This is a genomic window from Blautia sp. AM47-4 (assembly GCF_003479865.1).
GTDB classification, from domain to species: Bacteria; Bacillota; Clostridia; order Lachnospirales; family Lachnospiraceae; genus Fusicatenibacter; species Fusicatenibacter saccharivorans.
Genome location: NZ_QUHY01000023.1, coordinates 1 through 49,574, shown reverse-complemented (window position 1 = coordinate 49,574; position 49,574 = coordinate 1). Strand labels below are relative to the sequence as shown.

Genomic DNA, 49,574 nt, shown 5'->3' with positions numbered 1-49,574 from the left:
ACGAGTACAAAGAGAAGGGGATAAGTATGCCCATATACAAACAAAAAGCAGGAATCATAGTTTTATAAATGCTTACGATTTCTGCTCTTTGCTAAAGTTAATGACATTGCTTAAATACTGGGTTTTTGGGATGTGCAATTTTGAGATTTTCCGATAAAATTCGAGTTTCATCTGCTTTCGTTTGTTCCTAATCATTTTCATTCGCCCTCTTCAAATATAGAGTCAATCTTTAAGTCGAAAAAGTCTGCACGAAAGTGCCGTATTCCAGAATTAAAATCGACTTCGATGTGACCTGCCTTATGGTAACCGCATTGCTCACCTTCTTCGGACTTGGAAGAATCGAAGGTCTTGGAATCGGAACGGTAGCAGCTGCTTTTACGATGGGAAAAGGTATTGTGCTGATGGGAAAACTGCTGGATAAAAAGTTTGCGTTTGTCTCCGTTTTATCACCGGAAAGACCGTAAAATGCAGGGCTGATATTTGATCGTAAAAAATTAGAAAAAAATGTAAAATCCTCTTGAAATCAAGGGGATTTTACTATATAATGAGCAGGACAAAAACAACTGCAGAGTAAGTTCATATGCGTAAAGTGCTCCCGGGATAGAGAGTAGCCAGGGAGACGAAAAGAGAAAATCTTGCGGTATATGAATTGCATCTCGCTGCAACAGAAGATAGAGACAAGAGATTATCTCCTATTGTAGTCAGATATCTGTAAAGGAGGTAATTTTTTATGCAGAAAAATGCAAATGAAACAGCAAAAGAAACAAAAAACATGTTTCTGCAGTCAGCAAAAGAGCTGAAAGCAGTCACAACCCTCGCAGCCTGTGCCATGTTCGCAGCGCTGGCGATGATTCTGAACCAGGTAGCATCGATTGATATCGGACCTTATGTCCGCATTGGATTTTCCGGAATCCCGAACCGCCTTGTCGATTACCTGTTCGGACCAGTGACAGGATGTCTTTTCTCCGGCATTCTTGATGTCGTAAAATATTTCCTGAAACCGAGCGGCCCGTTCTTCTTCGGATTCACCTTTAATGCGATGCTGGCATCTTTTATGTATGGATGCTTCTACTATCGCAAAAAACTGACCATCAAACGTGTGCTTGCAGCCAAGTTCATCGTTATGCTGACTGTCAACGTACTGCTGAACACCCTGTGGATCAGCATGCTGTATGGAAAAGGAATCATGGTGCTTCTTCCGGCACGTGCCTTAAAGAACCTGATTATGTGGCCGATCGATTCCATCATTTTCTATAGCCTGACGAAGTTGATCGAGCAGACCGGCGTCTTCCGCATGTTCCATGCAAGAACCGCTGCACAGGCACAGAGATAAAGAAAAATTCAGACACCATCAAAACGATACATTTACCAATCTGCAGAAAAGGTACTGTCCGCCAGAACAAAAAGGAAGCGGATGGGTTTTGTCGGAAAAGAAAAGCGAAAAAGAACTGCGGCAGGAACTTCCCCAAAAGGAAGCCTGCCGCAGTTCTTTTTGTATGAAAATCCCATCAGGCGGACAGCGATTTTACTGATATCCGTGATCTGACCAGTCATGGTTTTTGATCCGCTCGTAATCCTCCTCTGTAATCGGAAGAATCGTTCCATGCTTGTAGCCGTATGGGAACGAGAAGGAAGCATCAGAACGAACAAATTTTCCGGAAGCAAGGCTGTCTGCAACAAACGGCACATATCCCTGGCCGGCACCCGGAACGCCGTAGTAGTCAAGGAACAGACACCATCTGCTGTCATCAAGCTGTACTGCGGTCGGAGCCTCATAGAGACCGCTCTCTACATCTTTCATGCTCTCATCGAAGCTTTCCATCCGCACATACGGGCCGGCCGCATGGTCGGAGCGGAGCAGAATAATTTTCGCCGGATTGCTTTCACTCTTTACGAAAAGATAATAAACCCCATTCTCTTCATAGATCGCCGAATCAATCACGCCGCTGTCCTCTTTTTCGTACAGAACCTGCGGAGCTGAAAAATGAACAAAATCCTTCGTTGTGCTGTAATAGATTTTTTTGGGACCGTAATCGTTTGCTGCAGGGGAAGAAGACCAGTGCAGAACGTACTCACCGTTTTCTTTATCGTAAATCAGATCCGGTGCCCAGAGGCAGCCGAAGTCATCATCACCGATTTTTACAAGACGCTGGTCGCTCCAGTTTACGAGATCCTCTGATTCCCAGACGGAGAAATACTTGCTGCCGTTTCTGCCGATCTCATCCCAGGAATTGTGATACTGATTCCGCATACCGTAAGAAAGACTCAGGTCAGTGGCGAAAATATAATATTTCCCGGTTTCTATGCTGTGAGTGATAGTAAAGTCGCGTACACCCTTATCTCCATAATACGCCCAGAGAACAGGAGCGCCTTCGTTGACAGCTTCCCAGTGGAAACCATCGCGGCTGATGCCGAAATAAACCTGTTCGCCGTCCGGTGTTGTTTTTTCCCGAAAATGAACAAATAAATATGCCTGTGCCATAAAATAAAACTCCTTTATGCATATGTTTGGATGAAAAATTCAGATGTTCTGTTTTTCAGGCCATACCTTATACGGTTCCATTATTTTGTAAGACGGATCACATTCCAGCTGTGTTTTCCAAGAACGGTGTGCATTTTTCCATTCTCCAGTTTGGTGGCATCGGAATGGGTCGGAGTAACGTGGTTCGGATCTGCTTCGGTGTTGACCGCTTTCATATCGTCGTTTGTCAGCACGATGTGCTCAGCCAGACGGCATCCTTCGAACTGACGCAGATCGCAGGAAACCTCCATATCCTCATCCAGGCTCTTATTGACTGCAAAAATGGTCAGTGCATCGTTTTCCTCATCCCAGATGCAGACAGAATCGAGATACGGAGCTTCGCCGTACGTTTTGCTCTCGTAAACCGGTGTCAGAACCTGTGTATTTAAGACGGTTCCGCGGCCGTATACGCTTGCATGCATGTATGGATAGAAGATCGTCTGACGCCATGCACCGGTATCGGATGTCATGATCGGAGCGATAACGTTGACAAGCTGTGCGAGGCAGGCAATCTTGACACGGTCTGCGTGGCGCAGGAGTGTGATCAGCATGCTTCCGACGAGAAGTGCATCCTCAAAGTTGTAAACATCCTCAAGCTGATGCGGTGCGCGTACCCATTTCTCCAGCTTCTGATCCTGCTCATTGCTGTGATACCATACGTTCCACTCATCGAAGGAAAGGTTAATCTGCTTTTTGCCGTGTTTTTTCGCTTTGACTGCATCACAGATCGCAACTACACCGGAGATGAAATCATCCATGCCCTTGGAGCTTGCCAGGAAATCGACAGTATCATTTGCATAATTTCCGTAGTACTGGTGTAAAGAAAGGTAATCCACCTCATCATAGCATTCGTCCAGAACCGTATATTCCCAGGAACCGAAGGTTGGCATCGTAAGATTGGAGCTTCCGCAGGCAACAGTTTCGATCGTCGGATCCATGAATTTCATTAGACGGGAAGTCTCTGCTGCAATACGTCCGTACTCAGAAGCGGTCTTATGTCCCATCTGCCACGGTCCGTCCATCTCGTTGCCGAGGCACCAGAGTTTGATGTTGTGTGGATCTTTGTAACCGTGGGATTTTCTCAGATCACTGTAGTAGGTGCCGCCCTTGAAGTTGCAGTACTCCAGCACATTTTTTGCATCTTCCGGTCCGCGGGTTCCGAGATTGACGGCCATCATGATGTCACTGCCGGCTTTTTTCGACCAGTCCGCAAACTCATTCAGACCGAATTCGTTTGTCTCAATCACGCCCCAGGCAAGATCCGGTTTTGCAGGCCGTTTGTCTTTCGGACCTACGCTGTCTTCCCAGTGATAGCCCGAGACAAAGTTTCCGCCCGGGTAACGGACGATCGGTACCTGAAGCTCTTTGACAAGATCCAGGGTATCTTTTCGGAAGCCCTGCTCGTCGGAGAGAGCACTTCCTTCCTGATAGATGCCTTCGTAAACGGTGCGTCCCAGGTGCTCGATAAAGGAACCGAAGATTCGTTTGTCAACTTTTCCGGTAAGAAAATATTTGTCAATGATAATCTCTGCTTTTTTCATACTTAAAAATCCTCCTGTTAAAAGAAATGTTCGTTTTCAGACACGATCCAGAAAAACAAAGGATCACCGGCGTGTCTATGATTTTATTCCACCGTTTCGCTTTCGCTTTGGATAGTTTCAATTTTAGCAGGAAGATAGAAAAAAACCAGAGATTTTTGTCCGGCAAATTTGACTTTTTTTCCGGTTTTGCGGTAAAATAGGGAGAAGAAAAGAAAAGGGGAAACGAGAAGAATGGAATTTTCAGTTCATATTTGTGAATATAATAGATCCAACGCCGATTATGAGACGATATATCGGCCGGAGGGCAGCGGGGACTATCTGTTTCTGTTGTTTAAAACGCCGATGAAGGTGTATGACAGAACTGCGTTTTTCATTGCACAGGAAAATGCCTGCCTTTTTTACACGCCGGATCACGAGCAGCATTATCAGGCTGTTCAGAAGTTTCGCAACAGCTATGTCCATTTCTGGTGCGGTAAGAATCTGGGTGAAACGTATGGAATTCCGCAGAATGCTGTTTTTTATCCACAGAATACGGAAGCAATTGATGAGCTGATTCGCCTTTTGCAGAGGGAATATATTGTGAAAGATCCATACGCAGTGGAATATGAGGAAGCACTGGTTCGTCAGATGATGATTACGGCATCGCGCGGTATGCGGCTGTACCAGAAAGCGGCAGAGGAGCCGGCCGGACTGTATCAGGAATTCCAGGAGCTGCGCCTTAAGATGTTGAGCCATTATGAGAAAGGCTGGACGACAGAAAAGCTTTGCCAGATGGCCAATATGGAAAAAAGCCAGTTTTATTCTTATTATAAACAGTTTTTCAGCAGCACCCCGCACAGCGATCTGATTGAAGTACGGCTCGACAAGGCGAAAAATCTTTTGACAAATCAGGCACTTTCCATCGGACAGACCGCGGAAATCTGCGGTTTTTCCAATCTGTCTCATTTCAGCCGCTATTTCAAACGCCACTGCGGATGTTCTCCGCGGGAATGGCAGCAGCAAGGCGGAAAAAGCATAAAATATAAAGTGAAGTTGCAGGAAGATGAGAAATGCTATAGCTTTTCCCAATAGCTTATGATAAAATATTCAGAAGATGTTGGAGTCAAAAGGTACTTTGGCCATGATATCTTCAGAAAAAGTAAGAAAAAGGGAGAGCAGTATGAAAAAGAGAGAGTCATTTAACAGTCGGTGGGGATTTATCCTGGCCTGCATCGGCTCTGCAGTTGGAATGGGCAACATCTGGATGTTCCCTACCCGGGTTCCTTGTACGGAGGAGGTTCCTTTCTGATTCCGTATTTCCTGTTCGTTGCACTGATCGGCTTTACCGGTGTGAGCGGGGAGATGAGTTTTGGCCGTGCCACAAGATCCGGTCCGGTTGATGCGTTCGGTTTTGCATGTGAAACGAAAGGAAAACGAAAAGCCGGAGAGGCGCTTGGTCTGATTCCGGTGCTGGGTTCCCTGGCAATGGCGATCGGTTATACGGTTGTCATGGGGTGGATTTTCAGGTACATGATCGGAACCTTTACCGGAAAGACACTGTCAGCTGTGAGCGTAGAGGATTTTGCCGGAGCGTTTGAATCCATGGCATCTGCGTTTGGAAACAATTTCTGGCAGATCGTAGCTCTTGTGGTTGCGATGGTCATTCTGGCATTTGGTGTTGGTAAGGGAATTGAGAAGGTCAATAAGGTGCTGATGCCTGTTTTCTTTCTCCTGTTTGTTGCACTTGGTATCTATGTTGCCTTTCAGCCCGGTGCAGCGGATGGATACCGTTATATTTTCCGTGTGGAACCAAAAGCACTTGCAGATCCGAAGACCTGGATTTTTGCACTTGGTCAGGCATTCTTTTCCCTGTCTGTAGCCGGAAACGGAACACTGATCTATGGTTCCTATTTGTCAGATGGAGAAAATATTCCGGCCGCCGCCGGAAGAGTAGCATTTTTTGATACGCTCGCTGCTATGCTTGCTGCGCTGGTTATTATCCCGGCGATGGCAACTACGGGAGCACAGTTAAATACAGGAGGACCTGGACTTCTGTTCATTTTCCTTCCGAATTTGATAAAGTCTATGCCGGGTGGCGCGCTGATCGCAATCGTTTTCTTTGTCGCTGTCTTTTTTGCCGGCCTTACCTCTCTGATTAACCTGTACGAAGCACCGATTGCAACGGTACAGGAAAAATTTCATCTCGGAAGAGTAGCAGCCTGCGGTGTGATCGGGGTTATCGGTGTGGTCGTATCTCTTCTGATCCAGGGCATTGTATCCCAGTGGATGGATGTTCTGTCGATCTACATCTGCCCGCTCGGCGCCGGCCTTGCCGGAGTCATGTTCTTCTGGATCTGCGGAAAGAAGTATGTGCAGTCCCAGGTAGACAAGGGAAGAAGCAGCAAATTCACGGATCTGTATTATCCGATCTGCAAATATATCTACGTGCCGATCTGTGTGCTGGTTCTGATTCTCGGAATCGTGCTGGGCGGAATCGGCTGAAACGATGTTGATAGAAAACGCGCCTGTCGTGCGGAAAAAAAATCCGGCGGCAGGTGCGTTTTTTGATAAAATTTTTCAAATATATAAATCCGATTGAAATACTCGGAAAAAAGATCTACAATCGGAGGCGAAAACAGAGATTTTAACCTCGAAGCAAAATAAGGAGGATATCAATATGGGAAAAAATCTTTTAACAGTGAAAGATTTAACGGTAAATGTAGAAGAAAAAGAGATCCTGCACGGCGTCAATCTTACGATTGGAAAAGGGGAGACGCATGTGCTGCTTGGACCGAATGGTACCGGAAAGTCGACGCTTGGCAATACGCTGCTCGGCAATCCGAAATATAACGTGACACGCGGCGAAATCTGGTTCCAGGGAAAGAACATCACAGAAGAGCCGGTCAATGAACGCGCCAAAATGGGACTGTTTCTCTCGTTTCAGAATCCGCTTGAGGTGCCTGGCGTAACCTTAAGCTCTTTTATCCGCAGCGCCGTCGAGTTAAAGACCGGCAAACGGATGCGTCTGTTTGAGTTCCGGAAAGAACTGGAAAAAGCAATGGAAGTTCTGCAGATGGATCCGTCGTATGCAGACCGTGATCTGAATGTCGGATTTTCCGGCGGTGAGAAAAAGAAAGCCGAGATCTTGCAGCTTCTGATGCTCGAGCCGTCCCTTACCATTCTCGATGAGACCGACTCCGGCCTGGATGTCGATGCGGTCCGCACCGTTTCTGCCGGAATTGAGGCATACCGCAGAAAATGCGGAGGAAGTCTTCTGATCATCACGCACAGCACGAAGATTCTGGAATCACTGATGGTGGATCAGACCCACATCATGGTGGAAGGTGAAATCGTCAAAACCGGCGATGCATCTCTTGTAGAGGAGATCAACCGGGACGGATTTGGAAAATACGAAAAGTCACTGGCGTAAAACCGAAGGTACAGAAAGGATGAAAACGCTGTGAGAGAAAAAAGTTATGTAGAGGATATTGACCGAAGCATCTATGATTTCAAAGACGATGAAAAGGATGCCTATAAAGTAAAAGCCGGCCTGACGCCGGAAATTGTACAGAAAATTTCGGATGAGAAGAAAGACCCTGCCTGGATGCAGCTGTTCCGTCTGCGTTCTTTACAGATCTACAACCAGATGCCGATTCCGGATTGGGGTCCGTCGATTGAGGGTCTGAACATGGATGACATCGTAACGTATGTCCGCCCGAATACGAAAATGAAAGCAAAGTGGTCCGATGTGCCGGATGACATCAAAAATACGTTTGAGCGTCTTGGCATCCCGCAGGCAGAGCGGAAATCACTCGCCGGCGTGGGCGCACAGTATGATTCGGAGCTGGTCTATCACAACGTCCGCGCGGAAGTTGCGGCGCAGGGTGTTGTCTATACCGATATGGAGAGTGCGCTGCATGGTGAGTACGCGGATATGGTGCGGAAACACTTTATGAAACTGGTGAAACCGACCGACCACAAATTTGCCGCACTGCACGGAGCCGTCTGGTCCGGCGGTTCGTTTGTCTATGTGCCGAAGGGGGTTTCCGTGGAAATCCCGCTGCAGTCGTATTTCCGCCTGAATGCGCCGGGCGCAGGCCAGTTCGAGCATACGCTGATTATTGTCGATGAGGACGCGGACCTTCACTTTATCGAGGGCTGTTCCGCACCGAAATACAATGTGGCCAACCTCCATGCCGGATGTGTGGAGCTGTTTGTCGGAAAGAATGCAAGACTCCGTTATTCTACGATTGAAAACTGGTCGAAGAATATGTACAACCTGAACACGAAGCGCGCGCAGGTCGAGGAGGGCGGAAAAATCGAGTGGGTTTCCGGTTCATTCGGCTCCCACGTTTCCTACCTGTACCCGATGAGCGTGCTGAAAGGAAGAGGCGCAAAGATGGAATTTACCGGCATCACGTTTGCCGGTAAGGGCCAGAATCTCGATACCGGAGCGAAGGTTGTCCACAGCGCGCCGGATACGAGTTCCTATATTAACACGAAATCGATCTCGAAGGACGGCGGCATCAGCACCTTCCGTTCGTCAGTCTCTGTAACAAAAGCGGCAAAGAACACGAAATCAGCCGTTTCCTGCCAGTCTCTGATGCTCGATGATATCTCCCGGTCGGACACGATTCCGGCGATGGATATCCGTACAAAAGATGCGAACATCGGCCATGAAGCACAGATCGGAAGCATCAGCGATGAAGCCGTCTTTTATCTGATGTCGCGCGGCATGACGGAAGAGGATGCGAGAGCGTGCATCGTCAGCGGATTCGCGGATGATGTTTCAAAAGAACTGCCGCTGGAGTACGCGGTGGAGATGAACAATCTGATCCGCCTCGAGATGAAGGGCAGCATTGGATAAGGAGGCCAGACACATGGAAGAACAGAACAGCATGAAAATCAACCAGCTTCCATCGAAAACATGGTACTGGCTGGGATTAAATGATACAAAAGTAAAATGGGCGGCGGGTGCGCCGTGTGAAATCTGCGCGGAAGAGCCGTCTGCGGATGATGAGATAACGGGTTTTCCGGAAGCTATGAATACCGGGGCAGGAAAAGAGACGGATGTCCTTTTTGCACCGGAGCAGACGAAAAACTGGAATGTCTCTGCAAAGGAGGGGCAGACGAAACAGGTCACGCTTTCCATCGGACAGGGAAAAGAGACGGTTTCATCCGGAAAGATCCGCGCGGTGGCAGAAGAGGGAGCTTCCCTTACCGTTTTCGAGGTATTTGAACCGGCACAGGCAGCGGGACAGCTCGCGGTGCGGACAGAACTTTACGCGAAAAAAGACAGCCGCATCCGGCTCGTGCAGGTGATGATGCGCGGTGAGGGACAGGAGCTTTTAAATGATGTCGGATGCATCTGCGAGGAAAATGGTGCACTGGATCTTTTACAGGTCGTTGTCGGAAAAGGCGATGTCTATGACGGTATCTGGACCGAACTGCAGAAGGATCACGCATCACTGCAGGCAGAAATCGGCTATCTTCTGCAGAATCAGCAGAAATTTGATGTCAATCTGAATGTGCGCCACTTCGGAAAAGTAACCGAGAGCACGATCCAGGCAGACGGAACGCTGATGGATGCGGCGGAAAAGATCTTCCGCGGCACAATCGACTTTGTGCGCGGTTCGGCAGATTCCGTCGGAGCAGAGACAGAACAGGTATTGCTGCTCGGCGATGATGTAGTCAACAAGACGATTCCTGTGATCCTCTGTGCAGAGGAAAACGTACAGGGAAGCCACGGCGCGGCAATCGGAGAACTCGATGAAGAGACACTGTTTTACTTCGGTGCGCGCGGCATGGACCGTACACAGGCAGAAAATACGATGGCGCGGGCGAAACTGGAAGCAAAAATCCAGAAGATCGGCGATGCGGACATCGAACAGAAAGTAAAAACACAGCTTGCGGAGGTGCTTGACCGTGACAACAGATAACATCAGAAAAAATTTCCCGCTTCTGCAGCAAATGGACACGATCTATCTGGACAACGCGGCGACGGCACAGCGCCCGTCATGCGTTCTTGTTGCAGTACAGGAATTTTACGAACAGAAAAATGCAAATCCTCTGCGAGGATTCTATCCTTTAAGCCTGGAGGCGACGGAGAGCTATCAGGAGGCAAGAAAGACCGTACAGGAGTTTATTCATGCAGAAGAGCCGGAGGAGATTATTTTTACCCGGAATACAACGGAAAGCCTGAACCTTGTGGCATACAGCTATGGCCTGAACTTTTTAAAGGAAGGCGACGAGATCGCTGTAACAATCATGGAGCATCACAGCAATCTGCTTCCGTGGCAGATGGTGTCGCGTATGACTGGGGCAAAGCTCCATTATCTGGAATGTACCAGTGAGGGCGAGCTGACCGATGAGGAGCTCCAAAAGGGCATTAATGAGAGAACACGTCTTGTGGCTGTTGCGCAGGTATCGAATGTGCTCGGCTGCGTGAATCCGATCCAGAAAATCACGGAGATGGCGCACCGCGTGGGAGCCGTTGTCGTTGTGGACGGCGCCCAGAGCGTTCCGCATATGCCGGTCGACGTACAGGCGCTGGATGCAGATTTTCTCGCCTTTTCCGGCCATAAGCTGATGGGCCCGATGGGAATCGGCTGTCTGTATGGAAAACGGGAACTGCTGGAAAAAATGCCGCCGTTTTTAACCGGAGGCGAGATGATCGATTCCGTTTACCGCGACGGAGCCGTTTTTGCACCGGTTCCGCAGAAATTTGAGGCGGGAACGGTAAATGCAGCCGGTGCGGTGGGGCTGGCCGCAGCGATCCGGTATCTGCAGGAAAAAGGATTTGATTATATCCAGAAAAAAGAGCTGGAACTGACGCAACGTGCTATGGAAGGACTCGGCGCGCTGCCGTACGTTCATATCCTCGGTTCCAAAGATCCGGCCAACCACACGGGCATCGTTTCGTTTACGATTGACGGCGTGCATCCGCACGATGTGAGCGAAATTCTTTCTTCTGACGGCATCGATGTGCGGGCAGGCCACCACTGTGCACAGCCGCTTCTGGAATATCTTGGCGTCCGAAGTTCGACAAGAGCCAGCATGATGTTTTATAATACACCGGAAGAGATTGATGCACTGATCGAAAGTGTATCCACAATCAGAAGGAGAATGGGCTATGGAGAGTAGAGGATTTTATAACGAAATTTTGACGGAGCACAATCTGCGTCCGGAATTCAAGCATGATCTGCCGGATGCGGACATCGTACTCGAGGGCGTCAACCCAAGCTGCGGCGATGATATCTGGCTGAAATTAAAAGTCGACGGCGATGTGATCACGGACGGTGCGTTCGTGGGCGACGGCTGTGCGATTTCGCAGGCATCGGCGGACATTATGCTCGGCATGATCATCGGAAAGACGAAGGACGAGGCACTGCGCCTGGGAAATCTGTTTCTGCGCATGATCAAAGGAGAAGCATCCGACGAGGAGATTGACGAACTCGAGGAGGCTGGTGCACTGAAGGACATCTCCCACATGCCGGCAAGAGTGAAATGTGCAGTGCTTGGATGGCATACGCTGGAAGAGGCATTTAAACAGGAAAAATAAGAACAGAAAAACTTTTTGCATTTCTGAGAAAAAGTATCACTTTACCCACTTGCAATTTTTAAAAAATTAGTTATAATGAATTATAGTTAGTAAAGGCTAACCAAAGTGAATCAATCATTGTTATCTCCCGTCTGCGGATCCTGGACACTTCGCAGGCGGGAAACTCCAGAAACAAACGAGAAAGGAGCACACGAAAAGTGAAGAGCCTGAAAATTGAGGAAGTAAAAGGAAGAGAAATTCTGGATTCCAGAGGAAACCCAACCGTAGAAGCTGAGGTTGTTCTTGCAGGAGGCGTTGTAGGACGCGGCATGGCACCAAGCGGCGCATCTACCGGTGAGTTTGAGGCACTGGAATTACGAGATGGAGATAAAGCAAGATACCTTGGAAAAGGTGTGCAGAAAGCAGTAGAAAACATCAACACCGTCATCAACGATACCTTAAAAGGTATGGATGCATCCGATACCTACGCTGTAGATAAAGCTATGATCGATGCGGACGGAACAAAGGATAAATCCCGCCTGGGTGCAAACGCCATTCTGGCTGTATCCATTGCCTGCGCAAGAGCAGCAGCAAACGCACTTGAGATTCCGCTGTACCGCTTCTTCGGCGGCGTTTCCGGAAATCGTCTGCCGGTTCCGATGATGAACATCATCAACGGCGGATGCCACGCACTTTCTTCCGGCCTGGATGTACAGGAGTTCATGATCATGCCGGTTGGAGCATCTTCTTTCAAAGAGTGCTTAAGATGGTGCGCTGAGGTCTTCCATGCACTGGCTGCCATCTTAAAAGAGCGCGGACTGGCAACATCGGTTGGAGATGAAGGCGGTTTTGCACCGGCTCTGAAATCCGATGAAGAAGCCATCGAGACCATTCTTGAGGCAGTGAAAAAAGCAGGCTACGAGCCAGGCAGAGACTTCAAGATCGCGATGGATGCTGCTTCCTCCGAGTGGAAGACAGGAACCAAGGGTGAATACAAACTGCCGAAAGCCGGCACTGTATTTACTTCCAAAGAGCTGATCGCTCACTGGAAAGCACTGGTAGAGAAATATCCGATCATCTCCATCGAGGATGCTCTGGATGAAGAAGACTGGGAAGGCTGGAAAGAGCTGACCGCAGAGCTTGGCGGAAAAGTACAGCTTGTCGGTGACGACCTGTTTGTAACCAATACTGAGCGTCTGGCAAAAGGTATCTCCCTTGGCTGCGGAAATTCCATCCTGATCAAACTGAACCAGATCGGTTCTGTATCTGAGACCCTTGAGGCAATCAAAATGGCTCACAAAGCAGGCTACACCGCAATTTCCTCCCACCGTTCCGGTGAGACCGAGGATACCACCATCGCAGACCTGGCTGTTGCCCTGAACACCTGCCAGATCAAGACCGGTGCACCGAGCCGTACCGAGCGTGTTGCAAAATACAACCAGCTTCTCCGAATCGAAGAAGAACTTGGAACGGCCGCTGTATACCCTGGTGCAAGAGCATTTAATGTGACACAGGACTAAGCAGTAAATAACATAATACCATAAAAAAAGACAAGATCCTTCCTCTTAAAACCAACCATAAATAAGTGTCCCCGGGGCCGTTGAAAAACGTGTTTCCCGGGGATTCTTGCATGCGGGGGAGGGGTATATGAAAAAACACTTGACTTGAAGCGGACTTGAAGTGTTATCCTATCTAGGAAAATGTAAAAATAAGGGGGATATATCGAAATGAGCGAAAGATTATGGAATATTCTTCTGGATTCTTTCTGGAAAATCTTTCTGCCGGGCCTTAAGGTGACGATTCCGCTTACTGTAATCTCGTTTTCCATTGCACTTGTAATTGCGACGGCAATGGCTATGGTACAGTTTGCAAACATCAAAGGCCTTCGTCAGATTGCACGTTTCTATATCTGGATTTTCCGCGACCCCGCTTCTGGTCCAGCTTTTCGTTGTGTTTTACGGACTTCCGCGCGCCGGTATTCTGATCGATCCGTTTCCGGCGGCAGTTCTCGTCTTTTCCCTGAATGAGGGCGCCTACAGTGCCGAGACGATGCGTGCGGCCCTGGAAGCCGTTCCGGCAGGCCAGCTCGAAGCCGGCTACTGTGTCGGCATGTCGTATCTGCAGATCATGCGGAGAATTATCCTTCCGCAGGCGATGCGCACCGCTTTCCCGCCGCTTTCCAACTCTCTGATCGCCATGGTAAAGGATACTTCCCTTGCCGCAAATATCACCGTAACGGAGATGTTTATGGTAACGCAGCGGATTGTAGCGCGCACCCATGAGCCGCTGGCACTGTATATTGAAGTAGGACTGATCTACCTGCTGTTCTCCACTGTGCTCACGAAGCTGCAGGGAATCGGAGAGAAGAAACTGAGTACATATCAGAAAAAAGGGGAATAAGCCATGCTGGAAATTAAAGGATTAAAGAAAGCGTTCGGCAGCCTGGAAGTATTAAAAGGTGTAGATTTAAAAGTAAAACAGGGCGATGTTGTTGCAATCCTCGGTCCGAGTGGTTCGGGAAAAACGACGATGCTGCGCTGTGTCAACTTTCTGGAGCATGCGGACGGCGGCAGCCTGATCTTTGACGGGAAAGAATATCCGTTCCACAACATCAGCAAAAAAGATATCGCGGCGATCCGTCAGAAAACCGCATTTGTATTTCAGAACTATAACCTGTTCCTGAACAAAACAGCCCTTCATAACGTAACCGAGGGCCTGATCATCGGCAGAAAAATGCCAAAAACCAGGGCGGAGGAAAAAGCGCGTGCAGCGCTTGAAAAAGTAGGCATGCTGGACCGTGCGGACTACTATCCGCATCAGCTTTCCGGCGGACAGCAGCAGAGGGTGGCAATCGCCCGTGCACTGGCAACCGATCCGGAAATTATCTATTTTGATGAGCCGACCTCAGCACTCGACCCGGAGCTGACCGGCGAGGTGCTTGGTGTTATGCGCCAGCTTGCCAAAGAGGGAATGACAATGCTCGTTGTCACGCATGAGATGGGCTTTGCAAGAAACGTTTCGAACAAAGTTGTCTTTATGGAAAACGGCGTTGTCGTTGAGGAAGGTCCGTCGAAGGAATTTTTCGCAAATCCGCGGGAAGAGCGGACGAGAACATTTTTGCAGAATATTGAACAGCATTACGAGTAAGGTATCCCGCAAAGCGGCAAATCCTGCCCGGAGCACGGAATCCGGACAGTTTGCAATAAAGAAAACAGAAGAAGCAAAGGCAGCTTCTTCCAGAACAAAACAAAAAAGGAGTGGCGAATATTATGAAAAAGAAAATGGCAGCAGTATTTCTGGCAGGTATCCTGACATCATCCTTTTTACTGACCGGATGCGGAAACAGCACGGCAGATAACAGCAGTGCTTCTTCCTCTTCATCAGCATCTTCTGCAAGTGCGTCTGGGGATCTTTTAGAGCAGATCCAGAGCAAGGGTGAGATCGTTGTGGCAATGGAAGGAACCTGGGCACCGTGGACGTATCACGATGAGGACGACAACCTGGTCGGCTATGACGTAGAAGTGGCACAGCAGATCGCAGAGAAACTCGGCGTGAAAGCAACCTTTGTAGAGGGTGAGTGGGACGGCCTTCTTGCAGGAATCGATTCCGGCCGGTACGATATCATGGTAAACGGCGTAGATATCACAGAGGAGCGCGCTGAGAAATACAGCTTTTCCGATCCATACGCATACAACCGCACCGCTGTTATCGTAAACTCTGCTAACGATGAAATCCAGTCCATGGAGGATCTCGACGGAAAGAGCACCGCGAACACCATTTCCAGTACGTATGCAGAAGTTGCCGAGAAATATGGCGCAGCCGTTACCGGTGTTGACGATCTGGAGCAGACTTTCGAGCTTCTCTTAAGCGGCCGTATCGATGCAACTCTGAACGCAGAGGTAACGTATTACGATTATATGAAAGCACACCCGGATGCAGAGATCAAAATTGCATGTCTCGATCCGGAATCCACAAAAGTCGGTATTCCGATGAAAAAAGGCGATGAGACCAAGACGCTGCTTGAGGCAGTCAACAAAGCACTTGGCGAGCTCGCAGAAGAAGGAACACTGACAGAGCTTTCGGAAAAATATTTTGGAACGGATATCTCCAAAGAAGCAGCAGAATAAGATACAAAATAAAGAAGGTTACAGATCATGATTGCAAATTATCATACCCATACATGGCGGTGCCGCCATGCGGACGGAACGGAGCGGGAGTATGTGGAGCGCGCGATTGAGGGCGGCCTTAAAATTCTCGGTTTTTCCGACCATTCGCCTTATCCGTTCCCGGACGGCTACGATTCCGGCATGCGGATGCGGCTCGATCAGGTGGAAGGCTATGTAGACACCGTGCTGGCATTGAAAAAAGAGTATGACAAGGATATTGAAATCCATCTCGGACTCGAAACAGAGTATTTCCCGAGATTCTGGGATCAGCTGATTGATTTTTGTCGGACTATCCGTTTGAGTACTTTGTGCTTGGCCAGCACAGCCTGGGAAATGAGATCGAAAAGATTCTCTACAGCGGCCATGGAACAACAGACGGAAGCTACCTGAAACAGTATGTGGACCAGTGCCTGGCAGGCATCGATACCGGAAAATACCTGTATCTGGCACACCCGGATCTCTTTTTATTCAACGGCGACGAAGCAGTGTTCGACCGGGAATACCGGAGACTCTGCCGTGAGGTGAAAAAGAGAAACATTCCGCTGGAGATCAATTTCCTTGGTCTGATGGAAGAAAGATGGTATCCGAACGAGAAGTTCTGGAAGATCGCCGGCGAAGAAGGAAACACCGCCGTTTTCGGCTGTGATGCCCATACGCCGAAAGCCGTCTGGAATCCGGAGACGGAACAGAAGGCACTGCAGCTGGCAGCAAAATACGGTCTGAAAGTACAGGAAACCGTTCCGATGCCGAAGACATTTTAACAGAAGCAGAAAAAGCTGTTCTTTTCTGGTGAGAGTTTTGAAAACTCCGCGGAAAAGAACAGCTTTTTTGATATGAGATTTTTTATGCTTTTTTGTGTGCATCAGCCGTACCGCCTCTTCCCGCTGTTTCAGAATCTTCTGAATCGAAGTCCAGTAAACAATCATTGAGACAACCGGCCCGATCAGGTCGGAAATAGGTTCCACGTAGAAGATGTTTTCCAGTGCAAAGAACCGCGGCAGAAGAAACAGAGCGGTAAAGTAGACGAATTTCCGGAAGAAGGAGAGTGCAAACGAATAGCGCACGCAGCCCATTGCAGTAAAGCCGTCTACAATCTCGTACTGAATGCCGAGCGGAATGACTGAGAGTGTCGAAATATGAATCGCGCGGACCACCATCGAGACGATCTGCGGATCGGAAGTAAAAGCTGCGCAAACAGTGTTCCGGCGGCATTGGAGACGAGGAACATCAAGGTCGTAAATCCGGCACAGAGTGCGATGATGGTTTTCTGTGCCTCAAGAATACGCCTGGAATTTCCAGCTCCATAATTGTATGCGAGGATTGACTGCGTTCCGCCACTGATTCCGCCGAGCGGTATCGTAATAATCAGCATAAAGCTCTGAACGATCGTTGCACAGGTGATGAAGCTGTCTCCCTGTCCGGCGGGTGCATATTGCTGCAGGACGGCGTTCATCGCAATGATCATCACATTGTCGATGGCAATGATTAGAAACGGAGTAAAACCGACTGTCAGAATGCGTTTCATGATCGCAAATGAATACCCGCCGAAGGTGATGCGGATCGGAATCGTCTTTCCGAACAGAATATGCAGCACATACAGACAGCTTGCGATCTGGGAGAGCACGGTTGCAATTGCTGCGCCGCGCACGCCGAGATGCAGAACGAAGATAAACACAGGGTCCAGCAGCAGATTCAGGACGGCGCCTAGCAGAACAGATTTCATTCCCTCACTGGCAAAGCCCTGGCAGATCACAAACTGGTTCAGGCCGGTCGATAAAAGCGCAAACACAGAGCCGGAAACGTAGATCATAAAATAGGCTCTGGCGTAAGGATACGTAACGGTGCTGGCTCCGAATGCCATCAGCATCGGGCGGGTTAAAAAAAGCGCCGCGGCTGTCAGAACGAGGGACAGGGAAACAAGCATCAGAAACGCATTAGCCAGGATGCGGGATGCCTCTTTTTCATTTTTCTCTCCGAGCCGGATGCCGAGCAGCGGTGCGCCGCCGACCCCGATGAGGGAGGAGAACGCGCCGATCATGGTGAGAATGGGACCGCAGACGCCGACACCCGCGAGCGCCAGATCACCGACAGAGGCAATGTGGCCGATGTACATACGGTCTACAATGCTGTACAGAACACTCACGAACTGTGCCAGCATGCTCGGAAAAGCAATACGGGGAACCAGTTTTCCGATCGGGTCGGTTCCGAGATGGTTTACAGTTTTCATAGAAAAATACCTTGTCGTTTTTTAGGTTTGGGAACAGACAGCAAAAAACATGCCCGAAACAAAATCCGGAAGACTTTGTTTCGGACATGCCGCTTTTGGTCTGTTCTGATAGATCAGCTGACAGAAAAATTATTCAGCAAGAGTGGTCAGATCTACTTTGAAATCGTCAGATCCCTGTCCGTCTACGGTGTAGTAAGCGGCTCTCTGCTCTGCGTTCAGGTAGATTTTGATCTCGCCTTTTAATCCGTTTGCTTTTACTTCTTTTTTGATGACTGCTTCGAGGTCTTTCATAGATACTTTTGTCTCGAAGATCTCAAGAACGGTATCAGATACTTTTGTCATTTTACGTGGGGTTTTGGTTGCTTCTGCCATGGTTTCCGTGGTCTCCTTTTTTACTGTTTTTTTAACGGTTTCTTTTTTGGTTGCTTTTTTCGGCTCTTTTGCAGCTTCTGCTTTTCCTTCTGCTGCTTCTGTATGTAAGGTTTTTTCAGTCGTTGGTTTTACTTCTTTTGCCGGTGCCGCTGTCTTTACAACGGTTTCCGCTGTTTTTGCAGCTTCTGCAGCCTGCTGTTTCGCTTTGGCCATTTTTTTCATGGTTCTTTTATTCATTTTATTCACTCCTCTATGCGATATCTCTAATAAATTACCATGTTTTTTGCGTTCTGTCAAATTTAAATTCGAGAAAACAGCGGCTTTAGGATTGTACACGGCGGAGCACAGAAAAGATTTTTTCAGAATCCCAGATCTGCGGAACAGGGTAGGTGGGATTTGCTTCTTTTAAAGCACGGCGTGCTATTTCTGTGTAATCATTCGGCGAAAGGTGCGGCAGAGTGGATGGAATGTCAAACGAATCGCGCATAGCCTCGATAGCTGCAATCATCCGCTCAGCCTTTTCAGAAACGGTATCTCCGCCGAGAGAAAGCGCATCGGCGAGAACGGCAAGTTTAGGCGCAATGCAGGAACCGTATTCGCGCAGAACAGCAGGCAGCAGAACCGCGTTGGCTCTTCCGTGCGGAATGTGGTACAGTGCACCGACGGCGTGGGCAATGGCATGGACGTAGCCGACAAAGTTGTTGGTAAAAGCGAAACCGGCCAGATACGATGCATGAAGCATTTCCTGCCGTGCGGCAAGACGGGAGCCGTCACGCCAGGCTTCGGGCAGGGCATGGAAATTTTCGCAGACTGCCTCGATGGATGCATTCTGCACGCTGCGGGAGGCGAAGAGGTTCAGAAAAGCTTCCATGGCATGGGTCAGGGCATCCATACCGGTATCTGCGGTCATAGAGGACGGGAGGCTGATCGTAAGACGCGGATCGAGAACTGCCGTATCCGGGATCAGACAGAGGTCATTGACGGCGTATTTGTATGGTTTCCCGTCGATACAGTCTGTGATGACAGCTGCCGCCGTTGCCTCCGAACCGGTTCCGGCTGTCGTCGGCACGGCAAACAGCGGCGGAAGTTTCCGACGGACTTTCAGGAGGCCCCGCATCGCAGGAACCGTCTTTTTCGGACAGCAGACGCGGGCACCGATCAGCTTTGCTGTATCGAGAACGGATCCGCCGCCGATGGCGAGGATAGCCTGAGCCTGAATCTGCTGATAAAGACGGAAACCCTGTTCCACGCTCTCAATCTGCGGATCCGGGGCGATTTCGGAGAAAATGGTGACGGAAATGTTTTCTTTTTTACAGCCATCCAGCAGAGACGTCAGTGTTCCGCGGCGGACAAAGCCGGGGGTAGTCACCAGGAGAATCCGGGAGATCCGGCGTTTCCGGAATAACGCGGGGAGCAGCAGAACGGCATCCGGTGCTGCAAGGAGTGTCTGTTTCTTATGCTCTGTCAGATGAAGAACGCGGCTCAACACCCACTGCCGGGTGCGGAACCAGAAAATGGAATGCATCAATCAAGTACCTCCATAAAAAATCGTGAGAATCGTATATCTCTTATTGTAACAGTGCACGGCAGGTTTTTCAATTCGTATAGGAATTTTGAATCTTCCGTGAAAAGAATTGACAGTGTAAAAAATGCGTGTTATAGTACAAATAGAACAGATAAAGAGAGCCAGGAATTGTTCACCTGGGAAATCAGGAAAAGGCTTGACTGGAGGTGCCTGATGATGGAAACAAAAAGAGATTATTATGAAGTATTAGGCGTCAGCCGGAATGCAGACGAGAAAGAAATCAAGCGTGCATACCGGAAACTGGCGAAAAAATATCATCCCGATACGAATGCGGGAAACCCGGATGCGGAAAAGAAATTTAAGGAAGTGACAGAAGCGTATTCTGTCTTAAGCGATCCGGAAAAGAAGAAAATGTACGATCAGTTCGGATTCGCGGCGTTCGACCAGGGAGCCAGCGCGTACAGCCAGCAGGGCGGTGGAAATCCGTACGGCAGTGCGTATGGAAACCCGTTCGGCGGAAGCGGAAACAACGGCGGCTATCACGAATTTCACTTTGAAGGAAACGCGGACGATATGTTCGGCGATTTCTTTGATCAGATGTTTCATGGCAAAAGCCGTGGATTCGGAAGCGAGCGGTATACGCGTTCGGGAAGCAGCAGACATCCGTTTGAGGATGCATTTTCCGGCCGCGGTACGGCAGAGGATCTCGATCTGCACGCTGAGGTTTCGATCCGCCTGGAGGAAGCGGCATCGGGCTGTGAAAAACAGATTACCCTGCGGAACCCGGATGGAACGACCAATACGCTGCTGGTTAAAATCCCGGCCGGTATCGAGAACGGAAAGAGCATCCGTCTGCGCGGCAAAGGCCATACAGGATCAAACGGCCGCCGCGGCGATCTGCTTTTGAAGGTCAATGTAGAAGAAAAGAAAGGTTTTGAACGGCGCGGAATGGACATCTACACGACGATTCAGATTCCATACACAACGGCAGTCTTTGGCGGCGAAGCGCGTGTCTCGACACTGTACGGAGATGTGGTCTGCAAAATCAAGGAAGGAACACAGTCCGGCAGTAAGCTCCGTCTGCGCGGCAAGGGCATGGTATCGATGAAAGATGCGAACGTGCACGGTGATCATTATGCGACGATTGAGATTGCTGTACCGCGCAGTCTGAACCGCACAGCACGCCAGAAACTGATGGAATATAAGGAAGCGTGCTGAAAATGTGAAGAAACTGTGAAATCGGAAAATCCGGGTTGACAAATTGTGTTCGTGGTATTATATTACAACTAGAACAAAGAAAAGGAATCAACAAGAAACCAATTCTTCCTTGCATGTTCCCAAACATCCTGTTCCAAGAAACTTATTCATAGCCACAAGGCAAAGCAAACTTAACACCCTTCACAAGATAAGAAGCCTGCTAAGAATCAGATTTTTGGAGGAAAAGGTAAATGAATACTTTAAAAGCTGAAAAGAGAAGTTTGGATGTAAAAGCAAAAAGACTCAGAAGAGAAGGATACGTTGTCGGCAATGTATTCGGCAGAGAGATGAAAGAATCCATTCCAGTTAAGATGGTAAAAAGAGATGTCGAGAAACTGCTGAAGACAGACCACAAAGGCAGCCAGATTATGCTGGATGTCGACGGAACCGCATACGATGTCCTGATCAAAAATGTTGATTATAACCCGGTAGCCGGACAGATCGATTCGATCGAGTTCCAGGCACTGGTCAGCAACGAGAAAGTTCATTCCGTTGCAGAGATTGTCCTTGTAAACCATGAAAAGATCGCAGAAGGCGTTCTGCAGGAGGATCTGAACGAGGTTGCCTACATGGCATACCCGGCATCCCTGGTCGATCAGGTAATGGTCGATGTCGGAGAGATGAAGATCGGTGATGTCATCCGCGTCAAAGATCTGTCCCTGGCCGCTGACCCGGATATCACCATAAAGACCAATCCGGAATCCATTGTCGTAAGTCTGATGGCTTCCCACAACGTAGAAGCACCGGCAGAAGATACCGAAGCAGCAGAAGAGAAATAAACAGAATAAGCACATACAAAGAAATCCGAAGGCGTCAAAAACCTTCGGATTTTTTGCGTAAAAAATATGGTTTGAATCGATCAGACATAACTCATGAAGCCTTTTCCGATAATTTCGCTGCTCTTTGTGATCGCAATAAACGCGGTCGGCTCGGTATCATGAATAAACCGCTGAAGATAGACGGCCTGCTTGACATCCACAACCGTGAGAATGACTGTCCGCTGCTGGTCGGAGTAAGCGCCGACGGCGTCGTAAAGGGTTGCGCTGTGATTGAGATCCTTTGTGATGAAATCGCAGATCGGCTGCGGATTGTTGGAGATAATCGTAAAAAATTTATTCAGCTTCATCCGCTCAATCGTTTTGTCAATCAGCAGTGTTTTCGCCATCAGACCGAGAACCGAACAAAGTCCGGTTAAGGTATCGAAAATCAGGAAAGCAAGGATGACAACGATGAGGTCGGTCACCAGCAGGGCAGTGGAAATATTCATTGTAGAATATTTTTTAATAATCATGGCGATGATGTCTGTGCCGCCGCCGGAGGCATTCTCAAAAAACAGCAGTGCTGCCGCCAGTGCCGGAAGAATAATGGCAAAGCAGAGCTCCAGCATGATCTCATCGGTAAGCGGATGTGCCATCGGAAACAGCTTTTCAAAAATGTTCAGAAGAACCGAGGAAAGCACGGTCACGTAGCTGTCTTGACGCCGAAGTTCCGCCCCAGCACAGCAAAACCAACCAGCAGAAGCAGCAGGTTGATAAAAAGGTTGATCTGTGAGGCAGTGAACGGAAGAAACCGGCAGATGACAACGGCCATACCGGATACACCGCCGAAAGAAAAATTATTAGGGAATTTAAAAACATAAATTCCAATGTCCATGATCAGAACAGCTGCGGTAATGACAGCATATTCTTTTAACGTTTGTAATGCAGGCTGCGATGCCTGTTCTTTTGTGTCCATTTTTTTGCTCCTTTATTTGAATTTGAGGCGACCTTTATTTTATTATAGAAGAAACTTTTTTGAATAACAGCTAATAATGTATCCCCCTCTTCAAACATAGCATGGCATAGGGTAGTTTGTCCAGTTACATTTTCCTTATTTCCATTTTTCCGTTTTCCGATGGTTGTATCCAATTTATTTCTGTGGTATGATGAAGGGCAGGATCTTTTTTCGGAAAGAAAAAAATCTGCAGTTTCTGTTTCAAAATGTTTCGAAAAAAGAAGAAAAAACAGAAACAAAAATGGAGGAAGAAACATGAAAAATACAAAGGTTTATGTTGATTTTATAACAGAGAAACTGAAAAAACTGCTCTCCATCGACAGCCCGACCGGCTACACGAAAGATGCCATTGCATGGCTGAAAGCAGAGTACGAAGCGATGGGCTATGCGCCGGTGATCACCACAAAGGGCGGCCTTCTGGTGCAGCTTGCCAAAGGCTGTGAAGGAAACGGCGGTGTCCTTGTGGAGACACATACCGATACGCTCGGCGGCATGGTAGCGGAAGTGAAAGGAAACGGCCGTCTTCGTCTCACCGCGCTCGGCGGTATGAATCCGAACAATGCGGAGACGGAAAACTGCGTTGTCATCACAAGAGACGGAAAACGGTACGAGGGCTGCTTCCAGATGAACAACCCGTCGATCCATGTCAACGGTTCCTACGACCAGCAGGACCGCACCTACGACAATATGGAGGTCGTTCTGGATGAGATGGTCTTCTCCAAAGAGGAGACAAAAGCGCTCGGCATCGAGACTGGTGATATCGTCTGCTTTGAGACGAGAACCCGCATCACGGAGAAGGGCTACATCAAGAGCCGTTTCCTCGATGATAAACTGAGCGTTGCAATTCTGCTCGGCTATGCGAAGTATTTAAAAGAAGAAAATGTCACACCGTCCCGCCCGGTTTATCAGCACATTACCGTATACGAAGAGGTCGGCCACGGCGGATCTGCTTCCGTTCCGGAGGGCGTGACAGATATTCTTTCTGTTGATATGGGCTGTGTCGGCGACGGACTGGAGTGTAAAGAGCATCAGGTATCCATCTGCGTCAAAGACAGCGGCGGCCCTTACAGCTACGATTTTACCGGCGAGCTGATTGCGGCAGCAAAAGCAAACGGAATCGACTATGCGGCGGATGTTTACCCGCACTACGGCTCTGACGTGGAGGCAACGCTCCGCGGCGGCGCAGACGCACGCCATGCCCTGATCGGCGCCGGTGTGTACGCATCCCATGGATATGAAAGAAGCCATGTGGACGGCGTGAAGAATACGCTGGAACTGCTTGCGGCGTATCTGGACAAATAAAAATAAGAACAAGTGAGAGAATTGCATGAGAAAATTAGCATTGCCAGAAGAAGTGCTGCTCCAGATTGAGCAGCCTGCGCGATATATTGGAAATGAATTCAACAGTGTCGTAAAAGACAAAGAGAAAGTAGCCCTGCGCGGCGCATTCCTGTTCCCGGATGTGTATGAGATCGGTATGTCCCACCTTGGCATCCAGATCCTGTACGATATGTTCAACAAACGCGAGGATATGTGGTGCGAGCGAGTTTATTCCCCATGGCCGGATCTGGACCGCGTGATGCGTGAACAGAACATTCCGCTGTTCGGTCTGGAATCCCAGGAGCCGGTGAAAAACGAGGATTTCCTGTTCATCACCCTGCAGTATGAGATGTGTTATACAAACGTTCTGCAGGCGCTCGACCTTGCCGGAATCCCGCTGCATGCGGTGGAGCGTACCGACGAGGACCCGATCGTCATCGGCGGCGGCCCGTGTACGTACAACCCGGAGCCGATCGCTCCGTTCTTCGATCTGTTTTACATCGGAGAGGGTGAGGTTGTGTACGACCAGCTTTTTGACACGTATCTGGAAAATAAAAAGAACGGCGGAACCCGTCAGGATTTCCTGAAAAAGGCATGCCGGATCCCTGGTATTTACGTACCGCAGTTTTATGAAGTAACGTACCACGAGGACGGAACGATCGCGGCCTTTACGCCGTCCATTCCGGAAGCACCGGAAAAGATCAAAAAACAGCTTGTCATGGATATGACCGAGGCAACGTATCCGGAGAAACCGGTCGTGCCGTTTATCAAGGCAACACAGGACCGTGTCGTTCTGGAGATCCAGCGCGGCTGTATCCGCGGCTGCCGTTTCTGCCAGGCGGGTATGGTGTACCGTCCGACAAGAGAGCGCGATGTGGAGAAGTTAAAAGAACTTGCGACCCATATGCTGCGCAATACCGGCCACGATGAGATTTCGTTGAGTTCTTTGAGCTCGAGTGATTACAGCCATCTTCCGGAGCTTGTCAACTATCTGATCGACAGCTGCCCGGAAAAGGGTGTCAATATTTCCCTTCCGTCTCTTCGAATCGACGCATTTTCCCTCGATGTCATGAGCAAGGTACAGGATATCAAAAAGAGCAGCCTGACCTTCGCACCGGAGGCGGGAAGCCAGCGGATGCGGAATGTTATTAATAAAGGTCTGACCGAGGAAGTCATTCTCGACGGAGCCGGAAAAGCGTTTGAGGGCGGCTGGAATAAAGTAAAACTGTATTTCATGCTGGGCCTTCCGACCGAGACCGAGGATGATATCAAAGGAATTGCGCATCTGGCGGAAAAGATCGCAGAGCGTTACTATGAGATTCCGAAAGACCAGAGAAACGGAAAATGCCAGATTACGGCAAGCTCCTCGTTCTTTATTCCGAAGCCGTTCACTCCGTTCCAGTGGGCACCGATGAACACGGAGAGGGAGTTTCTTGACAAAGCGGCGATTGTAAAGGCAGAGGTCCGCGCACAGCTGAATCAGAAGAGCATCCGTTACATTTATCATGAGGCAGATATTTCCCTTCTGGAGGGATTCCTTGCACGCGGTGACCGGAAATGTGCCGAAGTTATTGAAAAAGCGTACCGAAAAGGTGCTATTTTCGATGCCTGGTCCGAGTATTTCCGGAAAGATGCCTGGGAAGAAGCGTTTGCAGAGACCGGCATTGACGTTTCGTTCTATGCCTGCCGTAAGCGCAGCACCGATGAGATCCTTCCGTGGGATTTCCTTGATATCGGCGTGACGAAAAAATTCCTGATCCGCGAATGGGAGCGGGCACAGAAAGAAACCGTTACCCCGAACTGTAAGATGCAGTGTTCCGGCTGCGGAGCAAAATCATTCGGAGGAGGTGTCTGCTATGAAAATCAGAATTAAGTTTGCCAAAACAGGTGTGATGAAATTTGTGGGTCATCTGGATGTGATGCGTTACTTCCAGAAAGCAATCCGCCGTGCGGAACTTCCGATCGCTTATTCCGAGGGCTTCAGCCCGCACATGCTGCTGTCGTTTGCTTCTCCGCTCGGTGTCGGCATCAGCAGCACCGGTGAATATTTCGATATGGTGCTCGCGGAAGATATGAAAACCGACGAGATTGTAAAACGTCTGAATGCGACGATGGTTGAGGGAATGGAAGTGCTTTCCGCCCGCCATGTGCCGGATGGAAAAGCAAGCAAGGCAATGTCTCTCGTAGCAGGAGCCGATTATCTCGTGCAGTTCCGCGAGGGAAAAATGCCGGAGATTGATCTGGAAACGAAAGTACCGGTGTTTTTTGCACTTCCGCAGATTGAGATCATGCGAAAGACAAAACGAAGCGAAAAGCTGACCGATATCCGCCCATGGATTTACGATATGAAAGCAAAGAAAAGTGGTGTCTGGATGCAGCTCTCCACCGGAAGTGTTTCGAACCTGAAACCGGAGCTCGTGATGGAAGCGTTCTGCAAATGGTGCGGGGTTGAACTGCCGCCGTTTGCATACACGATTCTGCGCGAGGAAGTTTACGCAGACATCGGAACGGAAGAAGAGCGAAAGCTGGTTCCGCTGGAAGCATTAGGAGAAGAAGTTGAGTAAACGAGTTGTCATTGCCCATCTGCCGTGGGCGGGAAAAGATTACCTGGTACACACGCTGGTGGAAGGAGAAAGACCGGTCGAACTGACGGCCCTCTGCAGGGAGAAGGAAACGCTGCTTGGCAATATCTATGTCGGCCGGGTGGAAAAACTGGCGCCCGGGATCCGCGGGGCATTTGTCTCGTTTGCGGAGCAGCAGAGCTGTTTTCTTGATCTGTCCCGTGTAAAAGAAGGGTATCTTCTGAAAAAAGCACCGGGAACAGAACTGCATGTCGGAGATGAAATTGTCGTGCAGATCCAGCGGGAAGCGCAGAAAACGAAGCTTCCGTCGGCGACAGCAGAACTTTCTCTTTCGGGAAGTGCCCTGGCGCTCTATTATGGAAAGCCGGAAATCTCATGCTCGGGACGCCTTCTGCCGGAGCAGAAAAAACGGTTAAAAGAACTGGGAAGCCGGATCTTTCCAGAATTTTCCGGCGGAAGCCTTCCGTTTGGCGTGATCTTCCGCACCGCATCCGCTGATGCTTCGGAAGAAGAGATCCGGCAGGAATATCTCGAGCTGTCCGAAAAACTCGCGCGGATTGTCCAGTATGGAACAATGCGGAGCCTGTACTCCTGCCTGTATCGGGCGTCAGATGCCGTGCCGGAGCTCGTCAAACGGTATGCACCGTCAGTTTCAGAACTTGTGACAGATGACAGAGAAACGTATGAGATCTGCAGAGAATATCTGGAGCGCCATGATTTTCACGACTGCCGCCTGACCTGGTATGAGGATCAGCTTACCACACTGACAAAGAAAGAAAATCTCGAAAATCACGTAAAACAGGCACTCGACAAACGTGTGGATCTGCCTTCCGGCGGATTCCTCGTGATCGAACCGACCGAAGCGCTGACCGCGATCGATGTGAACAGCGGAAAGCAGCTCGGCGGACGGAAAAATACGTTTCTGTACAGCGTAAACCAGGAGGCAGCCCGCGAAATCGCCCGCCAGATCCGCCTGCGCGGGATTTCCGGTCTGATCCTGGTTGACTTTATCAACATGCCGGAAAAAGAGCAGGAGGAGCGCCTTCTCGGCTTCCTGCAGGGTCTTGTGCGGGAAGATCCCGTTCCGACCAAAGTTGTGGATATGACGGCGCTTCATCTCGTGGAACTGACGAGAAAGAAAATCCGCCGGCCGCTGGCAGAACAGATGAAATGACAGTGACCTTACAAAGGAGGAATGAATATGGAACCACAAAAGAAACCGATTCACCTCAATGAAAATGATACCCCATATCTTTACGAACCCTTTCGAAACCAGATGCCGGCAAAACGGCCGCATCCGGCGGAAAAAGAAAAGATACTGAAACCATGGCAGGGCCTGCTGGTGTTTGCCTTTCTGATGGTTCTTTTTAATCTCGCCGGAATTCCGCTGGTTCTTGCAGGAGGGATGTATGGAAATGCGCTGGACGAGATCATTGTATTCCTGATCGGATCCATTCTCGTCGTACGGGCACTTCATATTCCGTTAAAAGAAGTGTTCCCATTAAAAAAGCCGGATGGAGCCGGAATCCTCGGAACCATTCTGATGTGGTATGTGACGTACCGTGGTGTGCTTGCTCTTTTCCTTCTGATGGAATGGATTTTCCCGCAGGAATACGCAAGCCTCTCGGAATCCATGGACAGCAGTATGGCGGGCCTTTCCTATTTCGGCGAGCTGCTTGTCGTTGCGCTGACACCGGCCATCTGTGAAGAAGCACTGCACCGCGGTCTTCTGCAGTACAGCCTGCGCGGAATCAAAAAGAAATGGGTGATGCTGCTTCTGATGGGCGTTTATTTTGGCGCTTTCCACATGAGCATCGTCCGTTTTCTTCCGATGATGATGATGGGAATCGTTCTCTCGTATGTGCGGATGAAGACCGACAACATGTTTTACAGCTCGCTGTTTCATTTCGTCCATAACGCATCGACGATTGTGGCGAGCATTGCGGCAAGCTTCCTCTATATGTTCTCGCAGGGGAACGCAGCAGCAGGCAGCGGATACGCAACGGAAACGTACATCGGCATGTATCTGATCGAAGCGGCGCTGATGCCGATCGGTCTTTATATGGGAAGCCGTCTTCTGATGTACCAGCAGACAAAAAGCGAAGGATTTTTCCCGAAGGAGAGAAGAAAAAAGACCATTGCAAAAATCGTAATTCCGACCATTCTGCTGATCCTTGGCGGACTGTTTTTCCTTGGTATTGGTATGATGTAAAAAGAATCAAAAGCAGTTTGGGCAATTTTGCAGAAATGTCCAAGCCGGGTAGAAAACAGGTACGATTTATGATAGAATAACAGCAAATCAAGCGTTACACGATATTACAGAAAGGAAAAGCTGTTTCTCTAACAAGAGACAGCAGGAATAAGAACTATGGCAAGAACAGCTATTGCTACCGACAGCAACAGCGGTATTACACAGAGTCAGGCGAAAGAGCTGGGCGTTTTTGTCCTTCCGATGCCTTTCTTCATGCGCGGAAAAATCCAGTTTGAGGATATCGACCTGACACAGGAACAGTTTTACGAGATTCTGGCAGAGGATGCGGCTGTTTCCACATCTCAGCCGTCTCCGGGAGATCTGATGGATTTCTGGAACAAAATTCTCGAAGAGTACGATGACATTGTTTACATTCCGATGTCAAGCGGCCTTTCCACCTCCTGTGATACAGCGACCGTGCTGTCCGAGGACTACGAAGGAAAAGTGCAGGTTGTCAACAACCAGAGAATCTCCGTTACGCAGCAGCAGTCTGTTCTGGATGCAAAGAAAATGGCAAACCGCGGCGTGGCAGCAAAAGACATTAAAGCAATTCTGGAAGAGGATGCGCTGGATGCAAGTATCTATATTATGGTAGATACGTTAAAATACCTGAAAAAAGGCGGCCGCGTTACGCCGGCAGCGGCCATGATCGGAACCGTTTTAAATATCAAACCGGTGCTGACGATCCAGGGAGAGAAGCTTGACGCGTTTGAAAAAGCGCGCGGTGTGAAACAGGCAAAGAAAGCCATGATCAAGGCTATGAAAAAAGATATGGACAAACGCTTCGCAAAAGAGCGTGCAGCCGGCATCATGGGACTTCACATTGCCTATACCGCAAACGACAAAGAAGTAATCGATGGATGGATTGTCGAAGTAAAAGAAGCCTTCCCGGATTTTGAAGTCGATGCGCATCCGCTGTCCTTAAGCGTTGCCTGCCACATCGGACCTGGCGCACTGGCAATTGCATGCGAAAAAAAATCTGCAATTTCCTGAAAAATACTATTGACAAACAGCAGACGTGATGATATATTGTAGAAGTATGCCGCACAGAGAGGTAAAAGAGTCGAAAGACCACCGAATCTGGCGAGTAATTGATAGGGAGGTGCCATATGTACGCAATTATTGCAACAGGTGGTAAACAGTACAAGGTAGCTGAAGGCGATGTTATCCGAGTAGAGAAACTTGGCGTTGAAGCTGGAGAAACCGTAACTTTTGATCAGGTACTTGCAGTAAGCAATGACGGACTGAAAGTTGGCGAGGACGTTAAAAATGCATCCGTAACCGCATCTGTAGTTGGAAACGGTAAAGGCAAAAAAGTTATCGTTTACAAGTATAAGAGAAAAACTGGTTATCATAAGAAAAACGGTCACAGACAGCAGTACACTGAAGTGAAGATTGAAAAAATCAACGCTTAAGTCTTATGATTTGTATAACCGTAACAGAGTCTGACGGCGAGTACATCTCCGTGGAGTCAAACGGTCATGCAGGCTATGCAGAGGAAGGGCAGGATATCATCTGTGCCGCTGTCTCCGCATTGATTGTAAACACCGTAAATTCCGTGGAAACATTGACAGAGGATCTGATTATAAGTGAGGCTGGAGATGGATACGTGTATTTTTCATTCCCGAATGGGTATTCTGAAAGTACCGCACTTCTTGTAAAATCACTTTTGCTGGGCCTCGAAAGTATCCGCCGCGATTATGGAGCACAATACTTAGAGATCGCATTCAAGGAGGTGTAATACCATGTTAAATATGAACCTTCAGATTTTCGCTCATAAAAAAGGAGTTGGTTCTACCAAGAACGGTAGAGATTCCGAGTCCAAGAGATTAGGAGCAAAAAGAGCTGACGGACAGGTTGTAAAGGCTGGAAACATTCTTTACAGACAGCGTGGAACCAAGATTCATCCAGGCGTGAACGTAGGAATCGGAAAAGACGATACCTTATTCGCTATGGTTGACGGACGCGTAGCTTTCGAAAGAAAAGGACGTGACAAAAAACAGGTTTCCGTATATCCGGTAGCAACAGAAGAGTAAGACAAAGGTGCGGCTTCAAATCTTAAGAGGTTTGAAGCCGTTTTTGTTAATAATAATTAAAGGTCCAACAGACCGATTTGGATTTAGATAAAACAAGACAGGAGAATACCATGTTTGCAGACAGAGCAAAAATTCTGATCCGCTCCGGTAAGGGCGGAGACGGACATGTCAGTTTCCGCAGAGAGCTTTTTGTACCGAACGGCGGGCCGGACGGCGGCGATGGCGGCAAAGGCGGAGACGTTATTTTTGAAGTTGACGAAGGACTGAATACACTGGTTGATTACCGCCACAGAAGAAAGTTTTCTGCTACCGACGGCGAGCCGGGCGGAAAACGCAGATGCCATGGCGGAAACGGCGCAGATATTGTCCTGAAAGTACCGGAAGGAACCGTCATTATGGACGCTGCGAGCGGAAAAGTCATCGCAGATATGTCCGGTGAAAACCGCCGTCAGGTTGTATTAAAAGGCGGAAAAGGTGGAAACGGAAATATGCATTACGCAACCGCTACCATGCAGGTTCCGAAATACGCCCAGCCAGGCCAGCCGGCACAGGAGCTGGAAGTAAGAATGGAACTGAAAGTCATCGCGGACGTCGGACTCGTCGGCTTCCCGAACGTTGGAAAATCGACCCTGCTTTCCCGCGTGACAAATGCAGAACCGAAAATTGCAAATTATCACTTTACCACGCTTTCCCCGAACCTCGGTGTCGTAGACCTTGAGGGCTGCAGCGGATTTGTTATCGCAGATATCCCGGGACTGATCGAGGGTGCATCGGAAGGAGTCGGCCTCGGCCATGAATTCCTGCGCCACATCGAAAGAACCCGCGTGATGATCCATGTAGTAGACGTTGCATCGACCGAGGGAAGAGATCCAGTGGATGATATCAACAAGATCAACAAAGAGCTCGAAGCCTATAACCCGGAGATCGCAAAACGCCCGCAGATCATCGCGGCCAATAAGACCGATGCGATCTATGTAGAAGAGGGCGAAGAGGATCCGGTGGAACGTCTGAAAAAAGAGTTCGAGCCGAAAGGCATCCCGGTTTATCCGATTTCTGCCGTCAGCGGAAAAGGCTTAAAAGAGCTTTTATATGCCGTACAGAAAAAACTCGATGAGCTTCCGAAAGAGCGTATGGTCTTCGAGCAGGAATTCTTCCCGGAGGATATGCTTCTTGCCGAGAACCTGCCGTACACCGTCGAGCAGGACCCGGAGGACGAGCACCGCTTCATCATCGAGGGACCGAAGATCGAAAAAATGCTCGGCTACACCAATCTGGATTCCGAGAAAGGTTTTGCTTTCTTCCAGCGGTTCTTAAAAGATACCGGTATCTTAGACGAACTCGAACAGGCCGGCATCCAGGAAGGCGATACCGTCAAGATGTATGGATTTGAATTTGATTATTATAAATAGAACGAATAAATAACGAAGGAGGAGACGTATGACCAGCAAGCAGAGAGCATACCTGAAAGGCCTTGCCATGACCATGGAACCGATCCTGCAGGTAGGAAAAAGCAGCATCACGCCGGAGCATACCGCTGCTGTAGCAGAGGCACTTGAGGCGAGAGAACTAATTAAAATCAATGTACTGCAGAACTGCCTCGATGATCCAAGAGAGATCGCAGAAGTTCTGGCAGAACGCACCAATTCCCAGGTCGTACAGGTGATCGGCAAAAAGATCGTGCTGTACAAAGAGGGCAAAAAAGAGAAAAAGAAAATTCAGCTTCCGAAATAATCCGCAGGAAAGAACCGCCGGGACCGGAGCATACCGCTGCAGTTCCGGCGCTTTTTGAGGAAAACGTATGGAAAAGAAAAACAGAAAAATTGGCATTATGGGAGGCACATTCGATCCCATTCATATCGGTCATCTGATCCTTGGCGAGGCGGCGTACGAGCAGTTCGGGCTTGATGAAGTCTGGTTCCTTCCGGCCGGAAATCCGCCACATAAGCGGAACCGGGCGGGACGGGCAAAGGATGCACAGCGTGTCGAGATGGTGCGCCGTGCCATCGCATCCAATCCGCATTTTGTGCTCTGCACCAAAGAGATGAAAGATGAGGGCTATACCTACAGTTATCGGACGCTTGAGGCGATGCGGAAGGAACATCCGTGCACGGAGTTTTACTTTATCATTGGAGCGGATTCCCTGTTCTATTTTGATGAGTGGAAAAATCCAGAGCGGATCTGCGCCGCGGCAAAGATCCTTGTGGCGACCAGGGATCGGGCAAAAGAGAAAGAGCTTCTGGCCTGTATGGAACGAAATGCAAAAAAACTTCACGGTACCTTTCTGAAACTCGACACACCGAATCTGGATGTTTCTTCCCACGAACTGCGGGAATGGATCCGGGAAGGAAAATCCGTGAAATACTATCTGCCGGATTCTGTGATTTCCTACATTCAGGAGCAGAAAATCTATCAGGATTAGAGGAAGAGCAGGATGGAACAGTACGATTTATGGAAACTGGACAAAAAACTCCAGAAGGAAGTCGATGAAGACCGCTATCATCACACGCTCGGTGTGATGTTTACCGCAGCATCCATGGCGATGGTATGGGGCGAGGATCTCGAAAAAGCCCGCGTCGCGGGACTGCTTCACGACTGTGCAAAATGCATTCCGAATAAGAAAAAAATCACCATGTGTGAGAAAAATAAGATTGAAATCACTGAGTTTGAGCGGACCAATCCGTTTTTGATCCATGCCAAGCTCGGTGCATTTCTGGCGAAGGACAAGTATAAGGTGGAAGATCCGGAGATCTTAAGTGCCATCACCTGGCATACGACAGGAAAAGAAGATATGACATTGCTGGAGAAGATCATCTATATCGCAGATATATCGAGCCGGCACGAAACAAGGCACCACACCTTACCCGCCTTCGGAAGCTGGCATTCACCGATATCGACGAATGCATGTATGAAATTTTAAAAGATAGTATGGCGTATCTGTCGGAAAACCCGAAGACGATGGACCCGATGACGGAGCAGGCGTATCAGTTCTATGAAGCACTGCACCGGGAACGGACGGCAAAGGAGGAAGCATAAATGAGCGAAGCAAAACAGACTGCAAAACTTGCACTGGAAGCACTGGAAGATAAAAAAGCAATGGATGTCCGCATTCTGGACATTACCCATGTTTCGACTCTGGCAGATTATTTCATGATCGCCAGCGGAAGCAACCGCAACCAGGTACAGGCGATGGCAGACAACGTAGAGGAGGTACTCGGAAAAGCCGGCGTACATCCAAAACAGATCGAAGGCTATCAGACCGCAAACTGGATTCTGATGGACTACGGCGATGTTGTCATCCACATCTTTGATGAGGAGAACCGCCTGTTCTACGATCTGGAGAGAATCTGGAGAGATGGTAAAGTCGTAGAAAAAGAAGAGATTATGTAAGTTAGGTGGAAAAAGGCGCAGAAAATCCGGAACCGTGCAGAGAAAGGCGGACGGGTTCTCTGCGCCTTTCTGGTGTTTGGAACGCATATGATAAAGAAAAAGGGGAATATCACACGATGAAAAAAATAGAAAGCGGATCGCTTGCTGTGATGCTCGATGAAGAGACGCTGGGACTTAGGATCGAAAAAGACGGCGTTGTCTGGAATACGGATCCGAAAAAGACACCGGAACTGATTTTTGCAGAGGGAACATACCGTTTCCTGGATGCAGAGGAGATTTCCCATGAGGTCTATTCCTTCGGCGTCGGATGCGGCATCCGGAGCGTTATGCGGGATTTGCGGGAACACCGTATGCCTTCGAGACGATTATCTGGATCGAAGCTGTGGATGAAACATTTTGGATGGAGTGGATTCCGCTCTGCGAGGAGGGACTGCATCCGGTAAAGGTGCTGTGGCCGACGGCAATGGAGTTTACAAACGGGCGCGATGACTGGTATACACTCCTTACCGAGGGACAGGGACTTCTGATTCCGAATACCTGGAAGACGGAACTTGGAAAGCTTTCGTTTGACGGCAGATTTGAGACCTCCGGCGGCTATATGCCGTGGTTTGGCCAGGTGAAGGAAAGATGCGGCTATACAGCGATCTGTACAACACCGTGGAACGCCGGTTATCAGGCAGAGCACCCGGCAGGCGGCCCGTATACCAGCGTGGGGGCATGGCTGGAGCCAAGCCTTGGAACAATGAATTACCGCCGCGTATTCCGTTATACGTTTTTAAATGACTGCGATTATAACGACCTCTGCAAAACATACCGTCAGTATGTACGGGAACAGGGCCATCTGCGCACTTTGAAAGAAAAGGCAGTACAGAATCCGTCCATTCACGATCTTGTGGGAACGTGTTTTGTTCATACGGGAATCAAGACGGTTGTGCAGCCGGAGTCCGGCTTTTTCGATCCGCAGAATCCGGAGAAAAATAACCGCGTAGTGCCGTTTTCCGTGCGCGAACAGCAGATCCGCGAAATTCATGATCTCGGCGTAGAGAAAGTCTATCTTCATCTGGACGGCTGGGCAGAACCGGGGTATGACAACCAGCATCCGGACTACACACCGGCATGCCAAGCGGCCGGCGGATGGGAAGACATGAAATCGCTTGTCGATACGATGCATGATTTCGGCTACAAATTCGGTATTCACGACCAGTACCGCGATTATTACCATGCAGCGCCGAGCTACGATGAAAATTATGCCTGCCGCCTTCTGGACGGAACGATACCGGGACACAGTTACTGGGCGGGCGGACCGCAGAGCTATCTCTGTGCAACGCAGGCACCGTTCTATGTGAAACGGAATTTTGCCGAACTGAAGAAAAATGGAATCCGGCTTGACGGTGCATACCTCGATGTGTTTACGTGCAACGAGGGCGACGAGTGCGCAAATCCGGAGCATGTGATGACGAGAAGAGACTGCTATACGTACCGCGGAAACTGCTTCTCCTGGCTGCTCTCACAGGGGATTCTCTCAAGCTCCGAGGAGGTCAGCGACTGGGCCGTTCCGTATCTGGTGTTCTGCCATTATGCACCGTATGACTTTATGCTGCGCCCGTCAGAGACACCGAAAAAAGGAATCCCGGTGCCGCTCTTTAATCTTGTGTATCATGACTGCGTAATCGAGCCGTGGATGATGGACCGTGTTTCAAAAGACGAGGACTATATGCTGTATGCGCTTCTTGCAGGCGGTGCACCGTATCTTGTACGGGACGGCGCATATCCGAATACAGATGGTGCATTTGACGGGGAGAAAATCAGTCTGGAAGAGATGACAGAAAGATGCCGCGTTGTAACGGAGCTGCATGAAAAAACGGCACTCCTGGAACTGGTACGCCACGAGTGTATGACGGCGGACGGAAGCGTACAGAAGAGTGAATTTTCCGATGGAACATATGTTATTTGTGACTTTGCAGAGCAGATATATGAAATCGGATACGGGGCATAAAAAAAAGCGCCACATGTAGATTTTGTTCTTATAAAAATACAAGATTTTGTGGTTTTTCCTTGTATTTTTTCAAGTGCATATCTTGCGCTGAAAGCAGAGATTTGTTATATTATCCATGCGGAGGTGTTCATGCCCGGTGCAAAGAAGATGCCGGCGCGTGACGAAACAAAATAACACCAGAAAGGAACAAAGCAAATGAGAGAATTTGAACAGTGGGATGGCTTTACCGGAAGACTCTGGAAAGAAGGCATCGACGTACGTGACTTTATTCAGAACAACTATACTCCATATGACGGAGATGAGAAATTCCTGGAGGGACCAACAGAGGCTACAGACCGTCTGTGGGGCAAATTACAGGAACTCCAGAAAGAAGAGCGTGCAAAAGGCGGCGTTCTGGATATGGAGACAGACGTTGTAAGCGGAATCACAGCTTACGGCGCAGCATATATCGATGACAGCATGAAAGATCTGGAGCAGGTAGTTGGTCTTCAGACAGACAAACCGCTGAAACGTGCATTTATGCCGTATGGTGGAATTAAAATGGCTGAGCAGTCCTGCGAGACTTACGGCTACAAACCAAGCGAGAAGCTTCATGAAATTTTCACTAAATATCACAAAACACATAACCAGGGTGTATTCGACATCTACACACCAGAGATGATGAAAGCCCGTCACAATAAAATTCTGACCGGTCTGCCGGATACCTATGGCCGTGGCCGTATCGTAGGCGACTATCGTCGTGTTGCTCTGTACGGTATTGATTACCTGATCGAGCGCAAAAAAGCAGATTTCGCTGCAACCAACCGTCAGGGAATGCGTCGTGGTGACTTCCAGTTAAGAGAAGAGATCGCAGATCAGGTAAAAGCACTTCAGGAAATGAAAGTTATGGCACAGTCTTATGGCTACGACATTTCCCAGCCGGCTAAAAATGCAAAAGAGGCTGTTCAGTGGCTGTACTTTGGATATCTTGCAGCAATCAAGACCCAGAATGGTGCTGCAATGAGCGTTGGCCGTGTATCTACTTTCCTCGACATCTACATCGAAAGAGATATCGAAAAAGGTATCCTGACCGAGAAAGAAGCTCAGGAGCTGATCGACCATCTGGTAATGAAATGCCGTATGGTTAAATTTGCAAGAATTCCGTCTTACAATCAGCTGTTCTCCGGTGACCCGGTATGGGCTACTCTGGAAGTTGCCGGTATGGGAATCGACGGACGTTCTATCGTTACAAAGAACGATTTCCGTTTCCTGCATACACTGGAAAACATGGGACCGTCCCCAGAGCCGAACCTTACTGTTCTGTACTCTGAGAATCTTCCGGAAGCTTTCAAGAAATATGCAGCTCATATTTCTGTACAGACAAGCTCTATCCAGTATGAGAACGATGATGTAATGCGTCCGGTATGGGGCGATGATTACTCCATCTGCTGCTGTGTATCTGCTACCGAGACCGGTAAGGAGATCCAGTTCTTCGGCGCTCGTGCAAACCTTGCAAAATGCCTTCTGTACGCTATCAACGGCGGTAAAGACGAGAAGACAAAACAGCAGGTTGCTCCGGAATATCAGCCGATCACCAGCGAGTATCTGGACTATGATGAGGTTATGAAGAAATACGACGTTATGATGGACTGGCTGGCTCATCTGTACGTTGGAACTCTGAACATGATCCATTACATGCATGATAAATATTACTATGAAGCAGCAGAGATGGCTCTGATCGATACCGATGTAAGACGTACCTCGCTACCGGTATTGCAGGATTCTCTCACGTAGTAGACTCCTTAAGCGCAATCAAATATGCAAAAGTTAAAGTAATCCGTGACGAAGAAGGCATGGCAGTTGACTTCGAGACAACCGGCGACTTCCCAAGATACGGTAATGACGATGACAGAGCAGATGAGATCGCTGTATGGCTGCTCCGCACCTTCATGGACAAACTGAAATACTGCCATACCTATCGTGATTCTGAGCCGACTACCTCTATCCTTACCATTACTTCCAACGTTGTATATGGTAAAGCAACTGGTTCTCTGCCGGATGGAAGAAAAGCTGGTGAGCCTCTGTCTCCAGGAGCTAACCCGTCTTACGGCGCAGAGAAGAGCGGACTTCTTGCTTCCCTGAACTCTGTAGCAAAACTGCCGTATGAGGATGCTCTGGACGGAATCTCCAACACCCAGACCATTAACCGGGTGCACTTGGACATAACGACGAAGAGCGTACCGAGAACCTGGTACACGTTCTGGACGGATACTTCGAGCAGGGTGCACATCACCTGAACGTAAACGTATTCGGAACCGAAAAACTGATCGACGCAATGGAGCACCCGGAGAAACCGGAGTATGCAAACTTCACAATCCGTGTATCCGGCTATGCAGTTAAATTCATCGACCTGACAAAAGAGCAGCAGATGGACGTAATTGCACGTACCTGCCACGATCATATGTAATTTCTGAAAATGTTATTTCTAAAGCCCCCGCGGCCGCAGCAATGCGGCTGTGGGGGCTTTTTGTATATCGGTGCTTGAATTCCAGTAAAATCCACTTGATTTAGAGTACATAAAATGAGAAAATTTATCAGATGCAGAACGCTAATTGAAAAACTTTTATCAAGTAATTCATAGCGTAAGTTACGAGTTAATGTTATAATACCAAAGTTAGAATTTCCTAACATAAGAAAAAATGGAGTTTTATTTATGAAAAAGAAAATTGTTGCAGCATTTTGTCTTGCCATGGTGATGACGGTCGGCGGATGTTCCGGTGCGGGGACAGCAGCGCAGCCGGAGAGCAGTGAAAGTCAGACACAGCCGGCGTCTGTTTCGGAGTCTTCGAGCAGTTCTGACGCTTCGGAAGAGAATTCCACGCAGAAATCCGCATCATCCACAGCTTCTTCCGATGCCGCAGATGCATCGAGCAGCCGAGACATTTTTGCGATGGATACGTACATGACGGTCACTGCCTATGGTCCGAATGCAGAAACGGCGGTGGATCAGGCGCAGCAGGAGATTGAGCGGCTGGATGCACTTCTGTCGACCGGAGAGGAGACGAGTGAAGTAGCGCAGATCAATGCAAACGGCGGCGGAACCTTATCGGAGGATACCACCTATCTGCTGGAACGCTCGCTGGATCTGTATGACAGCACAAACGGCGTTTTCGACATCGCAATTTATCCGATCATGGACGCCTGGGGTTTTACAACCGGAAATTATACGATCCTTCGGATGAGACGATCGAAAGCCTCCTTCCGCTGACCGATGCCAATGATATCCTTTACGACAAGGACAGCGCATCCATCAGCTTTGCCAAGGACGGCATGAAAATTGACTTCGGCGGAATCGCAAAGGGCTATACCTCCGGCAGAATCGCCGATATTTACCGGGAATGCGGTGTGACGAGCGGGCTCATCAACCTCGGCGGAAACGTTCAGGTTGTCGGCACGAAAACGGACGGCAGTAAATGGCGCGTTGCCGTGCAGAGTCCGGAGGCAGAGGATGATTATCTCGGCATTCTCTCGACGGCCAACCGGGCGGTTATTACTTCTGGCGGCTATGAGCGGTATTTCGAACAGGACGGCATGAAATATCATCACATCATCGATCCATCGACCGGTCATCCGGCAAATAACGGTCTGGTGTCGGTGACGATCGTAAGTGCTGACGGAACACTGGCGGATGGCCTTTCTACTTCTCTTTTCATCATGGGGAAGGACAAGGCGGCCGAATACTGGCGTGCACACAGCGATGAATTTGACACCATTCTGGAGGATGAGGACGGCGTTCTGTATGTAACCGAAGGAATTGCTGACGATTTCACATCCGATCACGAGACAAACATTATCAAGAAAGACGGTGATACATAACCATGGGAAAATGGAAAAAACTGACAGCATTTGCACCGGCTCTCGCGGCAGTTATCGTAGCAGCCTGTGCCGGTATTTCGCTGAACGGCTACTCTGCACCGGTTTACGCCGTAGAGCAGCCGGAGGCACTGGTGACACCGGAGCCGGAACAGGATACCGATGCAGCGGAAAAGAAAGATGATACAAAAAAGAAGGACGATACCAAAAAGACAACCGATACCGAAGCAGAACTTGTCGCAGCCGTCGGTTCCGGCAGCTTTGAGCTGGCGGACGGAACGTACGAAGGAAGCGGAACAGGTTTTGGCGGTACGATTACAGTCTCTGTCGTATTGAAAGACAAAACGATTCAGTCGATCTCGATTGTAAGCGCTCCCGGCGAGGACGCAGCTTTCCTGAATCGTGCGAAGGGAGTTATCGACCGTATCATCGCATCCCAGAGTGTGGATGTGGACACGGTTTCCGGTGCAACTTTCAGTTCAAAAGGTATCCTTGCAGCCGTGAAAAATGCACTGACCGGTCAGGAGGACACTTCAGAACCGGCATCCGCATCAGGAGCGGCAGGCGGCGGAGCCTCTGCCGGCGGAACCGTTACAGTATCTAAAATCGAAGAACCGGCTGCCTACCGGGATGGAACGTATTACGGAACCGGAACAGGATTTGGCGGCACAATGAAAGTCTGCGTTGTTGTCAGCGGCGGAAAAATTGCTTCGATTGATATTGTGGAAAACAGCGATACGCCAAGCTACCTTTCCAGTGCTTCCTCTCTGATTTCGACGATTATCTCAACACAGAGTACGAATGTGGATACGGTCTCCGGCGCGACATACAGCTCCCGCGGTATTATTGAAGCTGTGCGGAGTGCCTTAAGTCAGGCGGCAGTGAACGGGTCTTCCAGTACAAACGGAGGAAGCCAGAGCAATACAAACAACGGAAACAACAGCCAGAATAATAATCAGAACAATAACAATTCGTCTGCATCCAAGGGAAGTTTCCCTTATCAGGACGGAATTTATTACGGCACGGCCGCCGGTTTCCAGGGAGACATCAAAGTGGCGGTAGCCCTGCAGGATCAGACGATCAAAGCGGTACTGATTCTGGAAAACGAAGATGACGAGACATTCTTCAACCGTGCCAAAGTCGTAGCGGACCGCATCGTAGACGGACAGAAAACCGATGTGGATCTCGTATCCGGCGCAACGTACAGCTCCCGCGGCATCCAGAACGCAGTAAAACAGGCGCTGGAAAATGCGAAGAAGGCAACAAACGGCGAGACCGTTCCGGATAACGGAACGAGCAGCGGCGGAACCACAACGATTCCGGAAGGAAAATTCCCATACGAGGAAGGCATTTACTACGGAACCGGCGAGGGCTATCTGGGAGACATTACAACGGCAGTTGTCATTCAGGATGAGACGATCAAGGCAATTCTCGTGACCGAGAGTGAAGATGACGAAGCATTCTTAAAACGCGCAAAACAGACAGCAAAGGACGTTGTGAAAAACCAGACACTGGAAGTTGACACCGTTTCCGGCGCAACCTACAGCTCCAGGGGAATTCTTGCGGCAATCGAGGAAGCTTTAAAAGAGGCAGAACGCGTAACTGAGGAAAAGAAAAATCCAACCCCGACACCGACGGAAACACCAACCCCGACCGAAATCCCGGAGCCAACTGAGACGCCAACACCAACCCCGACGGAAACTCCGGAACAAAAGATCTATCAGGACGGAACAAAAGCTATTATCAGGACGGCGAAATACACAGCGATTGCCGTCTGCGAGCCGGATGAAGATGAAGATTTTACCGCTTATCAGCTTTCTGTGACGGTAACAATTGAAAACGATAAAATCGTAGCGTTAAGCAACATCACCGGTGACGGAGACAGTCAGAATGCCTCCTACATCCGCCGCGCATCCGAAGGAACCTCCAAAATCAAAGGCGTTTCCGCTCAGATTCTGGAAACCGGAACGCTTGAAAACATCGACACCGTTTCCCGTGCAACCTGCTCCTCAAAAGCCATTCTTGAGGCATGCCGGAATGCGCTGGATGCTGCGAAAGTAACGCAATAAAGGGGAAAACAGATGAGACAATTGATTGTTCGTTTTTTGAATGTCGCTGTCATTGCTGCTGTTCTGATCGGCTACAATACCGTACTCGATAAAAGAGACAAAGAGGATCAGATCGCGCGGCTCTCGGCAGAGCTTGAGACGACCCAGCTTCAGAAGGAAAATCTGCAGGCCGCAGCAGCTGCATCCAACACGGCGGATACGGCCGCAAGTGAAGCAGCAGAAGCAGAAGGGCAGTACGTGGACGGTACGTATGACGGTGAAGCTGACGGCTTCGGCGGCACCATTGCAGTTGAAGTAACCGTAGAGGGCGGCCAGATTACCGATCTTGCCATCACATCCGCCGACGGCGAGGACAGTGCGTATCTGTCAAACGCGGAGGCGATCATTCCAAAGATTATTGAGGCACAGTCCGCCGATGTTGATACGATCAGCGGAGCAACATTCAGCTCCACCGGTATCAGAAATGCGGCGCAGGAAGCAATAGAAAAGGCGGAGAAATAACATGAAAAATTTAGATCTATCCACATTACCGGCAAAGAAGAGAAAACAGATCGTTTCCTGCCTGCGTGCCGGAATCCAGCTTTTATATTTCCTGTTTCTTCCGTCAGTATTTACCGCTGCATTTAACGGAGTGAAATACATTTTTACGCAGCTTGGACAGGGTGAAAAAATTGAGATGACCGCGTTTGTGTCGGCTCTGCTCCTTGTCTGTGCATTTACGATTGTTTTCGGCAGATTTTTCTGCGGTTTTGCATGCGCTTTTGGAAGTCTGGGGGATGCAATGCACGCAATTTATGGTATAATCTGTAAGAAACGTAAAAAGAAGCCCAGATGCATCAAACCGGAACTGGCAAAAAAACTGGCGCTGGTCAAATACGGCATTCTGCTTCTGATTGCTCTTTGCTGCTTTGCAGGAGTTTATCAGAAAGCAAGAGGAACAAGCCCGTGGGATGTCTTTTCCATGCTGCATGCGGGAAATTTCCGACTTTCCTCTTATATTCCAGGCATTGTTCTTCTGGTGCTGATCCTGGTCGGCATGTTCTTTGAGGAGCGCTTTTTCTGCCGTTTCCTGTGCCCAATGGGAGCTGTCTTTTCTCTGCTTCCGATCCTGCCGTTCTTTACTCTGCACCGGAAACGCGAAAACTGCATCCGCGGCTGCAGCGCCTGCACGAGACAGTGCCCGTCAGCGGTGGAACTGCCATCCGATGGATACGTGGAGATCTCCGGCGACTGTTTCCAGTGCCAGAAATGTATTGATACGTGTCCGAAAGGTAATATCCGCTGCGGGGTAAAGGAATTTCACGGAAATGAAATCCTCTTTACGCTGTTCCGTGCTGTATTCCTGCTGACACTGCTGTTATGGGCTGGCATCTGATTCAGAATAAGGAAAACTATATGAAGAAAAAAGATCTGATTCTGGCAGGCGCCGTTCTGCTCCTGGCTGGAATCCTTGCCCTGGCGCTTCGGCTGCCGAAAACGGAAAATGGAAATACCATGAAAGTCACGGTGGACGGCGAAGTCTACGGAACGTATTCACTCGCAGAAAATCAGACCGTGAAAATTCAGACGGGTCACGGAACGAATGTCCTGGTGATCGAAAACGGAAGTGTCCATATGGAAGAAGCTGACTGCCCGGACGGCTACTGCAAAAGACAGGGTACGATTTCCCGGGTAAATGAGACGATCGTGTGCCTGCCGCATAAGCTGGTTGCGGAGGTAGAAAGTGACGGATCCACAACGGACGACGCCGACGATGCGCCGGATGTGATTGTAAAATAATACCAGCTTAGAAGAAAGGAATTGGAATTTATGAGAGACAGCCGCACTGCAAGCAGAAAAATTGCCTTATGCGCCATGCTGATGGCACTTGCCATGATCTTCAGTTATGTGGAGGTACTGATCCCGATCAACCTCGGTGTTCCTGGAATCAAACTCGGCATTGCCAATCTGGTTGTAGTCGTCGGCCTCTTTTTCCTTCCGGCAGGGGAAGTCCTGATGATTTCCGTCGCCCGCATTCTTCTGATGGGGTATCTGTTCGGAAATGGAATGTCCATCCTTTACAGCCTTGCCGGCGGGCTTTTGAGCTTTCTTGTGATGCTTCTGCTGAAACACATCAAGGGCTTTAGTATCACCGGCGTAAGTATTGCAGGAGGCGTGACGCACAATGTCGCGCAGATCTGCGTGGCGGCTCTCGTGGTGCAGAACCGCAAACTGTTCTATTATCTGCCGGCGCTTCTCGTGGCCGGAGTCATCACCGGAATGCTGATCGGAATCCTTTCGGACCGCATTCTTTCTGCGGTAAAACGCGAGGGACGAAAGAGTTCTTCGCGGTGAAAACTCCATAAGTTCTTCGCGGTGAAAACTCCATATCTACGGAATTTTTTCTGTGTGGGAACGAAAATCATCCCACAAACTTCACAGTATCGGATCATTAAATAGTAAAAATACTCAATAAGCAGAATCTGTGCCTCTTTTGAGAAAAAATAATCAGTTAAGAGTTAGACAAAACGATCAAAAATTAGTAGAATAATCTACGGTTAGTTAAAACAATTATTGATTAGTGAAAACTAATATAATAATGAAGGACAGTTTTGCCCCTGTTTTTCCTGCAAAACTGTGGAAAAGGAAAAAGGAGGAAGTTATGATCAAAAGAAAAGAACTTCAGAAAAAATCATTAGCAGCCGTAATGGCAGCTTCCATGACCATGAGCCTGCTCCCGGGAACCGCACTGGCGGATGCTACAAGTGGCGTGCTGGCAGATGGCACTTATGAGTCTACGGCTCATGTTACCAGAACTGCAGAAGACGATGAGGATGAGAATGCATGGGATGAATATGACGTTAATGTCAAAATCACAGTTGCAGACGGTAAGTTTTCTGATATTGCAGTAACACCTGGTTCTGGATACAATACAGAAAATGCTACATATTTTAAAAAAGCAGCTACAAACAGCAAAGGCTTTAAAACCAAATTGCTTGGACAGGCAGCAACTATCGAAAATATTGAAGGATGGGATATCGTATCGGGTGCAACCAGAACGTCTAATGCAGTAAAAACTGCGGCTCTTGCAGCAACCCAAAAAGCAACCCCAACTCCAGCAGCAGTAGACACTGCAGCTCTTGAAAAAGCAATCGCATCTGCCGAAGCATTAAAAGAAGCTGATTACACTGCAGATTCCTGGAAAGCTGTTCAGACAGCACTTACCGCAGCAAAAGCTGCTCTTTCTGCAAAAGAGTCTCAGGCGGCTGTTGATACTGCAGCAAACACACTGAATACTGCAGTAAAAGCTCTTGTAAAAGCTCCGACTCCGACTGTAACTCCGACAGCTACACCTACCGCAACACCAACAGCTACTCCGACAGAAACACCTTCCGAGCAGGTATCCTATGTCCTGATGAACATTCCGTATGATAAATTTTACGCTGCAGATGTAAATAACTCTGTTCCGGTAGATGTATTTTCCTCTGCAACACTGAACAAAACAAGAACATCAAGCCTTGCCGGCGGCTCTTATCATTCCAATGCAGATGGAAGTGCGATTAACGGTATCACCTTCCCGGTAAAAGTAACAGGAGTGGATCTTTCTAAATTTAAGAAAGTTACAGATTCTGATTCTGTAAGTATTACAGTAACAAACCGTGGTCAGACATCTACACAGACATACACCGGAAAAGACGCCTTATTTGAAAACTCAGACTATGCATATTATGTATTAAGCGAAGCACCTTCTTACTACAAAGAAGCAACGGTAAATGCAGATGGCTCTCTTTCTTTTGGAAAAACAGTTGGAACTGCAATTGAACTGACCAATGTATCTCCGGAATTTATGACTGAATCAAAATATGGAGATTATCAGCTGGATCTCGACGGACTGGAGAACACGATTGATGTTGGAACCGATCAGATCTATGGTGTTATTGTCAGCACGAAAGAAGGCAATGACTATGGTATGCGTCATGTGGAAAATATCTGGCGCGGAACAGAGCTGGCATGGTCAACTGGATTTACAACGCAGGTACATGGCTGCCCGACTTCTTCTGCACATTACAAGAGCATGATGGGACAGCATATCAATAAGGTTACGTATTATACCAGCAAAGGAATCTACACGATTCCGGTGAATGATATTTTTGTTCCGACAAAATTTGAGGCAAGTGTATCCGTAGAAGACGCTTCTCTTTCCGCTGGAAAGACAACGATGACCGTAACTGGACTTCCGGCTGATTATGATGCAGAATATTCCGTAGATGGTCTGGATGGATTTGCAGTAGACGGAAATACCATTTCTTATTCCGCAAATGCGAAAAAAGGAAGGTATACTCTGACGATTCATGATAAAAAAGGTGTTTATGCAGATCTGACACAGAGCTTTACTCTGTATACAGATGCAATGCCGGCTGCTTACAACGAAAAAGGAAGTGCTCCGGCGCTTGTAAAAGCAGAGAATGCATCAGAAGATGACTTTGCTGATTATATCAAGAACATCACTTCGGTAAAAGTAAATGGAAAAGAATATGCAGCAACTGGAAAACGGAAAACAATTCTGATCAAAGAAGACGGTACGCTTGATCTGACAGCTGCCGCTTTTGCAGAAGGAAATAAATTTGAAATCGAAGTAACTGCAACAGGTTACAAGACGCTTTCCTTTACTTATGAGAAGAAAGAAACAACATATAAATATGTATATGCAGGTCTTACCTGGGCTGAGTATTGGGCAGCAGAAGGAGTTCAGGCGGCAGGAAGCGACGCTGGTTCGGATGAAACTGACAGTCGCGAAGAAAGTGATAAAGGCGCTTTTGATGTTGTAACCCGTGCGACCACAAACCATGGACTGCACAGAGGAAGCTTCCAGTGCGCAGCGACTATCTACATGAAAGATGGCACAACCTATGATGTGGCATATTATACCGCAGCAACCACGGCAGTTCTGACCAACGGCGAGACCGTAACTTACGATAAGAGCCAGATTGATCATTATGAAGTAAAAGGTCTGAAATATGTGCCTGTAAAAGTTTCGGAAGATGATTACGAAGATTTCTGCAAAAAGTATGTTGTGGTAGAAAACGGCGGAACACTTTCCGGTGGATTTTCTGAAAATAAACTGCAGAGCTATACAGGCCTGGTTGCAGATGTAACAGAAAACACAAACGGTCTGAAGATAGCAGTGAAAAATGCAGATGGAAGCTTCTCCTTCTCTGCAAGAACAACAGGAAGTGAATCCGGAATCAAAGATCAGGCGCTGAAGACAGCTCCGGATGCTGAGACCGTAGGACTGACCGTGAAAGAAGCCAAAGGTTCTTATGGAGAATTCCTTCGCGTAGATTTAACGGGAAATTACGGCGATCTGGCTGCTAATCTGCAGACCGTAACCTGGACTTATTACGGTGATGATTCCACTTATACGAATGCAAAAGCAACGTATGGAACAAAATTCGCAGCAGATAACTGGATGCATAAAGTAATGGGAATTCAGCTTGGCCTTACCGATTCCCTGCGCTGCACTTTACCGGAGGGAACGGATGGAACCGGTTATTGGAAGATTACGATTCATGCACTTGGCTATGCAGATGCTTCCTACACTTTTGAAGCAACTAAAGCGAATATTGTAGGAGCTGATCCGGTAGAGAGCACAGCAGCACTGGAAGAGGCAATTGCAAAGGCAGATACACTGAATAAAGAGCTTTACACGGAAACTTCCTGGAATAATATGCAGACAGAACTGGCAGAAGCAAAAGAAGCATTGGAGAAAAAACAGAGCCAGGGAACCGTAGACGAAGCAACAGAGCATCTGAATGCAGCAATCGAAGCACTTCAGTCCCAGTATGTATTAATGAACATTCCGTATGCTGAGTTCTATCAGGCAGAGGTTCATAACGATATTCCAGTAGATGCATTTACTTCCGCAACCAAGAACAAAACAAGAACAGCCTCCCTTTCCGGCGGATCTTACCATGTGAATGCAGACGGAAGCGATATTACAGGTATCACCTTCCCAGTAAAAGTAACAGAGGGTATGGATCTGAGCAAATACACGAAAGTGACAGATGAGGATTCTGTAGAAATCACTGTTACCAACCGTGGACAGACATCCACCACAACGTATACCGGAAAAGATGCACTGTACGAAAATGCAAGCTATGCATATTACACCTTAAATGAAGTTCCATCTTATTACAAAGAGGCATCTGTAGATGCAGACGGAAATGTAACCTTTGGTGCTGTTCAGGGAGCTGAGGCAACAAAGCTGGAAAATGTAACAGCAGAGCTTTCTACTGAGACTAGATATGGTGATTATCAGCTTGATCTGGATGGTATTACTGATACAATCAAAGCAGGCGAAGATACCGTATACGGTGTTGTTGTCAGCACAAAAGAGGGCAACGATTACGGAATGCGTCATCTGGAGAATATCTGGAGAGTGTCTGAGTTGGCATGGAGCACTGGATTTACCACAAGCGTTCATAATTGCCCGACTTCTTCTGAACATTACAAGAGTATGATGGGACAGACAATCAACAAGATTACATACTACACCAGCAAGGGAATTTATGAAGTTGATGCAGATGTATATGTACCGGTTAAGTTTACAAACGAATTCTCTGTAGAGAATGCTTCCGTAACAGCTGGAAATACTTCTGTTAAACTGGAAGGCCTGCCGGATGATTACGATGCTGTCTATACAATAGAAGGTCTGGCGGGAACCGTGTCCGGTGATACTCTGTACTTCAAGAATGCAGAGAAAGGTTCTTATACATTGACTGTCAGCGATAAGAATGGTAAATATGCAGATCTTTCCGCAGACTTTATCCTTTACACGGAAGAGATGCCGGCAGCATTTAACGAAGATACGACAACACCGGGTCTGCTTAAGAACGGGGATGCAACAGATGAAGAGTTTGCAGATTATCTGAAGAACATTACCTCTGTTACTGTAAATGGAAAAGCATATGCAGCAAGCGGAAGAGGAGCTGTTGTACTGTTCAATGAGGATGGTTCCTTAAAGACAGATGCAGTACCGTTCGCAGAGGGCGATTCTTTTGAAATTACAGTTTCTTCACTGGGATATCAGGATCTTAGCTTCACCTGGAAGAAATCAGCAGAAGAGCCGACTCCTACTCCTACAGAGACCCCAACCGTAACCCCGACCGAGACTCCGACTGTTACCCCGACCGTAACCCCA

46 protein-coding genes, 4 pseudogenes and 1 riboswitch are annotated in these 49,574 nt (G+C 48.6%); of the genes and pseudogenes, 43 read left to right on the top strand and 7 right to left on the bottom strand.

Going from position 1 to position 49,574, the window contains the following annotated elements:
• The first annotated feature begins 254 nt into the window (after positions 1 to 254).
• Positions 255 to 464 (top strand): DUF6198 family protein, encoded by a 210-nt coding sequence (locus DW965_RS14075; protein ID WP_117761479.1) that lies wholly within the window; start codon positions 255 to 257, stop codon positions 462 to 464.
• Positions 465 to 564: 100 nt separating this feature from the next.
• A riboswitch (THF riboswitch) is annotated at positions 565 to 664 on the top strand.
• Between the two features lie 66 nt (positions 665 to 730).
• A complete protein-coding gene (locus DW965_RS14070) occupies positions 731 to 1,333 on the top strand; it encodes a folate family ECF transporter S component (RefSeq protein ID WP_022461732.1) in 603 nt (200 codons plus the stop codon).
• A 192-nt stretch (positions 1,334 to 1,525) separates the two neighbouring features.
• On the opposite strand, the gene DW965_RS14060 is transcribed toward DW965_RS14070, so the two are convergent.
• Entirely contained in the window at positions 1,526 to 2,482 is a 957-nt protein-coding gene (locus tag DW965_RS14060) for a glycoside hydrolase family 43 protein (protein ID WP_117761480.1), read from the bottom strand.
• An 80-nt stretch (positions 2,483 to 2,562) separates the two neighbouring features.
• Positions 2,563 to 4,062 carry an arabinosylfuranosidase ArfA gene (gene arfA / locus DW965_RS14055; protein WP_119198486.1) on the bottom strand — a complete coding sequence of 500 codons (1,500 nt, stop codon included), beginning with the start codon at positions 4,060 to 4,062 and terminating at the stop codon, positions 2,563 to 2,565.
• Positions 4,063 to 4,293: 231 nt separating this feature from the next.
• Between arfA and DW965_RS14050 the strand changes: the two genes are divergently transcribed.
• The 13 genes and pseudogenes from DW965_RS14050 (at position 4,294) to DW965_RS20070 (ending at position 16,508) form a co-directional block, all read left to right on the top strand.
• Positions 4,294 to 5,133: a helix-turn-helix domain-containing protein gene (locus DW965_RS14050; protein ID WP_117761482.1), complete on the top strand. Its 840-nt coding sequence runs from the start codon at positions 4,294 to 4,296 to the stop codon at positions 5,131 to 5,133.
• Between the two features lie 88 nt (positions 5,134 to 5,221).
• Positions 5,222 to 6,543: pseudogene (locus DW965_RS14045) on the top strand (sodium-dependent transporter).
• A 175-nt stretch (positions 6,544 to 6,718) separates the two neighbouring features.
• Positions 6,719 to 7,471 carry a Fe-S cluster assembly ATPase SufC gene (sufC, locus tag DW965_RS14040; RefSeq protein WP_055217927.1) on the top strand — a complete coding sequence of 251 codons (753 nt, stop codon included), beginning with the start codon at positions 6,719 to 6,721 and terminating at the stop codon, positions 7,469 to 7,471.
• 30 nt (positions 7,472 to 7,501) lie between these two features.
• Positions 7,502 to 8,908, top strand: coding sequence for a Fe-S cluster assembly protein SufB (gene sufB / locus DW965_RS14035; protein ID WP_117761483.1), 1,407 nt, complete (start codon positions 7,502 to 7,504; stop codon positions 8,906 to 8,908).
• A 13-nt stretch (positions 8,909 to 8,921) separates the two neighbouring features.
• On the top strand, positions 8,922 to 9,980 hold the full coding sequence (locus DW965_RS14030; RefSeq protein WP_117761484.1) for a SufB/SufD family protein: 1,059 nt from the start codon (positions 8,922 to 8,924) through the stop codon (positions 9,978 to 9,980).
• The gene (locus DW965_RS14025) at positions 9,967 to 11,184 is read left to right on the top strand and encodes an aminotransferase class V-fold PLP-dependent enzyme (protein WP_117761485.1); all 1,218 of its coding nucleotides are present in this window, start codon (positions 9,967 to 9,969) and stop codon (positions 11,182 to 11,184) included. Before DW965_RS14030 ends, DW965_RS14025 begins: the two co-directional genes overlap by 14 nt.
• Complete coding sequence (gene sufU, locus DW965_RS14020) at positions 11,174 to 11,602, top strand: Fe-S cluster assembly sulfur transfer protein SufU (protein ID WP_055217922.1); 429 nt, start codon at positions 11,174 to 11,176, stop codon at positions 11,600 to 11,602. Before DW965_RS14025 ends, sufU begins: the two co-directional genes overlap by 11 nt.
• A 197-nt stretch (positions 11,603 to 11,799) precedes the next feature.
• The gene (eno, locus tag DW965_RS14015; protein ID WP_055217920.1) at positions 11,800 to 13,101 is read left to right on the top strand and encodes a phosphopyruvate hydratase; all 1,302 of its coding nucleotides are present in this window, start codon (positions 11,800 to 11,802) and stop codon (positions 13,099 to 13,101) included.
• A gap of 373 nt (positions 13,102 to 13,474) precedes the next feature.
• A complete protein-coding gene (locus tag DW965_RS14010; protein WP_330414995.1) occupies positions 13,475 to 13,981 on the top strand; it encodes an amino acid ABC transporter permease in 507 nt (168 codons plus the stop codon).
• Between the two features lie 3 nt (positions 13,982 to 13,984).
• A complete protein-coding gene (locus DW965_RS14005) occupies positions 13,985 to 14,728 on the top strand; it encodes an amino acid ABC transporter ATP-binding protein (protein WP_055267879.1) in 744 nt (247 codons plus the stop codon).
• 122 nt (positions 14,729 to 14,850) lie between these two features.
• On the top strand, positions 14,851 to 15,708 hold the full coding sequence (locus tag DW965_RS14000; RefSeq protein ID WP_055217916.1) for a transporter substrate-binding domain-containing protein: 858 nt from the start codon (positions 14,851 to 14,853) through the stop codon (positions 15,706 to 15,708).
• Between the two features lie 27 nt (positions 15,709 to 15,735).
• Positions 15,736 to 16,137: a PHP domain-containing protein gene (locus DW965_RS20075; RefSeq protein ID WP_243036641.1), complete on the top strand. Its 402-nt coding sequence runs from the start codon at positions 15,736 to 15,738 to the stop codon at positions 16,135 to 16,137.
• Complete coding sequence (locus tag DW965_RS20070) at positions 16,056 to 16,508, top strand: hypothetical protein (protein ID WP_243036643.1); 453 nt, start codon at positions 16,056 to 16,058, stop codon at positions 16,506 to 16,508. The genes DW965_RS20075 and DW965_RS20070 overlap by 82 nt, the downstream gene beginning before the upstream one ends.
• Before the next feature lie 126 nt (positions 16,509 to 16,634).
• Here DW965_RS20070 and DW965_RS13990 read toward each other — a convergent pair.
• The 3 genes and pseudogenes from DW965_RS13990 to DW965_RS13980 all read right to left on the bottom strand — a co-directional run.
• Positions 16,635 to 17,974, bottom strand: a pseudogene (locus DW965_RS13990) (MATE family efflux transporter); the annotation flags it as partial.
• A gap of 129 nt (positions 17,975 to 18,103) precedes the next feature.
• Complete coding sequence (locus DW965_RS13985) at positions 18,104 to 18,583, bottom strand: DUF6465 family protein (protein WP_055267883.1); 480 nt, start codon at positions 18,581 to 18,583, stop codon at positions 18,104 to 18,106.
• Positions 18,584 to 18,668: 85 nt separating this feature from the next.
• Positions 18,669 to 19,871, bottom strand: a complete 1,203-nt coding sequence (locus DW965_RS13980) for an iron-containing alcohol dehydrogenase (protein WP_117761487.1) — start codon at positions 19,869 to 19,871, stop codon at positions 18,669 to 18,671.
• 216 nt (positions 19,872 to 20,087) lie between these two features.
• On the opposite strand from DW965_RS13980, the gene DW965_RS13975 reads away from it, so the two are divergent.
• Both DW965_RS13975 and DW965_RS13970 read left to right on the top strand, forming a co-directional pair.
• Positions 20,088 to 21,089, top strand: coding sequence for a DnaJ C-terminal domain-containing protein (locus DW965_RS13975; RefSeq protein ID WP_117509153.1), 1,002 nt, complete (start codon positions 20,088 to 20,090; stop codon positions 21,087 to 21,089).
• Positions 21,090 to 21,319: 230 nt separating this feature from the next.
• Positions 21,320 to 21,907, top strand: coding sequence for a 50S ribosomal protein L25 (locus DW965_RS13970; protein WP_117508954.1), 588 nt, complete (start codon positions 21,320 to 21,322; stop codon positions 21,905 to 21,907).
• 80 nt (positions 21,908 to 21,987) lie between these two features.
• Here the strand turns inward: DW965_RS13970 and DW965_RS22635 are convergent, their stop codons facing one another.
• Both DW965_RS22635 and DW965_RS22630 read right to left on the bottom strand, forming a co-directional pair.
• Positions 21,988 to 22,593: a YitT family protein gene (locus tag DW965_RS22635; RefSeq protein WP_442857829.1), complete on the bottom strand. Its 606-nt coding sequence runs from the start codon at positions 22,591 to 22,593 to the stop codon at positions 21,988 to 21,990.
• The gene (locus DW965_RS22630) at positions 22,590 to 22,862 is read right to left on the bottom strand and encodes a YitT family protein (protein WP_442857828.1); all 273 of its coding nucleotides are present in this window, start codon (positions 22,860 to 22,862) and stop codon (positions 22,590 to 22,592) included. The genes DW965_RS22635 and DW965_RS22630 overlap by 4 nt, the downstream gene beginning before the upstream one ends.
• A gap of 294 nt (positions 22,863 to 23,156) precedes the next feature.
• Here DW965_RS22630 and DW965_RS13960 point away from each other — a divergent pair, with 294 nt between their 5' ends.
• From DW965_RS13960 to DW965_RS13850, 26 genes and pseudogenes are all read left to right on the top strand, one after another.
• Positions 23,157 to 24,203 carry a M42 family metallopeptidase gene (locus tag DW965_RS13960; protein ID WP_117761488.1) on the top strand — a complete coding sequence of 349 codons (1,047 nt, stop codon included), beginning with the start codon at positions 23,157 to 23,159 and terminating at the stop codon, positions 24,201 to 24,203.
• A 25-nt stretch (positions 24,204 to 24,228) separates the two neighbouring features.
• A complete protein-coding gene (locus tag DW965_RS13955) occupies positions 24,229 to 26,094 on the top strand; it encodes a TIGR03960 family B12-binding radical SAM protein (RefSeq protein WP_117761489.1) in 1,866 nt (621 codons plus the stop codon).
• On the top strand, positions 26,078 to 26,785 hold the full coding sequence (locus tag DW965_RS13950) for a TIGR03936 family radical SAM-associated protein (protein ID WP_117508951.1): 708 nt from the start codon (positions 26,078 to 26,080) through the stop codon (positions 26,783 to 26,785). Before DW965_RS13955 ends, DW965_RS13950 begins: the two co-directional genes overlap by 17 nt.
• A complete protein-coding gene (locus tag DW965_RS13945; protein ID WP_117761490.1) occupies positions 26,778 to 27,977 on the top strand; it encodes a ribonuclease E/G in 1,200 nt (399 codons plus the stop codon). Before DW965_RS13950 ends, DW965_RS13945 begins: the two co-directional genes overlap by 8 nt.
• A gap of 27 nt (positions 27,978 to 28,004) precedes the next feature.
• Complete coding sequence (locus tag DW965_RS13940; protein WP_055267901.1) at positions 28,005 to 29,015, top strand: type II CAAX endopeptidase family protein; 1,011 nt, start codon at positions 28,005 to 28,007, stop codon at positions 29,013 to 29,015.
• Positions 29,016 to 29,171: 156 nt separating this feature from the next.
• Positions 29,172 to 30,047: a DegV family protein gene (locus DW965_RS13935; RefSeq protein WP_055267903.1), complete on the top strand. Its 876-nt coding sequence runs from the start codon at positions 29,172 to 29,174 to the stop codon at positions 30,045 to 30,047.
• A gap of 116 nt (positions 30,048 to 30,163) precedes the next feature.
• Positions 30,164 to 30,469, top strand: a complete 306-nt coding sequence (gene rplU / locus DW965_RS13930; RefSeq protein ID WP_022462906.1) for a 50S ribosomal protein L21 — start codon at positions 30,164 to 30,166, stop codon at positions 30,467 to 30,469.
• A 5-nt stretch (positions 30,470 to 30,474) separates the two neighbouring features.
• A complete protein-coding gene (locus DW965_RS13925; RefSeq protein WP_055228163.1) occupies positions 30,475 to 30,795 on the top strand; it encodes a ribosomal-processing cysteine protease Prp in 321 nt (106 codons plus the stop codon).
• A gap of 4 nt (positions 30,796 to 30,799) precedes the next feature.
• Positions 30,800 to 31,090: a 50S ribosomal protein L27 gene (gene rpmA / locus DW965_RS13920; protein WP_022462904.1), complete on the top strand. Its 291-nt coding sequence runs from the start codon at positions 30,800 to 30,802 to the stop codon at positions 31,088 to 31,090.
• A gap of 110 nt (positions 31,091 to 31,200) precedes the next feature.
• Positions 31,201 to 32,499, top strand: coding sequence for a GTPase ObgE (gene obgE / locus DW965_RS13915; RefSeq protein WP_022462903.1), 1,299 nt, complete (start codon positions 31,201 to 31,203; stop codon positions 32,497 to 32,499).
• 28 nt (positions 32,500 to 32,527) lie between these two features.
• Positions 32,528 to 32,821, top strand: coding sequence for a ribosome assembly RNA-binding protein YhbY (yhbY, locus tag DW965_RS13910; RefSeq protein WP_022462902.1), 294 nt, complete (start codon positions 32,528 to 32,530; stop codon positions 32,819 to 32,821).
• 67 nt (positions 32,822 to 32,888) lie between these two features.
• On the top strand, positions 32,889 to 33,509 hold the full coding sequence (gene nadD / locus DW965_RS13905) for a nicotinate-nucleotide adenylyltransferase (protein ID WP_117761491.1): 621 nt from the start codon (positions 32,889 to 32,891) through the stop codon (positions 33,507 to 33,509).
• 12 nt (positions 33,510 to 33,521) lie between these two features.
• Positions 33,522 to 34,123 (top strand): annotated as a pseudogene (gene yqeK, locus DW965_RS13900) (bis(5'-nucleosyl)-tetraphosphatase (symmetrical) YqeK).
• Positions 34,124 to 34,477: a ribosome silencing factor gene (gene rsfS, locus DW965_RS13895; RefSeq protein ID WP_022462899.1), complete on the top strand. Its 354-nt coding sequence runs from the start codon at positions 34,124 to 34,126 to the stop codon at positions 34,475 to 34,477. It begins immediately after the preceding pseudogene.
• 116 nt (positions 34,478 to 34,593) lie between these two features.
• Positions 34,594 to 34,920: a hypothetical protein gene (locus DW965_RS21615; RefSeq protein ID WP_330421203.1), complete on the top strand. Its 327-nt coding sequence runs from the start codon at positions 34,594 to 34,596 to the stop codon at positions 34,918 to 34,920.
• The gene (locus DW965_RS13890) at positions 34,860 to 36,473 is read left to right on the top strand and encodes a DUF5696 domain-containing protein (RefSeq protein ID WP_330421202.1); all 1,614 of its coding nucleotides are present in this window, start codon (positions 34,860 to 34,862) and stop codon (positions 36,471 to 36,473) included. The genes DW965_RS21615 and DW965_RS13890 overlap by 61 nt, the downstream gene beginning before the upstream one ends.
• 195 nt (positions 36,474 to 36,668) lie before the next feature.
• The gene (locus DW965_RS13885) at positions 36,669 to 38,246 is read left to right on the top strand and encodes a pyruvate formate lyase family protein (RefSeq protein WP_330421201.1); all 1,578 of its coding nucleotides are present in this window, start codon (positions 36,669 to 36,671) and stop codon (positions 38,244 to 38,246) included.
• A pseudogene (locus DW965_RS22625) lies at positions 38,225 to 38,919 on the top strand (glycine radical domain-containing protein). The gene DW965_RS13885 and the pseudogene DW965_RS22625 overlap by 22 nt, the downstream one beginning before the upstream one ends.
• Positions 38,920 to 39,165: 246 nt before the next feature.
• On the top strand, positions 39,166 to 39,720 hold the full coding sequence (locus DW965_RS22620) for an FAD:protein FMN transferase (RefSeq protein WP_243036640.1): 555 nt from the start codon (positions 39,166 to 39,168) through the stop codon (positions 39,718 to 39,720).
• Positions 39,699 to 40,328 carry an FAD:protein FMN transferase gene (locus DW965_RS22615; RefSeq protein WP_442857830.1) on the top strand — a complete coding sequence of 210 codons (630 nt, stop codon included), beginning with the start codon at positions 39,699 to 39,701 and terminating at the stop codon, positions 40,326 to 40,328. Before DW965_RS22620 ends, DW965_RS22615 begins: the two co-directional genes overlap by 22 nt.
• 2 nt (positions 40,329 to 40,330) lie before the next feature.
• The gene (locus DW965_RS13875; RefSeq protein WP_119198485.1) at positions 40,331 to 42,394 is read left to right on the top strand and encodes an FMN-binding protein; all 2,064 of its coding nucleotides are present in this window, start codon (positions 40,331 to 40,333) and stop codon (positions 42,392 to 42,394) included.
• A gap of 12 nt (positions 42,395 to 42,406) precedes the next feature.
• Entirely contained in the window at positions 42,407 to 42,895 is a 489-nt protein-coding gene (locus DW965_RS13870; RefSeq protein ID WP_055228158.1) for an FMN-binding protein, read from the top strand.
• Between the two features lies 1 nt (position 42,896).
• Positions 42,897 to 43,769 (top strand): 4Fe-4S binding protein, encoded by an 873-nt coding sequence (locus DW965_RS13865; protein ID WP_117761496.1) that lies wholly within the window; start codon positions 42,897 to 42,899, stop codon positions 43,767 to 43,769.
• A 20-nt stretch (positions 43,770 to 43,789) separates the two neighbouring features.
• Positions 43,790 to 44,173, top strand: coding sequence for a NusG domain II-containing protein (locus tag DW965_RS13860; RefSeq protein ID WP_055266101.1), 384 nt, complete (start codon positions 43,790 to 43,792; stop codon positions 44,171 to 44,173).
• A 30-nt stretch (positions 44,174 to 44,203) separates the two neighbouring features.
• Positions 44,204 to 44,728 carry a Gx transporter family protein gene (locus DW965_RS13855; RefSeq protein WP_117508942.1) on the top strand — a complete coding sequence of 175 codons (525 nt, stop codon included), beginning with the start codon at positions 44,204 to 44,206 and terminating at the stop codon, positions 44,726 to 44,728.
• 307 nt (positions 44,729 to 45,035) lie between these two features.
• On the top strand, positions 45,036 to 49,574 hold a 4,539-nt coding region (locus DW965_RS13850; protein ID WP_199681658.1), incomplete at its 3' end, for a penicillin-binding Tp47 domain C-containing protein.

What these genes read in the sequence shown, in the direction of transcription:
- sufC (WP_055217927.1), top strand. Translation starts at nt 6,719, where the DNA reads ATGGGAAAAAATCTTTTAACAGTGAAAGATTTAACGGTAAATGTAGAA.
- DW965_RS14050 (WP_117761482.1), top strand. Translation starts at nt 4,294, where the DNA reads ATGGAATTTTCAGTTCATATTTGTGAATATAATAGATCCAACGCCGAT.
- DW965_RS14060 (WP_117761480.1), bottom strand. Translation starts at nt 2,482, where the DNA reads ATGGCACAGGCATATTTATTTGTTCATTTTCGGGAAAAAACAACACCG.
- DW965_RS13975 (WP_117509153.1), top strand. Translation starts at nt 20,088, where the DNA reads ATGGAAACAAAAAGAGATTATTATGAAGTATTAGGCGTCAGCCGGAAT.
- DW965_RS13870 (WP_055228158.1), top strand. Translation starts at nt 42,407, where the DNA reads ATGAGACAATTGATTGTTCGTTTTTTGAATGTCGCTGTCATTGCTGCT.
- DW965_RS13940 (WP_055267901.1), top strand. Translation starts at nt 28,005, where the DNA reads ATGGAACCACAAAAGAAACCGATTCACCTCAATGAAAATGATACCCCA.
- rpmA (WP_022462904.1), top strand. Translation starts at nt 30,800, where the DNA reads ATGTTAAATATGAACCTTCAGATTTTCGCTCATAAAAAAGGAGTTGGT.
- DW965_RS13860 (WP_055266101.1), top strand. Translation starts at nt 43,790, where the DNA reads ATGAAGAAAAAAGATCTGATTCTGGCAGGCGCCGTTCTGCTCCTGGCT.
- yhbY (WP_022462902.1), top strand. Translation starts at nt 32,528, where the DNA reads ATGACCAGCAAGCAGAGAGCATACCTGAAAGGCCTTGCCATGACCATG.
- DW965_RS14000 (WP_055217916.1), top strand. Translation starts at nt 14,851, where the DNA reads ATGAAAAAGAAAATGGCAGCAGTATTTCTGGCAGGTATCCTGACATCA.
- DW965_RS22620 (WP_243036640.1), top strand. Translation starts at nt 39,166, where the DNA reads ATGAAAAAGAAAATTGTTGCAGCATTTTGTCTTGCCATGGTGATGACG.
- DW965_RS13935 (WP_055267903.1), top strand. Translation starts at nt 29,172, where the DNA reads ATGGCAAGAACAGCTATTGCTACCGACAGCAACAGCGGTATTACACAG.
- DW965_RS22630 (WP_442857828.1), bottom strand. Translation starts at nt 22,862, where the DNA reads ATGGACACAAAAGAACAGGCATCGCAGCCTGCATTACAAACGTTAAAA.
- DW965_RS14070 (WP_022461732.1), top strand. Translation starts at nt 731, where the DNA reads ATGCAGAAAAATGCAAATGAAACAGCAAAAGAAACAAAAAACATGTTT.
- rsfS (WP_022462899.1), top strand. Translation starts at nt 34,124, where the DNA reads ATGAGCGAAGCAAAACAGACTGCAAAACTTGCACTGGAAGCACTGGAA.
- sufU (WP_055217922.1), top strand. Translation starts at nt 11,174, where the DNA reads ATGGAGAGTAGAGGATTTTATAACGAAATTTTGACGGAGCACAATCTG.
- DW965_RS13855 (WP_117508942.1), top strand. Translation starts at nt 44,204, where the DNA reads ATGAGAGACAGCCGCACTGCAAGCAGAAAAATTGCCTTATGCGCCATG.
- DW965_RS13955 (WP_117761489.1), top strand. Translation starts at nt 24,229, where the DNA reads ATGAGAAAATTAGCATTGCCAGAAGAAGTGCTGCTCCAGATTGAGCAG.
- rplU (WP_022462906.1), top strand. Translation starts at nt 30,164, where the DNA reads ATGTACGCAATTATTGCAACAGGTGGTAAACAGTACAAGGTAGCTGAA.
- DW965_RS13925 (WP_055228163.1), top strand. Translation starts at nt 30,475, where the DNA reads ATGATTTGTATAACCGTAACAGAGTCTGACGGCGAGTACATCTCCGTG.
- DW965_RS20075 (WP_243036641.1), top strand. Translation starts at nt 15,736, where the DNA reads ATGATTGCAAATTATCATACCCATACATGGCGGTGCCGCCATGCGGAC.
- nadD (WP_117761491.1), top strand. Translation starts at nt 32,889, where the DNA reads ATGGAAAAGAAAAACAGAAAAATTGGCATTATGGGAGGCACATTCGAT.
- DW965_RS13960 (WP_117761488.1), top strand. Translation starts at nt 23,157, where the DNA reads ATGAAAAATACAAAGGTTTATGTTGATTTTATAACAGAGAAACTGAAA.
- DW965_RS14005 (WP_055267879.1), top strand. Translation starts at nt 13,985, where the DNA reads ATGCTGGAAATTAAAGGATTAAAGAAAGCGTTCGGCAGCCTGGAAGTA.
- DW965_RS13980 (WP_117761487.1), bottom strand. Translation starts at nt 19,871, where the DNA reads ATGCATTCCATTTTCTGGTTCCGCACCCGGCAGTGGGTGTTGAGCCGC.
- DW965_RS13875 (WP_119198485.1), top strand. Translation starts at nt 40,331, where the DNA reads ATGGGAAAATGGAAAAAACTGACAGCATTTGCACCGGCTCTCGCGGCA.
- DW965_RS14030 (WP_117761484.1), top strand. Translation starts at nt 8,922, where the DNA reads ATGGAAGAACAGAACAGCATGAAAATCAACCAGCTTCCATCGAAAACA.
- DW965_RS21615 (WP_330421203.1), top strand. Translation starts at nt 34,594, where the DNA reads ATGAAAAAAATAGAAAGCGGATCGCTTGCTGTGATGCTCGATGAAGAG.
- arfA (WP_119198486.1), bottom strand. Translation starts at nt 4,062, where the DNA reads ATGAAAAAAGCAGAGATTATCATTGACAAATATTTTCTTACCGGAAAA.
- DW965_RS13885 (WP_330421201.1), top strand. Translation starts at nt 36,669, where the DNA reads ATGAGAGAATTTGAACAGTGGGATGGCTTTACCGGAAGACTCTGGAAA.
- DW965_RS13970 (WP_117508954.1), top strand. Translation starts at nt 21,320, where the DNA reads ATGAATACTTTAAAAGCTGAAAAGAGAAGTTTGGATGTAAAAGCAAAA.
- DW965_RS13950 (WP_117508951.1), top strand. Translation starts at nt 26,078, where the DNA reads ATGAAAATCAGAATTAAGTTTGCCAAAACAGGTGTGATGAAATTTGTG.
- DW965_RS13865 (WP_117761496.1), top strand. Translation starts at nt 42,897, where the DNA reads ATGAAAAATTTAGATCTATCCACATTACCGGCAAAGAAGAGAAAACAG.
- DW965_RS13985 (WP_055267883.1), bottom strand. Translation starts at nt 18,583, where the DNA reads ATGAATAAAAGAACCATGAAAAAAATGGCCAAAGCGAAACAGCAGGCT.
- obgE (WP_022462903.1), top strand. Translation starts at nt 31,201, where the DNA reads ATGTTTGCAGACAGAGCAAAAATTCTGATCCGCTCCGGTAAGGGCGGA.